Source organism: Porphyromonas bobii, from assembly GCF_943169685.1.
In the GTDB taxonomy this organism is placed as follows: Bacteria; Bacteroidota; Bacteroidia; order Bacteroidales; family Porphyromonadaceae; genus Porphyromonas; species Porphyromonas pasteri.
In genome coordinates this window covers 115,344-173,014 of record NZ_CALPBU010000006.1, presented here as the reverse complement: position 1 = coordinate 173,014, position 57,671 = coordinate 115,344, and the positions used below count along the sequence as shown (strand labels likewise).

38 protein-coding genes, 1 tRNA gene and 1 pseudogene (2 of these 40 cut by a window edge) are annotated in these 57,671 nt (G+C 56.3%); 7 read left to right on the top strand and 33 right to left on the bottom strand.

Annotated features, from left to right (window positions below; translation table 11 throughout):
- Positions 1-284 carry the start of a tryptophan synthase subunit beta gene (trpB, locus tag KO088_RS07205; protein WP_215494169.1) on the bottom strand. The gene continues 913 nt to the left of window position 1, outside the view, so the window shows 284 of its 1,197 coding nt (coding positions 1-284); it begins with the start codon at positions 282-284; its stop codon lies off the left edge, out of view.
- Between the two features lie 655 nt (positions 285-939).
- Positions 940-2,184 (bottom strand): M16 family metallopeptidase, encoded by a 1,245-nt coding sequence (locus tag KO088_RS07200; RefSeq protein WP_215494168.1) that lies wholly within the window; start codon positions 2,182-2,184, stop codon positions 940-942.
- Between the two features lie 260 nt (positions 2,185-2,444).
- Here KO088_RS07200 and KO088_RS07195 point away from each other — a divergent pair, with 260 nt between their 5' ends.
- On the top strand, positions 2,445-3,389 hold the full coding sequence (locus KO088_RS07195; RefSeq protein WP_044115591.1) for an NAD-dependent epimerase/dehydratase family protein: 945 nt from the start codon (positions 2,445-2,447) through the stop codon (positions 3,387-3,389).
- A 77-nt stretch (positions 3,390-3,466) separates the two neighbouring features.
- Positions 3,467-4,657: a glycine C-acetyltransferase gene (gene kbl / locus KO088_RS07190; RefSeq protein ID WP_009433699.1), complete on the top strand. Its 1,191-nt coding sequence runs from the start codon at positions 3,467-3,469 to the stop codon at positions 4,655-4,657.
- 382 nt (positions 4,658-5,039) lie between these two features.
- Here kbl and KO088_RS07185 read toward each other — a convergent pair whose 3' ends face one another.
- The 5 genes from KO088_RS07185 to KO088_RS07165 all read right to left on the bottom strand — a co-directional run bounded on the left by KO088_RS07185 (position 5,040) and on the right by KO088_RS07165 (position 10,169).
- Positions 5,040-6,701 carry a dipeptidase gene (locus KO088_RS07185; protein WP_215494167.1) on the bottom strand — a complete coding sequence of 554 codons (1,662 nt, stop codon included), beginning with the start codon at positions 6,699-6,701 and terminating at the stop codon, positions 5,040-5,042.
- 139 nt (positions 6,702-6,840) lie between these two features.
- Positions 6,841-7,341, bottom strand: a complete 501-nt coding sequence (locus tag KO088_RS07180; RefSeq protein WP_215494166.1) for a flavodoxin — start codon at positions 7,339-7,341, stop codon at positions 6,841-6,843.
- An 87-nt stretch (positions 7,342-7,428) separates the two neighbouring features.
- Complete coding sequence (gene rho / locus KO088_RS07175; protein ID WP_215494165.1) at positions 7,429-9,372, bottom strand: transcription termination factor Rho; 1,944 nt, start codon at positions 9,370-9,372, stop codon at positions 7,429-7,431.
- 297 nt (positions 9,373-9,669) lie between these two features.
- A tRNA-Arg gene (locus KO088_RS07170) sits at positions 9,670-9,743 on the bottom strand.
- Positions 9,744-9,875: 132 nt separating this feature from the next.
- On the bottom strand, positions 9,876-10,169 hold the full coding sequence (locus tag KO088_RS07165; RefSeq protein WP_215494164.1) for a DUF4248 domain-containing protein: 294 nt from the start codon (positions 10,167-10,169) through the stop codon (positions 9,876-9,878).
- Between the two features lie 818 nt (positions 10,170-10,987).
- Here KO088_RS07165 and KO088_RS07160 point away from each other — a divergent pair.
- Together KO088_RS07160 and KO088_RS07155 are read left to right on the top strand one after the other, a co-directional pair.
- Positions 10,988-11,443, top strand: a complete 456-nt coding sequence (locus tag KO088_RS07160) for a hypothetical protein (RefSeq protein WP_215494163.1) — start codon at positions 10,988-10,990, stop codon at positions 11,441-11,443.
- 194 nt (positions 11,444-11,637) lie between these two features.
- Positions 11,638-14,052 carry a TonB-dependent receptor gene (locus tag KO088_RS07155; RefSeq protein ID WP_215494162.1) on the top strand — a complete coding sequence of 805 codons (2,415 nt, stop codon included), beginning with the start codon at positions 11,638-11,640 and terminating at the stop codon, positions 14,050-14,052.
- Between the two features lie 107 nt (positions 14,053-14,159).
- Here KO088_RS07155 and KO088_RS07150 read toward each other — a convergent pair whose 3' ends face one another.
- The 12 genes from KO088_RS07150 to KO088_RS07095 all read right to left on the bottom strand — a co-directional run bounded on the left by KO088_RS07150 (position 14,160) and on the right by KO088_RS07095 (position 29,130).
- Positions 14,160-15,662, bottom strand: a complete 1,503-nt coding sequence (locus KO088_RS07150) for a glutamine synthetase family protein (RefSeq protein WP_215494161.1) — start codon at positions 15,660-15,662, stop codon at positions 14,160-14,162.
- Positions 15,663-15,752: 90 nt separating this feature from the next.
- Positions 15,753-16,064 (bottom strand): DUF4298 domain-containing protein, encoded by a 312-nt coding sequence (locus KO088_RS07145; RefSeq protein ID WP_215494160.1) that lies wholly within the window; start codon positions 16,062-16,064, stop codon positions 15,753-15,755.
- Between the two features lie 317 nt (positions 16,065-16,381).
- The gene (gene hpf / locus KO088_RS07140; protein ID WP_009433670.1) at positions 16,382-16,669 is read right to left on the bottom strand and encodes a ribosome hibernation-promoting factor, HPF/YfiA family; all 288 of its coding nucleotides are present in this window, start codon (positions 16,667-16,669) and stop codon (positions 16,382-16,384) included.
- A gap of 479 nt (positions 16,670-17,148) precedes the next feature.
- Positions 17,149-18,588, bottom strand: coding sequence for a RagB/SusD family nutrient uptake outer membrane protein (locus KO088_RS07135; protein ID WP_251419868.1), 1,440 nt, complete (start codon positions 18,586-18,588; stop codon positions 17,149-17,151).
- 19 nt (positions 18,589-18,607) lie between these two features.
- Complete coding sequence (locus KO088_RS07130) at positions 18,608-21,718, bottom strand: SusC/RagA family TonB-linked outer membrane protein (protein WP_251419866.1); 3,111 nt, start codon at positions 21,716-21,718, stop codon at positions 18,608-18,610.
- A 689-nt stretch (positions 21,719-22,407) separates the two neighbouring features.
- Positions 22,408-22,698, bottom strand: a complete 291-nt coding sequence (locus tag KO088_RS07125; RefSeq protein ID WP_215494159.1) for a DciA family protein — start codon at positions 22,696-22,698, stop codon at positions 22,408-22,410.
- Entirely contained in the window at positions 22,685-23,806 is a 1,122-nt protein-coding gene (gene recF / locus KO088_RS07120) for a DNA replication/repair protein RecF (protein WP_215494158.1), read from the bottom strand. Before recF ends, KO088_RS07125 begins: the two co-directional genes overlap by 14 nt.
- A 12-nt stretch (positions 23,807-23,818) precedes the next feature.
- Positions 23,819-24,868 (bottom strand): dual-specificity RNA methyltransferase RlmN, encoded by a 1,050-nt coding sequence (gene rlmN / locus KO088_RS07115; protein ID WP_215494157.1) that lies wholly within the window; start codon positions 24,866-24,868, stop codon positions 23,819-23,821.
- A gap of 131 nt (positions 24,869-24,999) precedes the next feature.
- Positions 25,000-27,159 carry a peptidylprolyl isomerase gene (locus KO088_RS07110; protein ID WP_215494156.1) on the bottom strand — a complete coding sequence of 720 codons (2,160 nt, stop codon included), beginning with the start codon at positions 27,157-27,159 and terminating at the stop codon, positions 25,000-25,002.
- A gap of 195 nt (positions 27,160-27,354) precedes the next feature.
- Positions 27,355-27,657, bottom strand: a complete 303-nt coding sequence (locus tag KO088_RS07105) for a DUF4834 family protein (protein ID WP_009433705.1) — start codon at positions 27,655-27,657, stop codon at positions 27,355-27,357.
- Positions 27,658-27,732: 75 nt separating this feature from the next.
- The gene (gene pssA / locus KO088_RS07100) at positions 27,733-28,431 is read right to left on the bottom strand and encodes a CDP-diacylglycerol--serine O-phosphatidyltransferase (RefSeq protein ID WP_215494155.1); all 699 of its coding nucleotides are present in this window, start codon (positions 28,429-28,431) and stop codon (positions 27,733-27,735) included.
- Positions 28,432-28,473: 42 nt separating this feature from the next.
- A complete protein-coding gene (locus KO088_RS07095) occupies positions 28,474-29,130 on the bottom strand; it encodes a phosphatidylserine decarboxylase family protein (RefSeq protein ID WP_215494154.1) in 657 nt (218 codons plus the stop codon).
- Between the two features lie 842 nt (positions 29,131-29,972).
- Between KO088_RS07095 and KO088_RS07090 the strand changes: the two genes are divergently transcribed.
- Both KO088_RS07090 and KO088_RS07085 read left to right on the top strand, forming a co-directional pair.
- Positions 29,973-32,825, top strand: coding sequence for a M16 family metallopeptidase (locus KO088_RS07090; protein WP_215494153.1), 2,853 nt, complete (start codon positions 29,973-29,975; stop codon positions 32,823-32,825).
- Between the two features lie 153 nt (positions 32,826-32,978).
- A complete protein-coding gene (locus KO088_RS07085; RefSeq protein WP_215494152.1) occupies positions 32,979-33,503 on the top strand; it encodes a thioredoxin family protein in 525 nt (174 codons plus the stop codon).
- Positions 33,504-33,605: 102 nt separating this feature from the next.
- On the opposite strand, the gene serS is transcribed toward KO088_RS07085, so the two are convergent.
- The 3 genes from serS to rplU form a co-directional block, all read right to left on the bottom strand.
- Entirely contained in the window at positions 33,606-34,892 is a 1,287-nt protein-coding gene (gene serS / locus KO088_RS07080) for a serine--tRNA ligase (RefSeq protein WP_215494151.1), read from the bottom strand.
- 101 nt (positions 34,893-34,993) lie between these two features.
- Positions 34,994-35,251 carry a 50S ribosomal protein L27 gene (gene rpmA / locus KO088_RS07075; RefSeq protein WP_009433701.1) on the bottom strand — a complete coding sequence of 86 codons (258 nt, stop codon included), beginning with the start codon at positions 35,249-35,251 and terminating at the stop codon, positions 34,994-34,996.
- Between the two features lie 36 nt (positions 35,252-35,287).
- Positions 35,288-35,605: a 50S ribosomal protein L21 gene (rplU, locus tag KO088_RS07070; RefSeq protein ID WP_009433676.1), complete on the bottom strand. Its 318-nt coding sequence runs from the start codon at positions 35,603-35,605 to the stop codon at positions 35,288-35,290.
- 1,020 nt (positions 35,606-36,625) lie between these two features.
- On the opposite strand from rplU, the gene KO088_RS07065 reads away from it, so the two are divergent.
- A complete protein-coding gene (locus tag KO088_RS07065; RefSeq protein WP_215494150.1) occupies positions 36,626-37,798 on the top strand; it encodes a PDDEXK-like family protein in 1,173 nt (390 codons plus the stop codon).
- Between the two features lie 341 nt (positions 37,799-38,139).
- On the opposite strand, the gene infB is transcribed toward KO088_RS07065, so the two are convergent.
- The 11 genes and pseudogenes from infB to susR form a co-directional block, all read right to left on the bottom strand.
- Positions 38,140-41,082, bottom strand: coding sequence for a translation initiation factor IF-2 (gene infB / locus KO088_RS07060; protein ID WP_215494149.1), 2,943 nt, complete (start codon positions 41,080-41,082; stop codon positions 38,140-38,142).
- 127 nt (positions 41,083-41,209) lie between these two features.
- Positions 41,210-42,541, bottom strand: coding sequence for a transcription termination factor NusA (nusA, locus tag KO088_RS07055; protein WP_215494148.1), 1,332 nt, complete (start codon positions 42,539-42,541; stop codon positions 41,210-41,212).
- A gap of 46 nt (positions 42,542-42,587) precedes the next feature.
- A complete protein-coding gene (gene rimP / locus KO088_RS07050) occupies positions 42,588-43,058 on the bottom strand; it encodes a ribosome assembly cofactor RimP (RefSeq protein WP_009433673.1) in 471 nt (156 codons plus the stop codon).
- A gap of 197 nt (positions 43,059-43,255) precedes the next feature.
- Positions 43,256-44,041, bottom strand: coding sequence for a hypothetical protein (locus KO088_RS07045; protein ID WP_215494147.1), 786 nt, complete (start codon positions 44,039-44,041; stop codon positions 43,256-43,258).
- A gap of 662 nt (positions 44,042-44,703) precedes the next feature.
- Positions 44,704-46,440: pseudogene (locus KO088_RS07040) on the bottom strand (endo-dextranase).
- Between the two features lie 200 nt (positions 46,441-46,640).
- Positions 46,641-48,767 carry a glycoside hydrolase family 97 protein gene (locus KO088_RS07035; RefSeq protein WP_215494146.1) on the bottom strand — a complete coding sequence of 709 codons (2,127 nt, stop codon included), beginning with the start codon at positions 48,765-48,767 and terminating at the stop codon, positions 46,641-46,643.
- 148 nt (positions 48,768-48,915) lie between these two features.
- Positions 48,916-50,367, bottom strand: coding sequence for an alpha-galactosidase (locus tag KO088_RS07030; protein WP_215494145.1), 1,452 nt, complete (start codon positions 50,365-50,367; stop codon positions 48,916-48,918).
- Positions 50,368-50,395: 28 nt separating this feature from the next.
- A complete protein-coding gene (locus KO088_RS07025; RefSeq protein ID WP_215494144.1) occupies positions 50,396-51,955 on the bottom strand; it encodes a SusF/SusE family carbohydrate-binding protein in 1,560 nt (519 codons plus the stop codon).
- A gap of 46 nt (positions 51,956-52,001) precedes the next feature.
- Positions 52,002-53,726: a RagB/SusD family nutrient uptake outer membrane protein gene (locus KO088_RS07020; RefSeq protein ID WP_215494143.1), complete on the bottom strand. Its 1,725-nt coding sequence runs from the start codon at positions 53,724-53,726 to the stop codon at positions 52,002-52,004.
- Between the two features lie 45 nt (positions 53,727-53,771).
- Positions 53,772-56,762, bottom strand: coding sequence for a SusC/RagA family TonB-linked outer membrane protein (locus KO088_RS07015; RefSeq protein ID WP_421957759.1), 2,991 nt, complete (start codon positions 56,760-56,762; stop codon positions 53,772-53,774).
- A gap of 210 nt (positions 56,763-56,972) precedes the next feature.
- A protein-coding gene (gene susR, locus KO088_RS07010) for a SusR family glycan utilization regulator (protein WP_215494142.1) crosses the window boundary here: on the bottom strand, positions 56,973-57,671 show its 3' portion. 990 nt of this gene lie beyond the right edge of the window; only the last 699 of its 1,689 coding nucleotides appear in the window; its start codon lies off the right edge, out of view; the stop codon is at positions 56,973-56,975.

The window sequence follows — 57,671 nt, the reverse complement described above, 5'->3', positions numbered from 1 at the left end:
AGGGCATTATTGATCTTGTGCGCCCCCGTGTGATTGAGGTCCTCGCGCTTGAGGTAGATCTTCGCACCATACTTCTCGCTGAGTCGGCGCGCGTGATAGAGGGGGCTGGGGCGACCTACATAGTCACGCAGCAGCGTGTGGAACTCCTCTTGGAAGTCCTTGCTCTCGATGATCTGTAGGTACGTATCTTGCAGCTCCTTGATGATGGGCTCGAGGATGGAGGGAACAAAGGCGCCACCGAAGTCGCCATAAAAGCCGTTGGGATCTACTTGGAAGGGTGTCATAAAAGTTGGGATTTTGAATGAAGAGTTGGAGCTAAGTAGAGGCCTAAGGCAGGTGACGTCATTTCTGCGGATCCGTACTCACGACAAAGAGGCTTGCCGTGAGTCACGACAAGCCTCTATTATATGCTGATGATGAATTTACAATAGGGACATAGATGCCTAACTCACGATATTACTATCCTGAGTGCGCCACCAACCTCTATTGTACATTCGATTCGTCATATTCTTTTGTAGCGTATTCGTTGGCCAACGATCCGCCCGTTTCTTTGATGAAGCAAAGATAAAATGATTCCCCAATATAAGCAAGCCTAAGCCAGCTCAATGGGGGCGATTCACCAAACGACTATCACAGCATACTCGCCCCCCGATAGCGGAGCGGTATGAACCTATATAGGTCGGCGGACTGGCCTATATTTAGGTTGTTGCTCCGCGTAGGGATAAAAGTTGTGGACGAGTGGCAGATAAGTTTAAGCTACGTACGTGGCTCTAATATCTACGTACGTGGATATTGGGATTGACGTACCAGGTCTTTAAGACTACGTACGTAGACAGAGGAAAAGCACTATGTAAAGGTGCTTTTTTCTTCACGAGAACGATGCTTTTCCCTTCGCTGAATAAGAAGAATACTCGCGATAAGGGGATGCCTTCGCCTGCGTTAGCGATAGATAAGTTCGTGGAACATAGAGCGGTCGAAGAGCTCCGTAGCGACCTCGTGCAGTAATTCAGGCGTGAGGGCGGAGAGGCGCTCCTGAAGCACTTCGTCCGACTCGAACGTGCCCGTATGCAGGAAGCTCTTACCCATCGAGAGGAAGTGCTGCTCCCTTTGCTCCGAGGCGACGATCATCTGACCACGTGTCTGACGTAGAGCCTGCTCCAGGGCTCGCTGCGTCAAAGGCTCAGCCACCAAGCGTGCCAGCTCGGCATAGACCAGCTCGATAGCCTCCGCTTCAGCACGATGCGACGAGCCGAAGTAGACGGAGAAGAGCCCCGTATCGGTGTAGGGCGTGTAGTTGCACTCGACATGATAGACCAGCCCACGCTGCTCTCGCAGCTGCATATTCAGTCGGGCATTCATCCCGCTCCCGCCGAGGATACTCGCGAGAAGACTAAGCGCCAGACGCCGCGGGTCATAGAGCGAATAAGCGGCACGCCCCAGCAGCACGTGGCTCTGCGCCGTATCCCGACGACGCACCACGCGACGCGCCTCCTTATTATATATAGGTACGGGGAGTGGCTCGGGAAGTGCGCTGCTTGAGATGAGAGGCTGACCTTCACCTGGGAAGGCCCGCTCCGCTGCGGCTATCAAGTCGTCCATATCGAGCACACCACGGGCAAAGAGCACCATACGCTCAGGGCGGTAGTACGTGCGATGGAAGCGGCGCTGCGCCTCCACTGTGATGCGCCCCACCGAAGCCTCTGTACCGAGGATAGCATGCCCAAGGCGGTGCGGGCGGAAGACCTGATCCTCAAACTCATCGAAGATCAGCTCCGAGGGGCTATCTTCATACGAATGGATCTCATCGAGGATGACCTCCTGCTCCTTCGCCCACTCCCGCTCGGGGAACGTGCTATGGGCAGCGATGTCGAGGATCATGTGCAGCGAGCGCCGTGCATAGCGTGAGGGGGCGATGGCGTAGAGCATCGTCTCCTCCTTCGTCGTATAGGCATTCAGCTCAGCCCCCACGGACTCCATACGCTCGATGATCTGGCTCGAGGAGCGTAGGCGCGTACCCTTGAAGAGCATGTGCTCGATGCTATGCGCCAGCCCATGCCAGCGCAGGCCTTCGTCACGAGCCCCTACGCGCACCCCAAGGCCCACGTAGCTGACTGCCGCCTCGGGCTCTACCGAAGCGATGATCCTAAGCCCCGAAGGGAGCGTGTGCATCACACAATGAGTCATCTTCTTAAAGTTCTTTCGTTAGCGTAGACAAAGGTATAGCGTCTCCTACACATCTCCATAGGCACCCTACCAAGCGAATAATCAGAGCCTTATAAGGGCACGCACTATGAAATACTGATTTTTCCAACGAGATTAACTACATTTGGCGCATAGTAAAGGGCATTTGTACGCATTTATTAGGTCCGCCTCGCACCTGCAGCGTCACCATGAAGTACCCTGCTAGCGAGCATCTCGCAAGAAAATACGTATCACAAAGAGGTATGAAAAACATCCTTATCATCGGCTCTACAGGCCAGATCGGGACCGAGCTCGCTATGACGCTCCGCCGACTCTATCCCGTAGTCGTGGCAGGGTACATCCCTGCAGCTCCTCCCAAGGGCGAACTCCTCGAGACAGGTCCTTGTGAAGTGGTAGACATTACCAATCCCCAGCAGATCACCGAAGTCGTACGTCGCTACAAGATCGACACGATCTTCAATCTGGCAGCACTGCTGAGTGCTGTCGCCGAAGCCAAGCCGCAGCTGGCATGGCAGATCGGCCTCGGCGGTCTCTTCAACGTCCTCGAGGTAGCACGCGAGAATGGCTGTGCGGTCTTCACCCCCAGCTCTATCGGCTCCTTCGGTCCCGAGACACCTCGCGACATGACGCCACAGGACACCATCCAGCGCCCCAAGACTATGTACGGGGTGACGAAGGTCTCTGGCGAGCTCCTCAGTGATTACTATCAGAAGCGCTTCGGTGTCGACACACGCTCCGTACGCTTCCCTGGCCTTATCTCTAATGTTGCACCTCCGGGTGGTGGTACTACTGACTATGCTGTAGACATCTACTATGCCGCTGTACGCGAAGGTCGCTTCGCATGCCCCCTGCGCCCAGGCACCTATATGGATATGATGTATATGCCCGATGCCCTACGCGCCTGCGTCGAACTTATGGAAGCTGACCCCGCACGACTCATTCACCGCAATTCCTTCAACATCACCTCGATGAGCTTCGACCCCGAGGGTATCGCTGCCTCTATCCGTGAGGTGATCCCTACCTTCGAGATGACCTACGAGCTCGACGAACTCCGTCAGGGTATCGCCGACTCTTGGCCTAACTCCCTTGACGATAGCTGCGCTCGAAGCGAGTGGGACTGGAAGCCCCAGTACGACCTGCCCGCCATGACGCGCGATATGATCGAGACCATCCGCCGCAAGGGATAGAGCCTTCGCTCGCCCACACGGCACACCAGCAAGCAAAGCACACTACTTAGCAAGCTATACACGAAGAAACAAGGACTATGTTTAAGAACATGAAGAAGTACCTCGCTGAGGAACTTCAATCCATCGACGAAGCCGGCCTCTACAAGCGGGAGCGTATCATCACGACCCCTCAGACTGCCGACATCAAGATCAGCACGGGGCAGGAGGTCATCAACTTCTGCGCCAATAACTACCTCGGTCTCTCCGACCATCCTCGTCTGGTAGCAGCCGCTAAGGCCGCCATGGACAGCCACGGCTTCGGGATGAGCTCCGTCCGCTTCATCTGCGGTACGCAGGACATCCACAAGCAGCTCGAGCAGGCCATCGCCCGCTACTTCCACACCGAAGACACCATCCTCTACGCCGCCTGCTTCGACGCTAATGGCGGGGTCTTCGAGCCCCTCTTCGGCCCTGAAGACGCTATCATCAGCGATGCGCTGAACCACGCCTCTATCATCGACGGCGTACGCCTCTGTAAGGCCCAGCGCTACCGCTACGAAAATGCGAACATGGAAGACCTGGAGCGCGTACTCCAAGAAGCCCAGTCCGCTCGCTTCCGCATCATCGTCACCGACGGCGTCTTCTCCATGGACGGCAACGTCGCTCCGATGGATAAGATCTGCGACCTCGCGGACAAGTACGATGCGCTCGTCATGGTCGACGAATGCCACTCGGCTGGTGTCGTCGGTCCCACGGGTCGCGGTGTCGCCGAGCAGTTCAACTGCTACGGCCGTATCGACCTGCACACCGGTACGCTCGGTAAGGCCTTCGGTGGTGCTATCGGCGGCTTCACCACGGGCCCCAAGGAAGTCATCGACATGCTTCGTCAGCGCTCACGCCCCTACCTCTTCAGTAACTCCATCCCTCCCGCAGTCGTCGGCGCTGGCCTCGAAGTCTTCAAGATGCTCGAAGAAAGCGATGCCCTGCACACCAAGCTGATGGAGAACGTCGAGTACTTCCGCGACAAGATGCTCGCTGCCGGCTTCGACATCAAGCCCACCCAGTCAGCTATCTGTGCCGTGATGCTCTACGATGCTAAGCTCTCGCAGGAATACGCTGCACGCCTCCTCGAAGAAGGGATCTACGTCACGGGCTTCTACTACCCCGTCGTCCCCAAGGGCCAGGCACGTATCCGCGTACAGCTCTCCGCCGCACACGAACGCCATCACCTCGACAAGGCCATCGCTGCCTTCATCAAGGTCGGCCGTGAGCTCGGCACGCTGAAGTAGCCGCAGGCGCACCCCGCCTCCACAAGACAAATCGTCCACGGACTGCCCCACCCTCGGTGGGTGACAGTCCGTGGACGATCGTTTTTATCCAAGTGGTAGTGCACCTTCGCCTCGCACTCCCCACCCCATACAGCGGGCGAAAGCAAGGCGCCGAGCAGCCGTATATGCGCCGATAAACTTGCGTATATACGGCGATTTATTTTCGTATATGCGGAAATATTTTTTCGCATATACAGAAATATATTTGTGCATATACGGAAATTCTGCCCCGCCTACACGCTGGAGGATATGCGCCTTAGCAAGCGCCCCCGATCCCCTTATACGACTTCGCCCCCGCGCTACGAGAGCACGGGGGCGAAGCTACTATTGGGAGGAAGTACGATTACTTATCCTTCTTGGGGACCTCGAGGTGCTTGGCCTCTCCGCTCTTAGCGACCTGGTCGTAGTACTCCTGGCTGTAGCCGGGGAAGTTGGGCGAGACGATCTGGCCGTAGCCGTTCTCTTCGAACTTGCCGTCCTTCTCCTTCTTGACGTTACCGTCCATGTACTTGACGAGGAGGTATTCACCGAGCTTCTTCCAGCGAGCGGTCGTCTCGTTGGCTACCTTGCCACAGACCTCCGTGAGGTAAGCGGTGGCCTGTGCGGGGCTGCTCTTCAGCAGCTCGAGAGCCTTAGCGTCGGTGTTCTTCACCAGGTCGACGTAGCTATCTTCCAGCTCCTTCTGCACGGGGCGAATGTCGCGGATCATAGGCTCATAGCGGTTGTACGCCATGTTAGCTACCCAGTTGTGGATCCAGAAGGCCGACGTCCAGCTGAACTCCGTCATGCTCCCGTTGCCACGGCGATAGCATTCGGGGATCTCAGTGATGGAGGCATACATAGGCGTGAGGACAGCCGTATTGGCATCGTCCACACCGAACCACAGGATACCACCGACAGCATCGGGCAGCCAGCTACGCATCTGAGCGATGAGCACGAAGCCCGTCTGCTGCGTAGCGATAGCACGCTCGTTGAAGTACTCACGGCCTTCGCTCTTGAAGGTCATAGGACGCCAGCGGTAGGGGACCTTGTAGGCACCAGCCCCAGGGTCATTCGTCATCGAGAGCTCGGTACCTTCGTAGTGGTTACGCATCCCTTCGCGGACGTCAGCGAGGCTCACCTTGCGGTCGGGGATGATGTAGAGAGGCATGGGCTCTTCGGAAACATCACCCATAATGTGCTTCTTGTACTTGTCCATGCTCTTGTCGAAGGTGCGGAAGAAGCTCCATACACGGGCTTCGCAAGCACGCAGGCCGCTGAAGTCATAGGGGTTGTAAGCCTTCTGGAAGTCGAAGTCCTTATCCTTACCCTTGAACCATCCGTTCTCACGAGCTACGTTGACTACATCCTTCTCGTACATACAGTTCTCCTTGTCACCGAAGGGGATCTTGTGGATACGTGCCTGGTTGGCGTGCGCTGCGATAGCGTCATCGGGGATGCGGATAGCTACCCACGTAGCGCCCTTCTTCTTGGGGCCCTTACCGATAAGCTCCATGATCCAGACTTCGTTCTTGTCAGCGATGGTGAAGGACTCACCCGAGCTGTAGTAGCCGTGGTCGCGGACGAGGTCGGTCATGACGCGGATCGCTTCGCGAGCTGAGCGGGAGCGCTGCAGTGCTACGTAGATGAGGCTACCATAGTCCATGACGCCCGAGGGATCGCGGAGTTCCTTGCGGCCACCCCAAGTACTCTCGGTGATGGCTACCTGATGCTCGTTCATGTTCCCCACGACATTGTAGGTGACAGCAGCCTGAGGGATATAGCCAAGGGGCTTGCCCGTATCCCACTCGTGGATCTGGAGCATGAGGCCCTTGCCCCAAGCCTTAGCTGGATAATGTACGAGGTCGCCGTAGAGGGTGTGCGAGTCGGCCGAGTAGCTGATCATGACGGAGCCGTCGACCGACGCCTTCTTGCCCACGATCAGGTCGGAGCAAGCCTCAGCAGACGGAGTAGCCCAGGCTGTGACAGCCAGGGCAAAGGCTGCGAGGAGTGTCGTTTGCTTCATAGTGTATTTGATGATGATAGTGATGAATAGCGAGCTAACTAACTATACCCTAAAGATACAAAAAGTTGCCCTTCGGCCGTACCCCCGTGTGGGAGACAGCCGAAGGGCAACTGATATTGGTCGTGCTAAGCGCTCGCTCTTAGAACTGCGACTGCAGCAGAGCGACCCACTTTTCGATACGTTCGTCGGTGAGGTCAGACTGGTTAGCTTCGTCGATGCAGAGACCGATGAGCTTGCCATCCTGTTCCGTTTCAGTAGCATCGTAGCTGTAGCCTTCGGGCTCGTAAGCACCGATGAAGGAGCAGCCCGTACCAGCGAGGCCTTCGTGGATCTTAGCCAGAGCTTCGCAGAAGCTATCGGGATAGCTATCAGCGTCACCGCAGCCGAAGAGAGCTACCTTCTTGCCAGCGAGGTTCTGCTCAGCGAGCTTGGGGAGGAAGTCTTCCCAGTCGTCCTGAAGGTCACCGATACCCCACGTAGAGGAACCGAGGAGGAGGACATCGAAGGCAGCTGCATCAGCAGCGTCTGCGCCAGCGACATCATAGACATTAGCTTCTGCGCCGAGGGCCTTAGCCAGACGCTGTGCTACTTCGGAAGTAGAGCCCGTAGAAGAGCCGTAGAAAATACCGATCTTGCTCATTGTGCGATAGGATATTTTGTGTTAGTAGTAATTGTGTTTGCTCTACAAAGATAAGAGAACTATTGGACTAAGCCACTACCGCCTCTCTTAGCTATTCACTTCGGCGAAGAACTCCTCATTATCCTTGGTGCGGAGCATGAGGTTCTTGACGTTCTCCATCGCTTCGATGGGGTTCATCTCAGAGAGGACCTTACGCACAGACCACATACGGCTCTGGGTCGTCTGATCCTGCAGGAGGTCATCGCGACGCGTGCTGCTGGCCACCAGATCGACGGCAGGATAGATACGCTTATTCGCCAGACGACGGTCGAGCTGGAGCTCCATGTTACCCGTGCCCTTGAACTCTTCGAAGATCACATCATCCATCTTCGAGCCCGTCTCCTGCAGGGCCGTAGCGAGGATCGTCAGGCTACCGCCACCGCGGATGTTACGCGCAGCACCGAAGAAGCGCTTGGGCTTCTGCAGGGCGTTGGCATCGACACCACCGGAGAGGACCTTACCCGAGGCAGGCTGTACTGTATTGTAGGCACGTGCCAGACGCGTGATGGAGTCGAGGAGGATGACGACATCCTGACCGCTCTCGACCATACGCTTAGCCTTGTTGAGCACGATCTCGGCGATCTTGACGTGGCGGTCAGCAGGCTCGTCGAAGGTCGAAGCGATGACCTCGGCATTGACGCTGGTCGCCATGTCGGTGACTTCCTCAGGACGCTCGTCGATGAGGAGGATGATCATATAGACCTCGGGGTGGTTGGCTGCGATAGCGTTAGCGATATTCTTCAGCAGGACGGTCTTACCCGTCTTGGGCTGTGCGACGATGAGACCACGCTGCCCCTTACCGATAGGAGCGAAGAGGTCGACGATACGCATCGCGATCTTGTCCTGTACAGCAGGGTTATTGGTAGACTCGAGGCGGAACTTCTCATCGGGGAAGATCGGCGTGAGGTGATCGAAGGGTACGCGGTCGCGCATCTCCGAGGGGGTACGCCCATTGACACGCGTGATCGTATCGAAGGGGAAGTACTTATCGCCATCCTGTGGAGGACGGATGAAGCCCTCGACGAGGTCGCCAGGGCGCAAGCTCCACTGCTTGATCTGGTTTGCCGAGAGGTAGATATCATCAGGCGAAGGGAGGTAGTTGTAGTCCGCAGAGCGGAGGAAGCCATAGCCGTCGGGCAGGATCTCCAGTACGCCGGAGCACTCGAGGATACCCGAGAAGTCGAACTCCTGCTGGGGGCGAGCGACAGCCTTCACAGCGGGCTGAGCCTTAGGCTCGGCAGGCTGCTGTGCCTGTACCTGATGTACTGGGGGCTGAGCAGGAGCCTGGGGCTGCTGCTGACGTACCTTGGGCTGGGGCTGAGGTGTATTGAGGGTAGGCAGGATCTCGTCAAGGACGGACTTACTATCCTTGTGCCGGAAGACCATGCGTGCGGGGCTCTGCGCAGGTGCTGCTGCGGGAGCTTCGCCTTCCTTAGCGGCTGCGGCTGCGGGGGCAGCTTCAGCGACACGAGGCTCTACTGCGACAGCAGGGCTCTGAGCAGGCTTCGCAGCGGAGGCCGACGTGCGGGCGCCACGGATGGGCTTGGGGGCGGGAGCTGCTGGCTCCTCGACAGCGATCGCTTCGGGATCCTTAGCATGCTCTTCGGAGGCCTTAGCTACGGCAGAGAGGGCTTGCTCACGTGCCAGCGCTTCAGCCTTAGAGGGGCGACCACGCTTACGCTTTGGCTGCTCTACTTCGGGAGCGTCCTCCGAGGCTGCGGGGGCGTCATCAGCGGGAGCAGAAGAGGTAGCGGGGGTGGACTTGGGCGTTTCATGGGTAGACTCTTCGGTGGAAGAGGTCTTGCGAGGGCGACCAGGCTTGCGCTTGACACTCGTCGTCTCAGCGACGGTGACAGCTTGCTGGTCCAGGATCTCGTAGATCAGTTCGCGCTTCTCGGGGAAGGCATCGGGAGAGAAGCCTATTTCTCGGGCGATCTCCTGGAGCTCCTCCAGCGTCTTGCTGGATAGCTCGGTGATATTGTATCGTTGCATATTGATTATGAATACGTACTATCCCCCGGGGACGGGGGCTCCTTCAGGACGGATGTCATAGGGAGCTGATCGACACAAGGACTTTGGGTAGTAGGCCACGATAGCGATGAGAGTGCGCCCTACAGACGCCCCTGACGACCCGAAGTGCTTGGGAGGGATCAGCCACCCAAGGGATAATATATCTGACTATAAATGGCAGCCGGAGGTGGCTACAGAGACGATGGCGAAGAGCCAAAAGCCAACCCCATCAAAGAGTATCTTCGTGATGTAAGGGATATTGAGTGGGGGGAGCTTGTGTGATTGGGCTGGGATTCGAACCCAGGACCGATAGCTTAGAAGGCTATTGCTCTATCCAGCTGAGCTACCCAACCAATCCATTGGAGGGGTGCGGACTCTTATGCCCTACGGCATGACTATAACGGCGCACACGTCCTCTTAATTGTGGTGCAAAGATAGTCAAATATTTCGTTTGGCCCGTACCGCCCCCATGGAATAAGCGTCCGCTAAGCCTTGCGAAGGATCTCGTAGAACTCCTCTGGAGTGCCTAAATGCTCGAGTAGTACCTGCACGGCAGAGGGCGGTAGGTAGTGCACCCGCGGGCGATAGCCTTGGGCACGTAGCTGGGAGAGCAGCTCGGGGTCGTGGCGAATGAGTGCACGCAGGGAGCGGGAGGCTCCTGTAGCTGTCTTCTGTGGGAAGTAAAGACAGGCAAGCTCCTTGACCGTATAGGCGCGGAAGATGAGGGAAGGCACGCTGGACTGGACAGCGGCAGACGAAGAGATGATAGGTGTTTTCATCGTCGTGTGGTATGAATAAAATGAATAAATGTAGGCCGGAGCGCTCCGCTTCTTCCCGCCCCCTACCCGACCAGCATACATATATACAAGGGAGGAGCTGGGCGAGGTGAGGACTGCAAAAAGAGAGCTTCGAGCAGGACTCCACGACAAAGTAACGGCAAATACTCCGCCCCTCCAAGGAGCCGACTAAATAAATATTTTGACGAACGTAAGCTCCTCGTCTCCTATCACTTAAACGCCCTGCGCAGAGCTCCTCGAAGCCCGCTCCCTGCAGCTACTCGCACACCCCACCTCCGCCACTTGAAGCCCCCACTTTGGGAGCAAATCGCTAAGCCTCTATCTACAAAAGGACAATTATACAGTACCGTCCGATACGTGCCGCATAGCAATAGCATGCAGGTGCATTTCTGCGGAGGAAAAAGCTGGAAGTAATAATGGTATGAACGCCTACGCATACGAGGAAAACCTACAGATCTGCGGAGGATTCATTCGATCTACGTACGTAGATCTAAGGACTACGTACGTGGACATTTGGATTTAGATACCTGGCCGATAAGACTACGTACGTGGATAGAGAAATACCACTATGGGAAGCTACATACTTCCTCACGGGACTACTACTTTTTCCCGCTACTGAATAAGAAAAACCGCTGTGATGGATGAAGGCCTTGCCCGTAGCATGAGGAGGAAGAAATACCTAAAAATGAGGATTGCAGAAGGCGGGGAAAGCGTGTACCTTTGCCCCTATATGCTGGGGCTACTGAGTACCATCCCCAGTCCATCTCTCACCTGCAACGGAACGACACAACAGAAAGACGATGACACGACACGCCTGCTTCCGCTCCCTCTCCCTCGGAGCGCTCGCCCTCACACTCCTATTAGGCTCATGCCAGGGAGCCCAGAAAGCCTCCACAGCTGAAGACAAACACCACCTCCAGGGCACCGAATGGTGCGACAGCACGGGCATCTTCACCCTCCACTTCAATAGCCCCGAGGACGTCGAGCTGAGCCTGAACTATGAGGGCTCTCCTATGGGCACCCTGAAGTATGACATCCCCTGCCACTTCTCTGGCGACACGATTTATATCGATGACTATTCGAAGACCACGCCCTTCGGCAAGATAACGATCCTCCGCTCCTTCCGCGGTATCGTCCATGGGACGTCCATCTCCGCAGGCTTCGTCACCTCGGATGCCGAGGTCGCTCCTGGCTCGACCTTCCCCACCTTCACCGAGCTGCCCCTGCAGGAGGTCATCTTCAATAAGAAGTCTTAGCGCACACACCGCCCCCGCACCATCATCCATCGTATAGCACCTACCCCCCGATAGCCCAGGACAGGCTATCGGGGGGTAGTGCTTTCCCGCCCGAGAGAAGGAAATGCGAAGGTGTGTACCATACATTTGTACACTTCAAAAGAAAGTTCATATATTTGCAGTGTAATACTAATCCATTACGCAAAGAACTTCTTATGAAACGCCTTCATCTACTCCTCACCGCCCTCGCACTGGGCACGGGAAGCACCTTCGCTCAGAGCACAGGCGACGCACGACTCCAGGGTAGACTCCTGCGCGCAAGTGACCGCCAAGCCATCGACATGGGCAACGCACTACTGCGTAGGCTCCCCGACAGTACCCTCGTCACGGGTGTCGTGACCGACTCCCTCGGCACCTTCTCCCTCACGGCCTCCGCTGGCACCTACCTCCTCGAGCTCCGTGCTCTGGGCTACCAAGGTCAGTACAAGACCATCACCCTCCCCGCCACAGGCCTTGACCTCGGCGAGTTGCTCCTCAGCGAAGAGACCCAGCAGCTCCGCGGCGTCGAGGTGCGTGGCCGCCGCCCCATCATCACCCGTCAGGCAGACCGCCTCGTCTTCGACGCCCAGCAGATCAGCGCTGGGGCGCAGAATGCCCTCGACGTCCTCAAGCGCACCCCTGGGCTCAACGTCACCGATGACGGCATCTCCATCATCGGGCGGGGTAAGGCCATCATCCTCATCAACGACAAGCGCGTTCGCCTCTCAGGCGAAGCCCTCACGGGCCTGCTTCGCTCCTACAGCCAGTCCGACATCGCCGAAGTACAGGTACTCACCACCCCACCAGCCAAGTACGAGGCGGAGGGCAATGCCGGTGTGCTGAACATCGTGATGAAGAAGGCTCAGAACGACTACTTCGGTGGGAGCATCTCGGCTAATGCCTCGCTCTACAAGGGGCGCATCAGCCCCAGCCTCTCGACAGGGCTCAACTACAAGCAGGGCCGTGTATCTGCCTCACTCAACCTCGACGGCAGCCTCTCGAGTATCGTAGGGAACTTCGACACCTACCGTACCGCTCCCTCGACACAGCTCTATTCGGCCAGCACCTCCTCCTTCGACTATAAGGGGCGAGGTGTCAATATCAGAGGCGGTCTCGACTACACCATTAGCCCCGAGCTCACCGTAGGCTTTACCGCCACCTATGCACCCAGCAGCAAGAAGATCGACCGCACGAACGAGACACGCAACTACACCATCCGCCCCGATGGTAGTCAGAACCTCCAGCTCCGCCTGCCAGGGTCTGCGTCAGAGAAGGACCATGGCGCCTACACTGCACTCAACCTCCACCTCGAGAAGACCTTCGCCAAAGCCCCAGGACGTAAGATCTCATGGGATGCCGACTACGTAGGCTCACGCACCTCTGTAGATGGTATCTTCGCCTCCACGGGCTACCTCGCCACAGGAGCTCCAGCACCCGGCTCGGACTTCGCCTACCAGAGCAATAAGGGGCAGCACGTACACTCCTACCTGACGAACGTCGACTTCACCCTGCCCTTAGGGAAGACGATCCTTGCCTTCGGGGCAAAGGGTACCTGGAGCCGCACGGACAACCGCAACGAATACTTTGCCCACACGACCCTCGGCGCACGCACCGATGCCATCCTCTTCGACGAGCACGTCTATGCCCTCTACACCGACGTCACCCAGCCGCTCTCAGCGAAGTGGAACCTCCGTGGTGGGCTGCGTATGGAGTACACCCATACCGAGGGGAAGGTACAGGGACAACCAGACCTCAAGACGCGCGACTACGTCAATTTCTTCCCCACCATCTATCTCGGCTTCACACCCAGTGAGCGCCATGCCCTGAACCTCGAGGGGACGATCCGCCTTGACCGCCCGCACTTCAGCCAGCTATCTCCCTATCCTCAGTATGAGAACCAATACACTACCATCTCGGGGAAGGAAGACCTGCGCCCCGAGAAGCAAGGCTCTCTCACCCTCGGCTATACCCTCGACGGTACGCTGAACTTCCAGGCCTTCGCTAACTACCACTGGGACGGCATCACGATGGTAGCGCTGATGAATCCCGTGACGAGTGAGGTACGCTATCAGGGCGACAATGCTGAGACGCAGTACAATGTCGGGCTACAAAATAGCTACTTCTTCCACTCACTCCCCTTCCTGCAGTGCTACATCAGCCATCAGATCAGCTACACCATCTCCCACGCCGACTACAACGGCCGACGACTCAGCTCAGACAAGGGACTCTCCTATAGTGCGAGCCTCAACGGTACGCTCTTCCTCAACCGCACGAAGACCTTCACGGGGAACTTCTACCTGAACTACATGAGCCCCGAGGTCTCTGGTGGCGCACGCATACATAGTCGCATCTACACGGGCCTGATCCTCAACTATAGCCTCCTCAAGGGACACCTCCGTCTGAGCACTGGCGTCATGAACCTCGCTTCGCCCGACTACCGTACGACCATAACCACCGAGGGCAATAAGATCGAGATCATCAATATGACCATGCGCAAGATGCTCATGGCGAGTGCGACCTACACCTTCGGCGCTCACCTCCAGGGCAAGGAAGCCAGCAAGAATGCTGAGGCGATGCGCTCCCGCTTCTAAGCGCACAGCGCCCTCGCTCCCCATACACCCCAAATGCAGCAGCCCCCGCCACTCCGATGGAGTAGCGGGGGCTGCCCTTTATGCGATGCTTAGACGGAGGGAGCGCCTTAGCAGTAGAAGTAGCGTTCTACAAGCTCCTTGAGGAACTGAGGATCGGCCTGTGCCTTAGCACGCAGGTCAGCATCCTGATAAGCCTCGAGGTTACGGATCAGCATATCGATCGTCGTAGGATCGAAGACACCGCGAGCTTCGTAGATAGCGCGGTGCTGGCGCAGACGTTCGGCCGATGCGACGCAGGAAGCAGGCAGGCTATCCAGATGAGCTACGGCACCAGCGAACTCATCCTTGTGGATGTTCACAGCGACATAGGTGTCCTTAGCGAGCTGCTCAGCATTGTCGATCTCGAAGCCGTGGCGTACTGCCGTACAGATACCAGCCAGCAGGAGGTAGATGTTAGCCGAGCCGTCGGAGGCACGGAACTCGATCGTCTGCTTATTGGTGTAGCGCTTCTTGCTGGGCGTTTCGAGGGGGTTGATGATGCTGGACATATCGACGTCTGCACTCCAGCCGAGGGGTACACGCACGAGAGCCGAGCGGTTGCGGTCGCCCCAGCATACCGTCGTAGGAGCCTCCTGATGAGGTACGAGACGCAGGTAAGAGGTGGGGTTCGTGTTACCGAAGGCCGTGAGCGAAGCAGCGAGGCTCATCATACCAGCGACAGCCTTGTGAGCAGTAGCCGTGAGTTCGCCAGCCTGGTCGACATACTGGTTGACGCCGTTCTTGTCGACGATCTTCGTGTGGACGTGCATACCGCTACCAGCCTTACCGACGATGATCTTAGGAGCGAAGGTTACCTTGAGACCCATTCTCCAGCCGAGCTCGAAGAGGATCCACTTACCGAGCTGCAGGTGCTGAGCTGCTTCTTCGACGGGTACGGGGAGGAATTCGATTTCGTTCTGCTCGTAGTTGAGACCGTCAGCCATGAAGTTCCCTACTTCACCGTGGCCGTACTTGATCTGGCCACCGCATTGGCAGATGAGGCGCATAGCCTCCGTACGGAAGTCGATCTGCTTGCTGAAGGGGCCCATCTCATGGTAGCCACGCTGGTCGACAGCTTCGTAGCCATCTTCCTGATCGCCGATGACGTAGTACTCGAGCTCACCCATGGCGCAGAACTCCAGACCGCCCGTCACTTCGCGGAAGGCCTGAGCAGCACGGCGCAGGATCTCGTCGGGAGCAGCCGCGAGAGGCTGGCCGTTCTTATCCATATAGGCGCAGAAGAAGGAGATCGTAGGCTGAGCAGCGAAGGGATCCATGAAGGCCGAGGAGAACTTAGGCACTACATAGAGGTCAGAGGAGCCGGCTTCCATCAGACCTGGGAAGAGGCTGGAGCCGTCTACGCGCTCACCAGAGGAGAGGACTTCATCAAGGTACTCGGCATCTTGGATGACGAAGTTCAGCTCCTTGAGACGCCCATCAGCTGCTGTATAGCGGAAGTTGAGCTCGTGGATGTCGTTGTCGAGGATGTACTTGGTGATGTCTGCCTTAGTGAAGGCCTTGGGTTCCTTCCCGATAGCGCGTGCTATGGGATTGAGGGTGTACTGCTGCATAGTTTTCTTAATGTAGTTGTTTGTGTACTATATAGTCGGGGGTAGTGCGCCGCTCCAGGGCTGGGGAAGTGCTACTGCCCTAACTTTTCTCTAAGGTATCTTTCCGAGGCGCTGCTCTATGTCTTTCACGATCCCGCACAAGCCATAGAGCTGTGTAAGGAGGTCGAAGACGGCATCTTCGCTGAGGACGCCGTGAGGAAGATCTGCGGGGAGGAGCCCCTCATCGCTGGCATCGTGGTCACGCATCCAGTCGGGGGAGCTGTAGTAGGCGACGAGACGCTCCAGGCTGGGGAGATGAGCCGTCATGACCTCAAGGAGTTCTTCCCCCTTGTTGCCGAGGTCCACCCATTTGTTGAGTGCGGTCTCCATCTCACGAATACGTGCGATGCGTCTTTCGTCCATGTGCTTTGTCGTCGTTTGTAGTAGCAAATATACACATTAAAGCATTACGTGATACCACTTCGTGCACTGCAGTCCTAACACTTTGACAGCATTTATACTCAAGCACCTATACACGAACGACTTGCCCCCTCGCAAGGGCGCGAAACTCACTCTATTTCCACGCCTCCTACCCTACCCACTCCAGCAGGTAGCGAGCAGTGCTTCGCGAGGAAGCTGCTGGAGGCAAGTACTACTATATATATGAGTTGCCCCCAGCTGAGGGGACTCAGTGGGGGCAAGAGTTAGTCGTTTGCGCCCTCAAGGCGAGGGCTGGGGGCTTAGGCCTCCTTGTGCTTCTCGAGCTTACGCTTCAGGACGTCGATACAGAGATCGACAGATTCCTCGAAGCTGTTGCCTGTCTTGTCGACAAAGAAGTCTGCACCATTGACCTTGAGCTTGATGGAGGCTTCCTTGTTATTGGATACTTCGGGCTTGACAACCTTTAGGACGACTTCGGCGGCCTGTATATCGTCGGCGAAGCGGGTCAGCTTCTCGAGTTTCTTTTGGATAAAGGCCTTGAGCTGCTCTGTGGCATCGAAGTGGATGGCTTGAATTCTGATGTCCATAGTTGAATAGCTTTTAGTTCCCCCGAGGGGGAGTGTGACATGAGTTATGGTAAGAGCACTAAGGGAGTCCTTCGTAACCCTCACCTCAAAGTTAGCGAAAAAGACTTCGAATAACAACACCTTTCCGCGCTTCACTCATACGCCTCGGGATATTCTTCCCCATAGCCCCCTCATTCGCCCCTCCGTACTGCCCCATCATCCCTCCAACACAAGTCCCTATGAATACGCCATCTACGGAGAGGGAAGCAGCAAGCACTATGAAGGCGGTGCGTGAACCTATATTGGTCGGCGGGCTGACCTATATAGGTCACGGATGCGACCAATATAGGTCGGAGTGCGAAGCTATATAGGTCAGCCCGCCGACCAATATAGGTTCGTACCACACTACCCTTCCGAAGGATATAGATACAACACGCCCCCAGCGGCCGAGGCTGCTGGGGGCGTGTCTCCTTATTCACTAACAAGTAGAGCGTGTAAGCCTACTGTGCGGCACGGACTACGAGGTCCGGATTGATGTTCTTCTCGCGCTCGGGGAGCTCGACGATGGTGCGCCAGTCAAGGTAGTTGACCGTACCACCCGAGACGTACTGGCTGGTGAGGTTGATCTTATTGCGCAGGAGGTCAAAGGCGCGGTGTCCTTCGCAGAAGAACTCGATACGGCGCTCATCGAGGATATCCTGCAGCGTCACCGAGGTAGCAGGCGTATAGCTGGAGAAGCGGTTGCGTCGCAGCGTGTTGTAGTAGTCTACTGCCGTCTTCCCGTCGCTCGCCGTAGCCCCACGAAGGAGGGCTTCCGAAGCGATGAGGTAGAGCTCAGAGAGGCGGATGACCTTGAAGTTATTCATCGCCGTAGCGTTCGAAGCGCCATCCTGACCCACGTACTTCGTGGTGTAGTAGGCCTTCGCTACGCCACCTACCTTAGAGCGCTCGCTGATGAGCTGTGCGCGGACGTCATTGGAGCGGGTCGTCTGCACCCACGTGACGAAGTCATCAGCAGCACCGAACTCAGGGTACACCCCAGGGTTGGTATAGCCCCCGAGGCTATTGAGCCCTGCGTTGGACTTCTCCGTGGTGAGCACCTCAAAGAGGGACTCCGACGTCCCCTGCTTGCCCCAGACCGAGGGATAGTCTGCTACGCTGTAGAGCGTGTAGGGGCTGGAGGAGATGACTTCGCTGGCGTACTTGTAGGCGTTCTGCCAATCACCGAGGTAGAGGTAGGTACGAGCCAAGAGGCCAGCAGCTGCCCAGTAGTTGATAGCGCCCGAGTTGAGCGTCTTATTCTTGCTCAGCCCTTCGAGGGACTTCGTCAGGTCGGCGATGACCTGCGCATAGGTCTCACGGAGCGTAGAACGCTGGAAGCGGTAGCCAACGGGATGTACGGCGGTGTTCAAGGGAATACCCGAATAGGCCGCATCCAGGTTCACGCCCGTGGTGGGGATATGGCTAAAGAGACGTGCCAGCTCCAGGTGTGCCAGACCTCTCAGCGCATAGAGCTGCGCTACCTGGTCGTCGAACTCAGCCTTTTCGGATGAGGCGAGGGTCTTCTCTACCGAGCCTACATACTGCAGGATGTCATTGACACGGCTGGAGGTCGTGGCGAAGGCTTGGTAAGCCCCAGCCGAGAAGCCCGAAGACTTGTCGGTGAGGAACTGGTGGATAGCCGTCGAGTGATTGTAGCTCCCTACGACGATCTTCACGTCGCCACCACGTCCATCGGCGAAGATAGCGGTCTCACCGCTGTAGCCATAGCGGGTATTGAGGCGCGAATAGACGCCACGCACGGCACTGGTAAGGCCACTCAGCGAGGAGATAGACTGCTCAGAGGGCAGAGAGCCCGAGGGGAGCTGATTCAGTTCCTTCTCACAGGAGGTGAAGAGGACAGAGGAGGCCAGCAGGATATATAATGGGAATCTTTTCATCTGGATACTGGGATAAGCGTTAGAAACCAACATTCACACCGAAGCTCACCGTGCGCAGAGCAGGGATATCGGCCGTACGGAAACCATTGAGAGGCGTCTCGAGCTCCTTATTCTTGGTAGCTGCGTAGAGATAGAAGAGGTTGTTCGCCGTCAGAGATACGCTCGCCGAATTGACGTGGAGTGCCTTGGTGAGCGAGCTGGGGAGGCGGTAGCTCAGTGCTACTTCCTTGAGGCGGACGAAGTCCGAAGACTGCAGGAAGCGCGTGGACGCCAGACGTGCACTCGAGAGCGGATTGTTCAGGATAGGCAGGGGGTTGGAGGCCGTCGTATTGGCAGGCGTCCAGTAGTTCCCTACGAGCTCACGGCTGGAGTTCACCGAGATCGTACGAGCCCCGTCCGAGATAGCGAAGGCATCGAAGTGGTCGAGGAAGTGCCCACCGAACTGGTACGTCAGGAGCGTGCTCAGCGTGAAGCCGCCATAGCTGAAGGTATTCGTCAGACCGCCATAGACCTTAGGATAGGCCGACTCGGTGGGCGTGAAGGCAGCTTCCGAAGAGTAGTAGGTGAGGTTGTCAGCCGTGGAGTCCTTCGTGGGGTCGACGACGAAGCGAGCCAGACCCGTCTCCTTCTCTACGTCGTGGAACTTGCGGAGGTAGAACGTATAGATGTCTGCACCTGGGCGGTAGAGGTAGTTACCAGCACCCGTGATGATGTCGCCATTGGGGAGCGCCTCTACACGCGAGCGGATCTTCGTCAGCGAGAGGTCAGCATCCCAGCGGAAGGCGTTGGAGTTAAGGATGTTCGATGCGTGAAGCTCGACTTCGATACCGCGGTTAGAGAGCTCACCTCGGTTGGCCTGATAGTTCGCTACCCCGTGGTTGTACGAGACAGGTACGGACATCAGGAGGTCGGTCGTGTACTTATTGAAGTACTCCACGCTCAGAGCGAAGCGGCGAGCGAAGGTCAGGTCAAGCCCGACATTGAGGCTGCGGCTCTTCTCCCAGCCGAGGTCGAGGTTAGCCAGCTGATTGAGGTAGATAGCGGACTCAGAGCCATAGTTACCACCGAAGTTGTAGAGTCCTCTCCAGCTGTACTCGGCGTCGGGGAGGTTACCATTGGTACCATAGGAAGCACGGAGCTTAGCATCGGTCAGGAAGTTATTGTCCTTGAGGAAGGCTTCACGGCCAAATCTCCAGGCACCCGATACGCTGTAGAAGACACCCGAGCGCTTGTTCTTACCGAGCTTCGAGGAGATATCATCACGCAGGCTCAGACCGAGGTAGTAGCGGTTTTCATAGCTGTAGTTGACACGACCGAGGTAAGAGAGGAGGAAGCTCCCGTAGCGATTGCTCTCACTATCGACGACCTGCCCATTGCCGAGCTCACGGAGCTTATCCGTAGAGTACTTATTCACCTCGAAGCCATAGCGGAGCTGGTCAAAGCTCTGAGCCTCGATACCAGCAAGTGCATCGACGTGGTGCTTGGTGAAGTCGCGGTTGAAGTTCAGGACATTAGAGGTCGTCTTGACGACAAGCTCATTGGAGAAGCGGGTACCCTGACCACCGATACGACGGCCGTCCTGCGTATTGGGGCTTACGTACTCGAAGCTCTTGAGGAGCGTGTACTCGATCGAGTTCGTCGTCTTGAAGTTGAGGTAATCCGTGAAGGTCACCTGAGCATTGACACCACCGATACCGCGGAGCGTACCCAGCTGATTCGTGATGTAGGTGGGGTCGAGGATCTGGAGGGGATTGTCCGTACCCTTCATAGGTGCGACATTCTGATTGTAGCTGCCGTCCGCATTATATACAGGCTGGTCGGGAGCCGAGAGAAGGCTTAGGATCGTAGGCTGCGAGAGCGAGACACTACCACTCTGACCAGAGTTGTCACCACTACCCTCCTGTGAGGTGTAGGAGACCTGCCCCTTGAAGGAGAGGTTGAGCCACTTAGTAGCCTTATTGTCGAGGTTCAGAAGACCCGAATAGCGCTTGAAGCTACCGAAGGGCGTGACCCCCGTCACATTATTGTAGCCCAGCGAAGCGAAGTAGCGGAGAGCATCAACCCCGCCCGAAGCGGAGAGGCTGACATCGCTCAGACGGCCCGTACCACCGAAGAGCACCTTGCGCCAGTCGGTAGCGGTCGTGCGGCTCTTCACCAGGAGATCTTCGTCCGTGACAGCTGCATCGGTGTACTTTGCCTCGAGCTGCTGACGGAGCGTAGCACGCTGAGCGTACTGCGACCCTGTGGGCAGGAGAGCATCAGCTCGGTACAGCTCGTAGTTGATGAGGGCTTCGCGCTGGTAGTCGAAGGCTTCGTTAGCATTCATCAGCTCGAAGGAATTGGTAGCGATACGCGAGAAGCCGGTATTGCCCTTGAAGTTAAAGCTCGTCTTGCCCTGCTTACCACGCTTGGTCGTGATGAGCACGACACCATTAGCAGCACGTGAGCCGTAGAGCGAAGCGGAAGCAGCATCCTTGAGCACCGAGACCGACTCGATGTCCTCAGGGTTGATGGAGGCAAGGATATTGGATGAATAGCCGCCGATACCATAGTTCCCCGTCGTGACAGGCACCCCGTCGACGACGTAGAGAGGCTCGGTAGTCCCGTTGATACTCCCGACACCACGGATCTGCACCGTACCAGCTGAGCCAGGGTTACCTGTCTGTGAAGCGACGCGGATACCCGAGACCTTACCCGAGAGCGCCTTATCGATAGACTCTACCTTGGCATTTGCCAGATCTGCGGCCTTGATGCTGGAGGTAGCGCCCGTGAGGGAGGACTTGCGCTGGACACCGTAGGCCGATACGACCAGTGGATCAAGCGTCTTCTCCGTGCTCTTGAGCTGGATGCGAAGCTCTTTACCTGCTACGACGGCGACCGTCTCGGCGCCATAACCAATATAGGAGATACGCAGGGTCTTCGCTCCCTCGGGCAGACGAAGGGTGAACTTCCCCTTCGCATCGGTGAGGGCCCCACTGCGGGGGTGCTCAACGCAGATGACCGAAGCACCTTCGATCGGTTCATTATTCTCAGCCGCAACGACTATCCCAGTCACGGCTACCTGCTTCTGTGCCCAGGTAAGTCCTACGGAGAGAACCAGGAGCAACAGGCTTAGTAAACTCTTTCTCATTAGTGAATTGGTGAATTTGGAGGTGAATATATACAACGAAGAAGCGCTTCTCGAGGAAATCCAGGAGAAGCGCTTCTTACAAACTCTTTGTATGGGTATGCTATATACTAACAGGTATACAACAAGCTACTTCGCCTATGGATATGCGTCATCATGCTGAGCCACATCATCGTGTCAGCATACATTCGCATAATCATCATAGACTGGACTTGTTGCATATAGCTATTAGTCTTCTTTTCTTTTGAGTGAAGGGAGGAAGGTGAATTATCCACGACGGACGTCCTTCCGATTGGTGCAAAGGTAAATCAGTTTTTGAAAACTCCAAATCACGCCCCTCAAAAATCCCCGCACGACACCCCTCAATGGAGGGCTATCCACCCGAGCGAAGAGAAAGCACTACCCCATCATACACAGCGACTTACCACCACACAGAAATATCCTGCCACGCTCAAAAAAAACTTCTTGCTGAGGGTAAAAAACGAACCAGTACTGGTCGACGAAGTGACCAGTACTGGTCACGATGCGAAGTAGTACTGGTCAATAATAGCAACCAGTACTGGTCACTTCGTCGACCAGTACTGGTTCGCATCCCCCCTCCCGTGAGGTCACAGACGAGCGCACATAACAAAGGCTGACCTACCGCGGTAGATCAGCCGAAGAGCTTAGGGAGGAAGTGATCACCTCGCCCCTTAGTAAATCTGAATGAAGCGCACGAGCTCGGCACCAAGGTGGCCGTTGATCTTGCGCTGGAGCTCGGCTTGCTGGAAGCCCAGTTCCTGCCGTACCGCAGGCGAGGAGACCTGCAGGCGGAGCACCCCTTCGTCGAAGCGTACCTCCTGAAGCCAGCGGTACATCGGCCCTAAGAGCTCAGGCAGATAGTCGCGCAGACGATGCACCAAGAGCTGCTCATACATATCGGGGTCATCGTCCCACAGCGAGGCAATGGCTTCGCCGAGGAGCACGGTCTTACTCTGCTTCATAGGTGGAGTCGATAGAGCGCACTTCGCCCGAGGATACTTCGAAGAGGCGATAGTCTTCGCCCCAGCTTGTGACGATCTCGTCGAGGTGCTTACGGTTCGTATCCGTGATGAAGATCTGCCCGAAGTCACTCCCCCCGACCAGACGGATGATGCGCTCCACACGCTCAGCATCGAGCTTGTCAAAGATATCATCCAAGAGGAGAAGCGGGCGCTCGGGGTTGGTCGCCGAGAGCAGGGCGTACTGAGCGAACTTCAGCGCGATGAGGAAGGTCTTATTCTGCCCCTCACTCCCGACCTTGCGAATGAGCTCTTCGCCGAGGAGCATCTGCAGGTCATCCTTATGCAGCCCCATAGTCGTGTAGCCCATGAGGCGGTCACGCTGACGGGCCTCACGCAGGAGCTCGAGGCAATGGCCCTCGTGCTCAGCGAGCGACGACGTATAGACGAGGCTCACACGATCCTGCCCGCCACTAATAGCGGTATAATACTGCTGGAAGAGGGGAATGAAGTCACGCACGAAGGTCGCACGACGCTCGTAGAGGAGTGGGCTGACCTGCTCGAGCTGTAGATCGAGGACTTCGAGGACGGCATCATCGGCACGCTGGCTCTTCAGGAGCACATTGCGCTGCTCGAGTATGCGGTGGTACTGTGCCAGTGCCGCCATGTAGACGCTATCCTGCTGGGAGAGCTGCTTGTCGACGAAGCGGCGACGCTCGTCGCTCCCCCCGAGGATGAGCTGGTAGTCCTGTGGCGAGACGATGACCAGCGGGAAGGCACCGATATGATCGCTGAGCTTGGGGTACTCCTTCTTGTTGCGCTTGAGCACCTTGCGATGCCCAGGGCGGATCTGCAAGAGTAGCTGACGCTCGTCGCCGAAGTCGCTTCGGTAGACGGCATCAAGCACGGCAGCCTCCTGCCCATATTGCACGGCGAGGCTGTCGGTGATCGAGAGGTGACTCTTGGTGAAGGAGAGGTAGTGCAGCGCATCCAGCAGGTTGGTCTTCCCCATCCCATTGAGGCCAATAAAGCAATTGACCTTGGGGGAGAAGGTGCAGGAGGCCGAGGCGATGCTCTTGAAGTGCAGGAGGTGCAGACGCTGGAGGATCACAGGCGGGAGGGGTTAGCGTGGTGCAGAGCCGCCACGAGCCATCTGCTCCTTGGTCGAGAGCATACCGCAGGCAGCAGAGATATCTTCACCGCGGGAGGTGCGGATCGTCGTGGTGTAGCCGCGCGACTCGAGCTGGCGCTTGAAATGCTCCATCTTATCTCGCGAGAGCGGACGCAGGGGCACATCAGGGATTTGGTGGAAGGGGATGAGGTTGATGCGGCAAGGGATGCCACGCAGGAGACGGGCAAGCTCCGCAGCATGCTCGTCGCTATCGTTCACCCCATCGAAGACGATGTACTCGAAGGAGACGCGGCGCTGCCCCGTGAAGTCAGCTTCGCGGATCATCTGCAGCGTGTCCTCCAGGGGCAGACCTCCCTCGGCAGGCATCAGCTCCAGGCGCCCCTCGTGGAAGGGATTGTGCAGGCTGACCGCCAGATGGCAGGTCGTCTCGCTGAGGAAGCGCTCAAGGCCACGGCGTACACCGACCGTAGAGAGGGTGACGCGCTTAGGCGACCAGCCCAAGCCCCACGCAGAGGTTAGGACGGAGATGCTCTTCAGCACGTTCGTCGCATTGTCGAGCGGCTCGCCCATACCCATATAGACGACGTTGGTCAGCGAGGCGGATTCCTCGACGGAGAGGACTTGGTTGATGATCTCACCCGAGGACAAGTTCCCCTTGAAGCCCTGCTTACCAGTCATACAGAAGAGGCAGTCCATCTTACAGCCCACCTGCGAAGAGATGCAGAGCGTAGCGCGGTCCTTATCGGGGATAAAGACGGCTTCGACAAGCCCCCCCGTGGAGACGGCGAAGAGGTACTTGCGCGTGCCGTCCTTCGAGAGCTGGCTCATCACGGGAGCCGTACGCCCGACGGTATAGCGCTCAGCGAGGAGCGTGCGATTGGCTTTGGAGAGGTTCGTCATCTCATCGATGGAGGTGACGCGCTTGTCATAGAGCCACTGGGCTATCTGCTTGCCCGTGAAGCGGGGCATGCCCAGGGAGGTGACCAGCTCGGTAAGCTCATCGAGGGTACGACCAAGGAGTATTTCTTTGCCTTCTGGCATCGTATGCTGATAAATCGAGGGGTGAATGAATAAGGCTGCCCGCAGAGTGTCTTCATGCGGGCAGCCTATTTAATAACTGATATCAGTGGCAAAGGGTTGTCCCGATGCCCCGATAGGTGGGGAGCCGGCTACTAATAGAAGCGAGCGCGGTTGTCCTGAATCTTCATCTTCTGGATGAAGTCCGTGAAGACACGGTAGCTGTACTGACGAGCCAGACCGAGCTCCTGCTGCTTGACCTGTGCAGCGACAGCAGCGGGATCGTTAGGCGTAGCAGCGACGGGCTGGAGGACCATGACTTCGGCGTTGCTTGCAGCGAAGGGCTTAGAGATCTTACCCATGGGGGTAGTCATAGCTACGCCGTTGAAGGTAGCAGGCTCGCTACCACGGACGAGGTAGTTGACGTCGACGAGGGTGTCGACCTTCGTCTGGAGCTCCGTAGCGTAAGCATCGAGAGAAGCGAGGTTCTTGCCTTCGAGGTTCTTAGCGAGGGTCTCAGCCTTCTTCTTGCTGGTGAGGTAAGCTACGATCTCTTCCTTGACAGCGGAGAGAGGAGCTACGCCAGCAGGAGTATGCTTGACGACTGCAGGGATGACGAGGTAGTCCGTACCGCAGGTGTAGAGCTTCTGGCTGACTTCGCCGTCCTTAGCACCGATAGCCCAGCTGATGACCTGACGCGAGCTGGGGATCTGCCCGAGAGCAGCCGTCTGCGTCGTCACAGGGATGTTGCGAGCTACGCTGAAGCCTTCCTTCTCAGCCTTCTTAGCCATAGCATCGAAGCCACCGCCACCACCGAGGATGCGGTTCATAGCAGCGTACTTAGCGTTGTAGGTCTCAGGAGAGAACGTAGCGGGTACCGAGAGGAATGCTACCTGATAAGCATCTACTGCAGGCTGGGGGTTCTCAGCACGTACGAGGACGGAGAGAGGAGCCTGGCCGAGGCGAACGACCGTACCGAAGGGTACCTTGTAGAGCGTATCGAGGTTGAGAGCTGAGCCCTGGGAGAGCTGTACCAGCTGTGATTCGGTGAAGGTGCTATCGACCGAGCCGTAGCGGTTAGGCATCTGGATAAGGCCACCCGTAGCCGACGTAGAGGGGTCGATGCTGTGCTTCTTAGCGAGCTCAGCGAAGCTGGCACCCGCATGAAGCTGTGCGAGCAGGCTGTCTGCCTGACCCTTGACGCTGTCGTTGAGGACGATCATACGGACAGAGACGCCTGCAGGGACCATCTTCTTACCGACGAGCTTGATGATATCGTAGCGGTCGCTGACGAGCTGAGGATCGCTGACGGCACCAGCCTCAGCACCCTTGATGAAGGCGACCTGCTCAGCACCGAGGCCCAGCGCATCGAGCTCAGCACCGGTGAGGTAGCTCTTGGAGAAGAACTTGCTGGAGGTAGCGAAGCCACGGAGTACAGACTCGACGTTAGCGGCATTTGCATTGCGGAGCTCAGCGACAGCCTTCTCCTTCTCAGCAGCAGCGTTCTTGTAGTCTTCCTGCGAAGGAGTGACCTGCAGGCTGATGTAGTTCACCTCGGTGAGAGGGTACTGCATCTTGTAGAAGTCCTTGTGCTCGTCGTAGTACTTCTTCACCTCGCTATCGCTGGGCTTAGCAGCCTCGTCTGCGATCTGAGCAGCAGAGGTGCGCACGAGAGCGATGCTACGGCTTTCCTTACCGACGGAGAGCTCACGGTCTACATCGTTGATCTTATAGGTACGAGCGAGCAGCGTAGAGAGCTTCTGCTGGAGACGCTGAGACTTGATCTGCTTCTGGAGCTGCTCAAACTGGCTCTTAGCCTGCAGGAGCTGGCCACGCTGCTCAGCAGGAGCTGCCTGGATCTGCTTATCCGAAAGCTGCTTGATGATCTCATTGATCTGCTTCTCATCTGCCGAGCCGAAGAACTGTGCAGCCAATGGCGAGGGAGCGATCCCCTTACCCACGAGGAGGGCGTAGAGTTCGTCGTCAGATACGCCGAGGCCGACCTTTGAGGTCACCTCATTGAGGGCATACTCCGAGATGTACTCTTGAGCCAGTTGGTTATTCAGCTGCATGCGTTGCTCATCGGAGAGCTGCTGGCCCTGGGCTTGAGCCTGGTCTTCGAGCTCCTTGAGGCGCATGCTATACTCTTCGATCGAGACATCTTTGCCATCGATGGAGAGAGCCGTACGCTCATTCTTGCTCCAGAAGGTGCGCCCACTGGTGAAGAGGTCACCGATGACAAAGCCCGCCAGGGCGATCCCGATGACCACGACCAGCAGTACCGAATGACTTCGGATCTTCTCTAATACTGCCATTGTTTGTTGTTACCTATGGATGAATAGTGTTTATATTTCAGTCTTTGAGGAACAAAGATACAAACACTCCGACGAATACTCAAATACAAAGGGCCTTCTCAGAAGGAAGTGGGATAAGGGAAGCGCACTTCCCCTATCCCACTGCTTCGGATAGCGTATGTAAATACGGTGTATGGAGTACCCGCAGAGTGCAGCTTAGTCCCGTGGAAGCTCCTCGAAATCAACGTACTCGTCGCTTGAGGGGCGGGTGAACTTGCGAGCCTCGATATCATCGAGCTCCTGCTTCTGGCGGCTGTCCGAGCTCTCTGCCGTGCCTTCACGACGCTCAGAGGATGCCCCAGGGGCACCGTAGCCACGATTGCGGTAGGCCTCACCACCGGCCGCCTCGGTCATACGACGCTGCAAGCGCTGGAGAAGCTTCACGGCAAGCCAAGCTTGGATCGTAGGCCAGTAGAGGTAGAGGAGGACACCGATGAGGATTATTATCAGGAGGCTCATATCGAAATTCGGATTTATCTAATACATACTATGTGACAAAGCTCCTCTTTCAAAGAGCGTGCCACAGCACTCCGCTTAGGCCTTCTCGCCCTTCTGCTGAGGAAGGAGTGACAGCAGGAGGTAGGCGATGATCGTCACACTGCAGCCGAACCAGCCCAGCCACACGACCGACCCGACAGCCACCACGATGAGCACCAGCTGAGGCCACTTGTGGCTCAGGGGCTCCTTCGAGAGCTTGAAGGAGAACATCGGCAGCTCGCTGACCATCAACAGGGACAGCACGAGCGTCAGCACCAGATAAGTGATGAGCGTAGCCGAAGCACCGATAGACAGCCCGAAGGAAGGAATCGCAGCTGCGGCACCGATCCAGAAGAGCGCGTTCGAGGGGACGGGAAGTCCGAGGAACGAGGTCGACTGACGCGTGTCGTTATTGAACTTCGCCAAGCGCAGTGCAGCAAAGGCTACGACGACGAAGACGCCATAGTTCAGATAATTCCCAGCATCCAGGCCCTCCAGTCCACGGAAGACAAGGGTAGCGGGAGCCAAGCCAAAGCTCACGACGTCGGCCAGCGAGTCGAGGTCCTTCCCGATCGGAGAGGACACACCCAGCAGGCGTGCTACCATCCCATCGAAGAAGTCAAAAACAGCCGAGAGGACGATGAGCCACATAGCGATATCGGGGCGACCTGCGTAGAGCGTGAAGACGATAGCCAGCACACCCGAGAGGAGGTTCCCCGCGGTCAGCATATTAGGTATATGCTTCTTGATATTCATTCCTACTATTATATATATGTATAGGGAGGGGTGCTGTACTGCTTAGCGAGGCAGCGTAGCGATGTCGGTGATGTTCCCCTGGACCTTCTGCCCGACCTTGACGTGCACCTTCGTGCCGAGGGGGAGGTAGAGGTCGACACGAGAGCCGAACTTAATGAAGCCGAGGTTCTGGTTGATATTCACACGCTGACCGACCTCTGGATAGGTGACGATACGGCGTGCGATAGCCCCAGCGACCTGACGGACGAGGATGCGATCGCCACCCTCCGTGCGGATGATGACAGCTGAGCGCTCGTTGTCCGTGCTGCTCTTAGGCAGGTGAGCCGAGAGGAAGCGACCATCGGTGTGCGAGACGTGCTCGACGACCCCATTACAAGGAATCCAGTTGACGTGCATATCAAAGACGCTCATAAAGACGGATACCTGCAGGCAGCGGCAGCCAAGCAGCTCCGTCTCCTCCGTCTCCTCGACGACGACGACACGGCCGTCAGCAGGGCACACGATCTCCAGCGGGCCATCGCTGTGCTTGCGAGGCTCGTAGCGGAAGAAGTTGATGACAGTCAGATAGAAGAGGATCGAAATAGCCAGGAAGATGTAGCTAAACGTCCCTCCCGCAAAGAGAGCAATGAAGGCATTCAGCCCGATAAGAGTGATAGCAAAGCCAATGAGCGGGCCGCGCCCTTCTTTGTGAAGTAACATAGGGGTCTATTGAGTGGACACTTTATGACATAGGTAATATATCGTGCAAATATACTTAAAAAAGCCTATACCTCAGATAAAAGAGGGACAGCTTCACGGCAAGCACCTGACATTATGCCATACTGACACGGCCTTATCCTCCCCTTCTTTCCCCCACTTTTCAACCCTCGTATATAGCTCCTTTCCCCGCGGATAGCGGAAGTCCATCTCCGAGAGGGATTAAGTGGCCCCATATAGGTTGCTTCAGCGACCAATATAGGATCATACCTCATACCACTATTGAGACTGTTGCCGCGAGTCCAACCCTCTATTTAGAGTGCTAAGGTATCGCACGCCCAGCTCCCCGATATACCTCTCCGAAGTGACCAGCAAGCCCTTCGTCCCTTCGCAAGTATTCCTCTTATCCAGCGGAGGGAAAATTATCCTTCTCGTGAAGAAAAAGCGCCTTCACGTAGTGACATTCTTCTATCTACGCACGTAGTCTTAAAGACCAGGTACGTCAGTCCAAATATCCACGTACGTAGATATTAGATCCACGTACGTAGCCCAAACTTTTCTACCACTCGTCCACAACTTTTGTCCCTACGCGGAGCAACAACCTAATAGAGGGCACGTCACAAAACTATATAGCTTCGCACCGAAAGCTATATAGGGATCAGTCCACAGCTATATAGCTTTCTTCGCCATCCTATATAGCTCTACTCACGCACCCATATACCTAATATATAGGCACCTGCGCGCGTGAGGTATCTCATATAGTAGATACACACCGAAGAATTATCGTACATTTGCGGTACAGTGAACTATAAATATCTTTTCACCTCTTAAACCACAAACAAGCGATGAGGCTCAAGAAAATCATCTTATCCCTCCTCTCGGCGCTCTTCGTAGGCACCACACTGGGTCTGCCTTCGGCTGCTCAAGCCCAAGCCCCCAGCGAAATGCCACCACTCCCCATAGACACCGCCGTCCGTATCGGAAAGCTCCCCAATGGTCTGACCTACTTCATTCGTCACAATGAAGAGCCCAAGGGTAGAGCAGAATTCTATATCGCCCAGAAGGTAGGCTCGATGCAAGAAGAAGACTCGCAGCAGGGTCTGGCTCACTTCCTCGAGCATATCGCCTTCAACGGCACAAAGAACTTCCCAGGCAAGGGAATCATCAACTTCCTCGAGAGCATCGGTGCCAGCTTCGGTGGCAACATCAATGCTTACACGAGCTTCGACAAGACGGTCTACACGCTGATGAAGATCCCCGTCCCACGCAAGAGCATCATCGACAGCTGTATCCTCGTACTCCACGACTGGAGTAGCTTCATCAGCCTCGAGGATAAGGAGATCGACGCTGAGCGTGGTGTCATCGAAGAAGAATGGCGCCGCAGCAATAGCGGGGATATGCGCAACATGGAGAAGCTCCTCGACTTTGCCTTCCCTGGCAACAAGTACGGTAAGCGCCTCCCCATCGGTAAGATGGAGATCGTACGCAGCTTCCCCTATCAGGTCCTGCGCGACTACTACAAGAAGTGGTACCGCCCCGACCTGCAGGCAGTCATCATCGTCGGTGACGTCGACGTCAACTACACGGAGGCTCAGATCAAGAAGATCTTCGCCGACATCCCTGCTCCAGTGAATGCTGCTGAGCGTGTCTACATCCCTGTCGAAGACAACGACAAGCCCATCGTAGGTATCGCTGCTGACAAGGAAGCTACGCAGAACTCGATCAACATCTCTTATAAGAGCGATATCACGCCTCCAAATATCCGCGCTACTCTCATGGGTCCCCTCGAAGACTACATCAAAAGTGTCGTCACTTCGATGATCGCCCAGCGCTTCAGCGACATCGTCAAGAAGCCTAATGCACCCTTCGTCAACGCCTCCGTTGACTTCGGCAACTACGTCGTCGCTAAGACCAAGGATGCTGCCAGCTTTGACGCTACCTTCAAGGAAGGTCAGTGGGAGCCTGCTCTCAAGGCTCTCGTAGCTGAGATCGTACGCCTCAAGAAGTACGGCTTCACTCCTGGTGAATACAGCCGCGCCAAGAAGGACTACCTCGTCGGTATGAAGAACTTCTACAACGAGCGTGACAAGCGCACCAGTGACGCTTGGGCGAACGTCTATGTAGACTACTTCGAAGATGGTGGTTACCTCCTCGATATCCCCACGCACTACCAGCTCATCCAGGGCATCGCAGAGCAGTTCCCCCTCGAGCAGATCAATGCTATGGTCCAGCAGCTCGACCTCGAGAAGAATGTACTCGTCGCTCTGACCAGCGTCGAGAAGCCCAGCGTCAAGCTCCCCAGCATCGACGAGCTCACGCAGAAGTACCTCGACTACACGAAGCAGCAGGTCGAAGCTCCCAAGGACGAGGTCAGCAACGAGAAGCTCATCGACAAGCTCCCCATGAAGGGTAAGATCGTCAAGACCGAGAAGAATGGTCAGTACGGCTCTACCATCTGGACGCTCTCCAACGGTACGAAGGTCTACATCAAGAAGACCGACTACAAGGAAGATGAGATCCTCTTCAAGGGTCGCCGCGATGGTGGGTACTACAACTTCACCAAGCCCAGCGCTACGGAGCTGAAGGTCCTGAACAGCCTCCCCACCATCGGTGGTCTCGGCAAGTTCGATGAGTCAGCTCTCGAGAAGGCCCTCAGCGGTCGCATCGCTTCTGTCTCTGCGACGGTCTCCAACATCAGCGATGACGTAGCAGGTAGCACGACGAAGGAAGACCTCGAGACGATGCTCCAGCTCCTCTACCTCAACTTCACAGCTGTACGCGCTGACAAGGACGCCTTCCAGGCATGGCAGGAGCGTACCATCAGCCAGATCGAGGCAAGCAAGGCTAACCCTCTCTCCTTCCTCGGCGACTCCGTCACGCGCTACATCTTCCCCAACAACCCTGAGCGCTACCCACTCAGCGTCGAAGAAGTCAAGAGCGTGAACTACGATCGTGTGCTCCAGCTCTTCCGTAGCCGCTTCGCTAACGCCCGCGGCTTCGAGTTCTACTTCGTAGGTAATGTTGACGAAGCAGCCCTCCGCCCTCTCGTAGAGCAGTACATCGCTTCACTCCCCGCGCAGAAGGTCTACACCGACAAGGCTCACACGAACCGAGTCCCCGTAGAGCGCCTCGGCACGAACAAGAAGGAGTACAGCGCTCCTATGGAGACGCCTATGGGTATCGTCATCGACGGCCTCTCTGCACCTACGACCTACAGCCAGCAGGAAGGTCTGACGAGCGCTGTTCTTGAGTCCATCCTCGACCAGCTCTACACGAAGACCATTCGTGAGGATGCAGGTGGTGCCTACAGCGTCGGTGTCCTGGCTGACGTATCACGCTTCCCCAGCCCACGCACGAACGTCACCGTCCAGTTCCAGACTGACCCCGCTAAGGCCGTAGCTATGAACGAGCTCGTCTTCAAGGGTCTCGAAGGTATCGTCAAGAACGGCCCCTCTGCCGAGTACTTCGACAAGGCTGTCAAGAACCTCAAGAAGGCTCACGGCGAAAGCCTCCGCAAGAACAGCTACTGGCTCGGTCAGCTCGCTCGCTTCTACGGTCAGGGCTTCGACTTCGTCACGAACTACGACAAGCTCCTCGACGCTGTCACACCTCAGTCTGTACAGGCTCTCGCAAAGAAGCTCTACGAGTCTAAGGACCGTACGGAGATCCTCTTCCGCTCCACCGAGGCTAAGAAGTAAGCACTTCGCAGCACTCCCCCACTTCATATAGCAAGCCGGGCACCCTCCCCATCTGAGGATGCCCGGCTTGTCGCTTAATGAACAATTCGCCCCATCTCACGCTTATCATACCAACGAGCAGTATTCTATCACCTCGTAGCAACTAACTGAATAATGAAGAAAGTCATCCTCAGCCTCGCCCTCATCTCCGCAGGTCTCTTCTCGAGCTATGCCTGCACAGCCAAGGCTTCGAGCAACGCTGCTTCTGCCTCCACCGAGACGACCGCAGCTGCCCCCAGCGAAGAAACTGCCGCCGACGACAAGGCCGCAGAAGGCGCTATCAAGCACATCGACGCAGCCTACCTGCGCAAGTACATCTGGGATTATAAGGAAGAGCCCTCGAAGTTCGTCTTCAAGGGCAGCCGTCCCGCTATCATCGACTTCTACGCCGACTGGTGCGGTCCCTGCCGTAAGCTCAGCCCCAAGCTCGAAGCTATCGCTAAGAAGTATGCGGGTAAGATCGACGTCTACAAGATCGATGTCGACAAGGAAGCTGGTCTGGCCAATATCTTCGGTGTGAAGAGCATCCCTATGTGCCTCTTCATCCCTATGCAGGGTACGCCCATCCAGACGGTAGGCGATCTCACTCCCGATCAGATCGAGGAGACCATCAAGCAGATCTACTCCGACGCTAAGTAAGCCCAGCGAATCATTCGCATCTACAATAAAAGCTCATCCCCACACCGCCTGATGGCAGTGTGGGGATGAGCTTTTATTGTAGCGTCCGAGTGAGGAAGTCGCTTACTTCTTCGTAGGACGGGGGATGAAGTCGAAGCCCGTGTAAGGACGAAGAGCCTCGGGGATGCGGATACCTTCGGGCGTCTGGTTGTTCTCCAGCAGCGCTGCGACGATACGGGGCAGAGCCAGAGCACTACCATTGAGCGTGTGCACGAGCTGGACCCCCTGCTCAGCGTCACGATAGCGGCAGCGCAGGCGGTTGGCCTGATAGCTCTCGAAGTTGGATACGGAGCTGACCTCGAGCCAACGCTTCTGTGCAGCAGAGAAGACCTCGAAGTCATAGGTCAGCGCGCTGGTGAAGCTCATATCGCCACCGCTCAGACGGAGGATGCGCCAGGGAAGCTCGAGCATCGTGACGAGCGTCTCTACGTAGGCAACCATCTCGTCGAGGCGCTGATAGCTGCGCTCGGGCTTGTCGATGCAGACGATCTCGACCTTGTCGAACTGGTGGAGGCGGTTCAGACCACGCACATCCTTACCATACGACCCAGCTTCGCGGCGGAAGCAGGCAGAGTAAGCGGTGTTGCGTACGGGCAGATCCTTCTCCTCGAGGATGACGTCACGATAGATATTCGTCACAGGCACCTCAGCCGTAGGGATGAGATAGAGGTTGTCCGCCGTAGCGTGGTACATCTGCCCTTCCTTGTCGGGGAGCTGACCCGTGCCGTAGCCTGAGTCTTCGTTGACGACGTAGGGAGGCTGTACCTCGAGGTAACCAGCTTCACGAGCATTGTCGAGGAAGAAGTTGATGAGCGCGCGCTGCAGGCGAGCTCCATAACCCTTATAGACGGGGAAGCCAGCGCCCGAGATCTTCACACCCAGCTCGAAGTCAATGAGGTCATAGTCCTTCGCCAGCTCCCAGTGGGGCTCGGCGGTAGCATCGAGTGCGGGCATCTCGCCACCGGTCTTGACGCAGACGTTATCCTCAGCCGTAGCGCCTTCGGGCACGATGTCGGCGGGGAGGTTAGGTACAGAGAGCAGGATCTCACGGATCTTAGCTTCGGCCTCGGCCTTCTTCTCCTCAAGGCTCTTGCTTGCCTCTTTGAGCAGTGCCACCTGAGAGCGGATGCTCTCGGCCTGCTCCTTGGCGCCCTGCTTCATCAGATCACCGATCTCCTTAGCGAGGGCCTTCTGACGAGAGAGACTGGCATCGAGCTCCTGCTGAGAGCGACGGCGGATCTCATCGAAGTTCAGTACTTCGTTGATCGCTTCGCGTGCCTCGAATTGCTTCTTGCGGAGGCGCTCAATGACCGCCTCGGTATTCTCCTTGATTTGCTTGAGTGTAAGCATAATGTCTCGTGTGGGGTATAATGAGAGGAGGTCGCTCCCTCCGGGCTGTGTAGACCCTTCTGGAGCAACCTCCGGTTGACTTGTCTGACGTGTGCTCCGTCTTAGGCTTCAGCCGCGATGGAGACGTACGAGCGGTCGTTCTTCTTGCGAGTGAAGACCACCTTACCGTCGATCAGTGCATAGAGCGTGTGGTCCTTACCGATACCTACGCCTGCACCTGGGTGATGCTGCGTGCCACGCTGGCGGACGATGATGTTACCAGCCTTAGCGTGCTGACCACCGAAGAGCTTTACTCCGAGTCGCTTACTTTCTGATTCGCGTCCGTTCTTGGAGCTACCTACACCTTTTTTATGTGCCATTGTCTTATGTCTAAACTAATGCGGTGATACAATTACTTACGCTACGATTTCCTTGACGAGGACTTCGCTGAACTGCTGGCGGTGGCCATTGAGCTTGCGATAGCCCTTACGGCGCTTCTTGTGGAAGACAAGTACCTTGTCGCCCTTTACAAGAGGCGTGATGATTTCGCACACGACCTTAGCACCAGCCACTACAGGCGTACCTACAGTGACAGCACCATCCTTGTCTACGAGGAGGACCTTGTCGAATTCTACTACTGCGCCACTCTCTGCACCCTTAACGTGGTGAATGAAGAGGCGACGGCCCTGTTCTACATTGAACTGCTGGCCCTGAATGTCTACGATGACGTACATTATCGTTGATAACTAAAAAGTTAGCCCCGTAGGGTGCCACCCGCTCCACGGCGGAGGGATAGACTTCTTCTCCTACCCTACATAGGAAATTCGGTCACAAAGATACAAAAATATCTGATACAACACCTTGCACTCCCTTGACTTTCACCGAAGAAACATCCTCAGTCCGAGCTCTTCCCCTACCCCACAGAGGGCAACATCTCCCTCCACCAAAGAAGCCCCCACCGCGGCCTGCCGCACCACGGAGTCCCACAGTAAGGGCTATGAACCTATATTGGTCAGCGCACGAACCTATATAGGTCGTCACAGCGACCTATATAGCTTTGTGAAGTGACCTATATTAGGTTGTTGCTCCGCATAGGGATAAAAGTTTTGGACGAGTAGCAGATAAGTTTGGGCTACGTACGTGGCTCTAATAACTTCGTACGTGGATAATTAGATTTACGTGCCTGGTCTTTAAGACTACGTGCATAGATAGAAGAATACCACTACGGGAAGGCGCTTTTTTCTTCACGAGAATGACACTTTTCCCTCAGCTGGATAAGAGGAATACTCGCGATAAGGCGCAGGGCTTGCTTGCTCGCTTCGGAGAGGCTATCGGGGAGCTGGGCGTGCGATGCCTTAGCTCTCTCAATAGAGGGTAGGACTATATGCAACAGTCTCCTATATAGATCCACCCGACGACCAATATGGGTTGCAAAAGCCCCTTCACACCGACACAACATAACACCATAAGGGCAAGCCACTTACGAAACACATATAAATGCTATCCCAACACCTTTATCTGGCAGGAAACCAAGCGACCTCTATACCTCCGACAGCCTCACCCAGATGAAGTCACACGCAGCGCACAGGATCCCGCACCCTATCCTATCGAAACTCGTACGAAACTCGTACATTTGCAGCCAGAGGGTATTGCAAATACAGGTAAGCGAACCCATCGAGTAGGAGTCTGTACCCCGCCCCCTCTGGCTGAGCAAGGATATCAGACTTAGACAATCATCACAACCCCAAATAAGTATGGACACAGAGCTGGATATACAGCGATTCTTTCAAGAGGTAGCGAGCATCTGCGCCTTAGAACAAGCGCAGCAGGAGGAGCGAAATCGCAAAGGCGAAAACTACAATCTCTTTAGCATCCTTAGCATAGAGCGCTACGAATTAAAGCACTCCGCCCTAATCGCTAATCTACTCGACCCCAAGGGAAGCCACGGATGCGGCGATGCCTTCCTAAGAGCTTTCTTTGAGATCGCACTGAAGGACCTCGCCTACCCTTTCGAGGACTGTACACTCCCGGATAGCTATACAGAGTATTATACAGGCCCCATAGTAGGCGACACCGGCGGGCGCATTGACATCCTCGTGAAAAGTAGCCGCTACGGACTCATCATAGAGAACAAGATTTACGCTGGGGATCAAGACAAGCAACTGATTCGCTATGATAACTATGGGAAGGAGACTTTTGGTGCAGACGGATATCTCTTGGTTTATCTCACGCTATATGGATACGACGCCAGCAAAGAGAGCACAGCCACGAAAAGCGCTGAGGAAGTAGGCTACTTGCGCCTATCGTACGCAGAAGACATCCTTCGCTGGCTGGAGCAATGCGTGCGACTGGCCGACAACAAGCCCCTCGTCCGAGAGTCTCTCAATCAGTATATCCGAACTATCAAGCAACTCACCTATCAAGATATGAATCAAGAGAATATCCAGACAATCATTGATCTTGCAGTTGATCACCCCGAAGTAGTGGCCACGCTATCAAGCAAACGTGATGCAATCGCTGAGGGAATTAGAGAGAAGTACATCTTCGCCAAACTGGAGAAATATGCCGATCAAAAGGGCTGGTTGTACGATGATAGTGAGTCTTCGTATAATGAAGAAGAGCCTAAAATCCGCCTCCGTAAAGAGGGCTGGGATGGCTCTATCATCATATCGGCAGATAGCGAAAATAAAAAATCGAACTATGGCTGGTGGATGAACCTCTGGATAGGCATAGACTCAAAGGTGACTGGAGCGAAAAAACTTGCTTGCTTAGAAAAGCAAAGTCCTGAATATCCTATGGGATGGGAGTACCTCACGACACCAAACTGGTACTCAGCCGAGAACTTCCCCGCGATGAAGACAAGTGTCGCCCAAGAGATCATCAACAAACTTGACGAGATCATAGAGGAATTGAGCATCAACAAGTAGAGCAAGTAGAGCGACCCTACCCCACACAAGGAAACACCTCCCTCCTCTCAAGCAGCGCCCCCCCCCCCCGAAGCCCGTCGTAGCACGACGCCATACAGCAAGCGGTGTGGACCTATATTAATCGTCACGGTGACCAGTACTGGTTACTCATCTGACCAGTACTGGTCACGACGCGAAGCAGTACTGGTTGCTATAACCAACCAGTACTGGTCAACCCAGCGACCAGTACTGGTCGCAAAAGCCACCGCACAGATAGTGCAGAAACGCATTACGCCCCAGGCTACCGAAGCAGCCTGGGGCGTAATGTCTATTGGTATATCGTGAGTGAAGTTGACCGCGACTTAGTCGAGGGTCTTCTTGATCTCGATTTCTTCGTAGGCCTCGATGATGTCACCGACCATGATGTCGTTGTAGCCATCGATATTCAGACCGCAGTCCTGACCCATGACGACTTCCTTAGCATCGTCCTTGTAGCGCTTGAGAGAGCCAAGCTCGCCCTGGTACTTGACGATACCATCGCGGATGAGGCGGATCTTGTTGTTGCGCTTGATCTTCCCTTCGACGACCATACAGCCGGCGATGGTACCGACCTTGGTGATCTTGAAGGTCTGCTGGACCTCGAGGTTGGCCACGACATTCTCCTTGATTTCGGGCGAAAGCATCCCTTCCATAGCAGACTTGATGTCTTCGATGGTGTCGTAGATGATCGAGTAAGTACGGATCTCTACGCCCTCACGGTCTGCCAGACGACGAGCGGCCTGACTGGGACGCACCTGGAAGCCCAGGATGATAGCCGAAGAAGCAGAGGCGAGCACGACGTCGCTCTCGGAGATCTGACCGACGCCCTTGTGGATGACGTTGACCTGAATTTCCTCCGTAGAGAGGCGGATGAGCGAGTCGGAGAGCGCTTCGATAGAGCCGTCCACGTCACCCTTGATGATGACATTGAGCTCCTGGAAGTTGCCCAGAGCACGGCGACGAGCGAGTTCGTCGAGGGTAAGCCCCTTCTTCGTACGGTTATCCTGCTCACGCTTGAGCTGCTCACGCTTGCTGGCGATGCTACGCGCTTCCTGCTCGGTCTCCATGACATTGAAGGTCTCACCTGCAGTAGGTGCACCGTCCAAGCCAAGGATCAGAACGGGTTCGCTAGGACCAGCGTGCTCGACCTTCTGATTACGCTCGTTGAACATAGCCTTCACACGGCCGTAGTGCGTACCTGAGAGGACGACGTCACCCTGCGAGAGCGTACCATTCTGCACGAGGACAGTAGCCACATAGCCACGACCCTTATCGAGTGAAGACTCGATGACGGAGCCGACTGCACGGCGCTTGGGGTTAGCCTTGAGCTCGAGAAGCTCAGCTTCGAGGAGGACCTTCTCCAGCAGCTCATCGATGTTGATGCCCTGCTTAGCGGAGATCTCCTGACACTGGTACTTACCACCCCATTCCTCGACGAGGTAGTTCATGGCAGCGAGCTGCTCACGGATACGGTCGGGGTTAGCGCCGGGCTTATCGATCTTATTGATCGCGAAGACCATGGGCACACCAGCGGCGGCGGCATGGTTGATAGCTTCCTTCGTCTGAGGCATCACGTCGTCGTCAGCAGCGACGATGATGATAGCGATGTCCGTGACCTTCGCACCACGAGCACGCATAGCGGTGAAGGCTTCGTGACCTGGCGTATCAAGGAAGGTAATACGCTTACCACCCTTGAAGCGGATGCTGTAGGCACCGATATGCTGGGTGATCCCCCCTGCTTCGCCAGCGATGACATTGGTATTGCGCAGGCGGTCGAGGAGCGACGTCTTACCGTGGTCGACGTGACCCATGACGGTGACGATAGGAGGACGGCTGATGAGGTCAGCTTCGTCATCGACCTCTTCTTCCTGCGTGATGGCTTCGACAACCTCAGCGCTGACGAAATCGGTCTTGTAGCCGAATTCCTCTGCGACCATCTCGATGGTCTCAGCGTCGAGGCGCATGTTGATAGACACCATCAGCCCGATGCTCATACAGGTAGCGATGACCTGCGTCACGGGGACGTCCATGAGGCTCGCGAGGTCACTCACCGTCACGAACTCAGTGAGCTTCAGCGTACGGCTTTCGGCTTCGCTACGCTCCTGAGCGTCGAGAGCTGCAGAGCGAGCGGCGTCACGCTTGTCCTTACGGTACTTAGCGGACTTAGCACCCTGCTGGTTCTTACCCGTCAGACGAGCAAGCGTCTCCTTGACCTGACGCTGTACATCTTCGTCAGTGACGACAGCCTTCTGAGGCTGCTGGCTCTGACGCTTAGCCTTACGACCGGTCTTCTGCTCGGCAGCACCCTGCTGGGCATTGCCACGACCACCGCGGTTGTTGGGGTCTGCGGAGCGACCATTACCACCATTGCCATTACGCTGTCCGGGCTTCTTCGTGCCGTTGTCCGTCACCTTAGCGGCTTCGGCCTTGACATCGACGGGGCCCTTACCGATACGGGTGCGCTTACGACCCTTGTCGGCAGCGGACTTCTTGGCAGGGCGCGTATTATCGTTGATCGAAGAGAGGTCGATCTTACCTACTACGTTGAAGCTGATCCCTGCACTTGGCGTGGAAGGACGGAAGATCTCGGGCTCACGTACCGTGGGCTCCTCAGCTGCGGGAGCAGCCTTGGGCTCGGGCTTAACCTCGGGCGCTGCAGGGGCAGGCTCGGGAGCAGGAGCTGGCTTCGGTTCGGGCTTAGGCTCAACCTTAGGGGCGGGAGCTTCGACCTTAGGAGCAGGTGCAGGAGCAGGCTCGGGCTTGGGCTTGGGTTCAGGCTTGACCTCTACCTTGGGCTCGGGCTTCACTTCGGGTGCAGGAGCCTCGGCCTTAGGAGCAGGAGCGGGAGCGGGCTTAGGCTCGGCCTTCGCCTTGGGAGCAGGCTTGGGTTCAGCCTTCTTCTCCGTGGAGATGGAGCCCTTGATATTGAGGCTGGGGCGGCGATCCTCGGGGACGACCGTCTCGATGTGCTTCACCTTCGCGGGAGCGGGCTCAGCAGCGGGGGCCTCGGGCTTAGCAGCAGGCTTGGCAGGCGCAGGCTTAGCAGCGGCACCACTGAGGGTGTCGAGGAGCGTGGCGATCTCAGCCTTGCCCATGCCCTTGCCGTGCTCAGCGATGAGCTGCTCGGCCACCTCGCGGGGTACGCGAGTGTTGGGGGTGATAGTATTGACGTCTAAGACGTTCTTCTTCTCTAACGAATCCTTGAATGAGCCAATCCCTACGTTGAGTTCCTTGGCCAAGGTAAAGAGCTTGATGTCCTTTGGCATGTATCTTCTCTTTTGAATGGTTTATGTCCGCCTCTTCACGGGCTCGCTGCTGGCTTGCTCGGGCTTCTCGCTAATGGGTATCTACACTACAGGGAGCGACAGCTGGGCAGCGGGCGGGCGGGACGGATTAGTCTTCTTCTCCCTCTTCGGTGGCGAGCTCAGCGGCGGGCTCGTCAGCTTCGTAGGGCTCTTCTTCGGAGAACTCGGCGCTGAGGACCTCGAGGATACGGTCGAGGACGTCTTCGTCCAGCTCAGTCTTCGCAAGGAGCGTAGCACGATCCTCACGCAGTACGGACTTAGCCGTAGTGTAGCCTTCCTCCTTGAGGGCCTGGATCATCTGCTCGTCGATCTCGTCAGAGAACTCGTCGAGGTAGATATCCTCCTCACCCGTAGCACCCTCTTCGTCGCGGAAGATCTCGATACGGTAGCCGGTCAGGAGCGAAGCCAGCTTGAGGTTGGCAGCGTTCTTACCGATAGCCAAGGGCACCTGATCGGGGCGCATGTAGACCTCGGCCTGCTTGATTTCTTCGTCCTCGTCGCAGAGGGCGATAGCCACGGCCTTCCCAGGGCTGAGAGCGCGCTGGATGAAGAGCATGGGGTTCGTGGTGTAGGTCGTCACGTCAATGTTCTCACCCTTCAGCTCGCGGACGATGCTGCGGATACGCGAACCGTTGACCCCGACGCAAGCCCCTACGGGGTCGATGCGGTCGTCATACGACTCTACGGCGATCTTAGCACGCTCACCAGGGATACGGGCTGCGGCACGGATCGTGATAAGGCCATCGGCGATCTCAGGCACGTTGAGCTCTAGAAGGCGCTTGAGAAACTCAGGGCTGACGCGCGAAAGGATGACCTTAGGATTGCTGTTCTCGTTCTCTACACGCTCGATGACAGCGCGTACGGTCTCACCCTTGCGGAAGAAGTCGCCAGGGATCTGCTCGGTCTTGGGCATGAGGAGCTCGTTGCCCTCATCGTCGATGAGCAGGGCTTCGCGCTTCCATACCTGATAGACTTCGGCGGAGATCAGCTCGCCCACACGGCCTACGAAGCTGTGGTAGAAGTGCTCCTTCTGCAGCTCGAGGATCTTGCTTGCCAGGGCCTGACGCAGGTTGATGACTGCGCGGCGACCGAAGGAGTTGAAGTCGACAGCATCGACGAAATCCTCGCCGACGGAGACCTCTGAGTCGAAGCGCTGGGCTTCGCTCAGGGGCACCTCACGCACCTCATCGACGAAGTCCTCATCGGCGACGACGTGACGCGTACGCCAGATCTCGAAGTCACCCTTCTTCTCGACGTTGATGATGACGTCAAAGGTATCGTCCGAGCCAAACATCTTCGACAGGACATTGCGGAGGGAATCCTCCATGACCGCGATCAGCGTATTGCGGTCGATACTCTTGAGCTCCTGATACTCGAGGAGCGCTTCGATCAAGCTGGTAGTCTCTTTCTTCTTTGCCATGGGGCTATTATATAGGTTTATTCTTCTACTGGGATAGGATGAGGATTTAGAACTTCAAGACGCGCTTGGTCTGTAGCACCTCATCCATCGGGATGGGGAGGGCTTCCTCGACCTCGATCTTGCGCTTCTGACCCTCGGGGCGCACCTTGCGTACGACGGTGAGGGTGATCGCTTCGGCAGTAGCGTCAGAGAGGACGCCCTTCTCCTTGATGCCCCCCTTACGGAGCACCTCGACCTCCTCACCGATAGCGTCGGTGTACTGACGGAGGACCTTGAAGGGTGCGGTGAGGCCTGCGGAGCCCACCTCGAGCTCGAAGTCCTCTGCCTCACGGTCCAGCTGCCCCTCGATATGCTTCGAGAGGGCTACGCATGCATCGATGCTGATGCCCCCACGGGCACCCAGCTCGACGATAATACGATTGCCAGGGTGGACAGCGACTTCTACAATATAATAATCGGGGTGCTCGGTGGCACAGTACTGGGAGGCAATTCCCTCGATATAGCTCTTATCGATCATAACGCGTCTCGTAGGATAATAGGGGATGAATGCAAAGAGAGGAAGCTCTGTCGCCTCCTCTCTCGATCATCTCTTTGCCACAAAGGTAATAAAAATCACCGACATAAGCTCCCCCACCCGACACTTCTTCATACAGACGCTCCCGCCCAGCACCTCCAGAAGGCACTGGTCGGGAGCATCTATGACGGACAAAGAGGCTACTTTGTGGGAAGCTCCACCTTCACAGGATTTCCTTCGTCACGGACAAATGTGAGGACGAGCTTACCCGCCGTCAAGTCGACAGCATCCTTCTTCAGATAGAGATAGGCAGAGGCTTCACGAGGGGTGAGGACAAATTCTCCCATAGGCAGCCTTGTGTAGTACCCCCAGAAGGTCCACCAAAGGTCCTTTGGAGTAAGACTTGCCAAGCTCGCTTCTTCTCGAACAGTCTTAGGCCCAACTTCATGAGCTAAAAACCTATAATACCAAGTCTCAGCACCTGGTGCGAGTGGCTCACGCTCATAGTACGTCTTATACAGGTGCTCGTAGCTGAGTAGTGCCTGCGAGGAGAGATCCGTCACCACATGATCTGCGTCACGAGTAAAGCTCAGCGTCATGGCCTGCAGCCCATGGACACCCAATGTATTGAACGGCCCAATCACGCTGTAGAAGGTGATATCCTCACGCATCTTACGCTCCTTATATATTTGCGAGACCTTCTCCTCATCACGTATGATCGAATAGCGGACCTCTGATCCAGGGACAATCTCCCAGCAGAGGTAATCTGATCGATCTTTCTGTGGGGTTTTCTCCACAGGGGTAAGGGTTGCCTCAGCCTTAATCACTCGGAAGAAGCCTGAGATGGGGTGCTTCGAGGGGAAAGAGCCAGATATCGGCTCTGATCTCTCCTTCTCCTTATCACACGAGGAGAGGAAAGCTGCACTCAGAGTGACGAAGCCAAGAAAGAGGCTACTCATCGCCACACGCAGTATCGTCTTTTTCATACGCTTGGGGTATTAATGACTGCAATTAGGATCACGCGATCCGTTCACCCAAAAAATATTATTTCCCCAACAACTAACACTCCGCCACCCGAGGGCACGCCAAGAGCCCTTATCACAAGTGTACTCTCCATTCAGAAGGCACAGATACGCTGTTCTTTAATTCCTTTACGAACGCATTTATAGAGCCCCCCAATGCCACCTCTTCCCTTGCCGAGAAATGGGGAGGAATATAAGGGAGAGCTATCAACCAATATAGGTCGGCGGGCTGAGCTATATTGGTCCGACGACGAAGCTATATAGGTCGCGATGACGACCTATATAGAATGGCGAAGAAAGCTATATAGCTTTGTGAAGTGACCTCTATTAGGTTGTTGCTCCGCGTAGGGATAAAAGTTGTGGACGAGTGGCAGAAAAGTTTGGACTACGTACGTGGATCTAATATCTACGTACGTGAATATTTAGATTGACGTGCCTGGTCTTTAAGACTACGTGCATAGATAGAAGAAAACCACTACGTGAAGGTGCTTTTTCCTTCACGAGAAGGACGCTTTTCCCTCCGCTGGACAAGAGGAATACGCGCGATAAGGCGAAGCCCCGCCCCATAGACCGAGGGTCTACGAGACGGGGCCAACAACACCTATCAACTTATGAATGAGGGGGAGCTAACGAGCGGGTGCCAGCTCCAGGACGAGCATCGTCCAGTAGTGGAGCGCAGGGAGCGTAACCGATACCACCCCGCTACGCTGGGTGAATGGCAGGAGCTCGGGGGCTCCGCCACGCAGGTCAGGCGAGGCTGCCCAGACACGGACGACACGCTCCGCACTCTCCAACTGGAGCGGTAGCTGACGCACCAAGCGAGGCTCAGGGCGAGTGCCATCGACATCCCGCCAGGAGAGGTCATTCGTCCCCAGGAAGTTCAGCAGATGCACGACCTGCTGTCTCGGGCCGACCTGCTTAGCGAAGGCGGTGATAGCATCTGCCTTCGGAGGCCAAGTCGTGAGCTGGACATCGGCACTCGTCGTCGAGATCCGAGGCGTGAAGGCATGGCGGGAGGTCGTCCCACGGAGCCAGTTCTGATAAGCCGTGAGGAAGTCATAGTAGTGGACGATAGCCTCCCGTAGCTCGGGGCTCATCGCCAGGGGTGCGGCCGGGAAATACTCGCGTGAGAGCATGTGGTCTCCCAGCTCGAGGTGTGAGCCTCCGAGGGCAAACATCACCGCATCGGTCAGTAGTACACCTGGGGTATTCATCAGCTTATCCCCTCGCCCACCGTGATCGGCCTTATCATAGTTCAGATACGCAGCGAAGACCGTAGGGAGGCGGTGACGGCTCAGGCTATCATTGCGCTTGATGATCTCATAGAGGTTGGCAAAGGCTGCTTCGGAAGTACCTCCATAGCCGTTGCCATTGCCCCAGACCTCATTGTAGCAGAAGTCCAGCTTCCCTGTGCCGATGATCTCGGCAGCACCATAGCCCGAGACGGCATTCATGATGAGACGCTTCTCGGGACGACGCTTCTTGACCGCCTTGATGAAGGAGGCATAGGCGCGTGGGAGATGGACCTCGCGCCCCGTCGCATCATAGCGTGGACCACGACTGCCGAGCTGGTCGATCTGGTAGCCATCGAAGTCAAAGAGCCGATAGACCTCGTCATTGCGGTCGCAGAGATAGCGCTGCCAATCTGCGTTCCCTGGATCCAGGAGGTAGATATTACTCTGCCAGCTCGAGGGCAGGCCGTGGAAGTCCTGATACCTCTCACCATCCTTGGGCCGAGCATAGAGCGCCCAAGCCTCCTACACACCATCTTCCGTAGCTCCCTTCCACGACCCGAAGCAGAGGTTGTAGAAGATCGACTTCATCCCGTAGCGGTGCTGTAGCTCGATGTAGTGACGGACGTGCTCGGCCTTGACCCAGCGGTTGCTGACGTCGCGGTAGGCGGGCATCAGCTGCCCCTTAGCATCGAGAGGAGCGGGATAATGATGCTTCCACTGCCAGTCTTGGAACTGCACGCCATTGATATGGCAGCGATTGAGGAAGGCCATCTCCTCGGCGATGCGGGTGCGCTTGGCAGCAGGGTCTCCCCCGTCATCAAAGTCCGCCACGAAGCCGTAGCGGGGGAAGCGTCGCCAGTCACTGGATACATCAACGGCGATGGTAGCGACGACCAGCTCACATTCGGCAGAGCGGGTATAGACCTCTACGAGGTAGCCCTGAAAGTCCCGCCGTGGAGGGCACCATGACCAGCGGCCAGCCTTCACCACCTCGGCATAGGGGACCTCAGCGAGGATCTGCGCTCCGTGGCGGTAGCGGATGAAGAGGGCGGAGGGAGGTGTACCCGAGGCGGTGAGGTGCACCATCTCGCCTGGTAGATAACAGGCCTTATCGGTAGCGAGCTCCATACGGGGTAGTGTGGGCTCTTGGGCTTCAGCTGAGAAGAGGAGAGCTGCAGAGAGGGAGAGGCTCGAGATCATCTTCGGCATACGCATACATATATAGAGTGTGGGGGGTATCATGAGGGCGAGCAAGGGCACAAAGAGAGGAGGCTGAGCACAGGCATAGTGCCGTAGCTCAGCCTCCTTATCTATATAGGATAGGTGGATTACTTCAGGGGCTTGAGACCCTTCGTATCCTTAGCCTCTACGATGCTGATAGCATAGCCACCACCAGCTACCGAGTGGAGCTTGAGGACGGACTTAGCCGTGACCAGCCCCTTAGTGATGGTATAGGCCTGTGGGTTGGTCTTGTAGTCGGCATCGGGAGCATCGGCATAGACCGTAGCCACATACGTCTTCCCCTTGTCGAGGAAGTCCAGACGCAGGGTAGAGTTGTGAGGCTTCAGACCCGTGACGCTACCGACGAACCAGCTGCTGGAGCCCTTTGCCTTACGAGCTGCGGTGATGTACTCCATAGGCTCAGCCTCGAGGTAGATAGACTTATCCCAGTCGAGGGCGACATCCTTGATGAACTGGAAGGCATCGAGGTGCTTCTCATAGTTCTCGGGGAAGTCAGCAGCCATCTGCAGCGGGCTGTACATCGTCACATAGAGAGCGAGCTGCCCCCCGATGGTGGAGTTGGCACGTGAGCCATTGGAGCACTGCATCTCGAAGATACCAGGCGTGTAGTCCATGGGGCCGCCTTGCAGACGCGTGAAGGGAAGGATAGCCGTATGCCCAGGGGTGATCCCGCCGAAGGCTTGATACTCCGTACCACGTGCGCTCTCGTTGCCGATGAGGTTAGGATAGGTACGGCAGAGCCCCGTAGGACGGACAGCCTCGTGGGCATTGACCATGATCTTGTAGTCTGCAGCGCGCTCAATGGCATGCTGGTAGTGATTGATAGCGATCTGGCTGTAGTGGTGCTCACCACGAGGGATGAGGTTGCCGACATAGCCGCTCTTCACCGCATCATAGCCATAGTCCTTCATCAGCTGATAGGCCTGGTCCATGTGCTTCTCGTAGTTCATGATGGAAGAGGAGGTCTCGTGGTGCATGATGAGCTTCACGCCCTTAGAGTGGGCATACTCATTGAGCGCCTTGATATCGAAGTCGGGGTAAGGCGTCTGGAAGTCGAAGACATATTCCTTAGAGTTGCCGAACCAGTCTTCCCATCCGATATTCCAGCCCTCGACAAGGACACCACCAAAGCCATGCTGAGCGGCGAAGTCGATGTAGCGGCGGACGTTCTCATTATTCGCAGAGTGACGGCCCGAGGGCTTAGCCTTCGCGTAGTCGGTGATGCCGAGCTTGACGGAGGGGAACTGAGAGGTATAGGCCCAGTCACCCTTACCCGAGATCATCTCCCACCATACGCCGACGTACTTCGTGGGGTGGATCCAAGAGGTATCCTTGATCTTACAGGGCTCGTTGAGATTGAGGATGAGGTGCGAGGAGAGGACCTTGCGTGCGTCGTCGGTGATCATGATCGTACGCCAAGGGCTCTGGCAGGGCGTCTGAAGGTAGCCCTTGATGCCCTGTGCATCGGGAGTCAGCCAAGAGCGGAAGACCATGTTCTTATCATCGAGATTGAGGTGCATCGCAGGATAGTTCACCAGCGCAGCCTCGTGGAGATTGATGTAGAGGCCATCGTCCGTCTTGAGCTGCAGAGAGGTCTGCACCCCCGTCTCGGAGAAGGAGGTCTGCGAAGCATTGTCCGTCACCTTCTTCTTGAAGAGCGGGCGGATCTCACTAAGGCGTGAGCGCGAATACTCGTACTCCTGCGTGTCGTAATCACCAGGGATCCACCAGGCGATGTGGTCACCCGTGAGGGCGAACTCAGTGCACTCCTCCTTGACGACGAAGTAATTCAGCTTACTCCCCTCCTGTGGGAACTCATAGCGCAGGCCGACGCCCTCGTCATATACACGGAAGCGGAGGTTCATCACACGCCCCGTCTTCTCCTGGATGAGACCCACCAGCAGCTCCTTGTAGTGATTGCGGATGGTCTTATTCTCGCCCCAGACAGGCGTCCAGGTCTCGTCAAAGGTCGAGGTCTTCTCCCCCGTCTGCGTGAAGCCCTCGAGGAGGCTCTCCGCATTGTGGAGCTCGTAGCCGAGGCGACTGGGCTTGATGACGGGCTTACCTCGGAAGGAGACCGAATAGTAGGGCTTGGAGTCACGGAGGGTGAAGGTCAGCTTCATCTCACCGTTGGGGGATGTCACCTCGGAGGCATGGACTCGACCAGCGAGCCCCAGACATACGAGGCACATAAGCATAAAGAATCTTCTCATATCTGCTTAGCTATATGAATTGTATGGATATAAACTCGTGGAGATAGGCATGCCCCAGCCCGCACTTGGGCTGGGGCATACTACGAGCCTGCCCGCATCAGGCAACAGGCTCTACTCAACATTAAATAGATGCTCGGAGCGGAGGATCTTACAGCTTCGAGAGCTTGAGGATCTTACAGCCATGTGCAGGGATCTCTGCGGAGATCGTCCCTGAGACCGTACCTTCATCCTCATGTGTCCAGAGGTTGCGAGCCTTCCACGAGCCGTGGATGCCGATCTGTGAGAGCGTGACGGAGCGCGTGGCGGCAGACTGATCGCGGTTGAAGAGACCGACGACCCAAGAGCCGTCCTTCAGCTGTCCGTACCAGATCTCGCCATCGATCCCCCAGAGGTCACGCTTGTAGGGCTGACCGACGAAGCCGTCCTTCTGCAGGGCGAGCAGCTCTTCATTCTGGAAGAAGGTGAGGTCATGAGCATTGGGGTAGTCCGTGACAGCAATAGGCCCACCTGCCATCAGAGGCAGGGAGATAGCCGAGCGCTTCTCGTCATCGCTGGCGAAGGAGCCGAGGCGGATGAAGTCTCCATCGAGGCGAACCTTGCCACGACCCGAGATCTTCGACCAGTTGATGAAGCCGTCAAAGGCATTCTCTGAGTTAGGCCAGCCACCACGTAGCGAGCCACGGTTGTTCTCCGAGAAGCGGTACCAAGAGCCTTCGAGAGCATCGGCATTGATACGGATCATATTGCCGGCGTACTTCTCGATGATCGCATTGTTCTTGAGGTGAGGCATGACGAGGGAGACATAGACGCCGTACTTACGGGCGTACTTATTGATCCACTGCATCCCACGCACATAGCGCTCACGACCATAGCCACGGTCGATCTGGTCGCTGTAGTTCATACCGTCTTCATACCAAGAGAGGAAGTCCATACGGATGAAGTGTACGCCCATATCAGCGTAGTGCTTGAAGAAGGCCTCGAAGTGCTGCTCAGCTCCAGGGTGATCGGTGAGCACCCAACCGAACTGATCATTCTTCGTGGGGTGGAGGACATCCTTATCCTTCTCGGGATTGTAGCGCAGGCTACCGACGGTGATGCCGTCAGTACCTGGGATGATCGCATTGGGATTGCTATAGTGCAGCCAGAAGGGATTGTCGTAGACCCCGAGCTTGAGGCCCTTAGCCTTGAGCTTGGCGATGATCGTCGAGAGCTCGATCTCGGGAGAGCTCTCATCCTTCTGAGAGCGGCTGTAGCGCGTCATATATCCGTCGTCCCCACCCATTGCAGCGAAGCCATCGGTGACGAGCATATCGTAGCCGTAGGGCTTGAGCTTGGTAGCGACGAAGTCAATAGCTTCGTCCCAGTCCTTCTCGGTGAAGATATTGGGGAAGGAGCCGTCCTTCTCCTGCTGACGCAGTGCGCCATAGACGCTCCAGTAGAGCGGAGCATAGTCCATGCCGGGGTCTTGAGCCAGTGGCGTCAGGCCCTGTGTAGGGTCGACCTTGTCGACGCTGAGGTCACTCGTCACGTCCCACGTGTTGCTATTGCAGCTGGTTATGAGAGCTGCCAGCGCCAGTGCGGCGATGAGATATTTCTTCATATTCCTATTGTCTTGTTAGAGTCGTCGGCTATGCACCGATATACGCGACGTTGATCTTCTTCGTGGAGAAGTTGATGGTGATCTTGTAGGTACCTGCCTGCGTCACCTTCCACTTGTGGTCAGCGCCGCCCTTGACGACGTCGCCACCGCTGATGCCCGAGGCATTCACCTCCGTATCAGCCTGAGGGGCCTGAAGCCAGTCACCAGAGAAGTCATCGTTGGTCGAGGTGAGAGCCACCTTGAACTCCCCGGTACCGAGAGCACCCTGCCAAGAGAACTCGAGGGGCGAGGAGCTACTCTTCGTCATCGCCGTACCCTTGATATTCCAGCCCTTAGGCGTAGCATCACCGACGAGGCGTGCCTCAGCGGTAGCGATACTCGTGCTGACACCACCGACGTATTCGGCGGTGAGCTTGTGCGTCTTCATATCGATGGTGAGGACATAGTTGCCAGCCTTCGTGACCTTCCACTTATTGTCAGCACTCTTATTGGTACCAGCGACGACGTCCAGTGCGCTGGTCGTAACGTCCGAGATCTCGACATCGGCAGCCGAAGCATAGAACCAGTCCTTAGCCACGTCATCGAAGCTACCGGTATTCGTAGCCATGAGCTTCAGTGCACCAGCCTTGAGCTCGCCAGCATAGACGAACTTATGCTCACCGACCTTCTTGAAGGCAAGCGCCTCGCCGATATTCCAGCCACTAGCAGCATCGCCAAGAGCGTAGAGCGTCTCGGTCTTCCAAGGATCACTCTTGGGGGCAGCGGTGAAGGACTCTACCTTGATCGTGCGGTTCGTGACGTCAAAGACGAGCTTATACGTCCCAGCCTCGGTGACCGTCCACTTATTGTCTGCGCCACCAGCGACCATACCCTGCTTGGACACCCCTTCGTGGCTGAGCGTCACGCCTGCTTCGGGAGCCTGGATGTAGGGACCAGCGTAGTCCTTGAGGACGGTAGCGTCAGAGACGAGCTTGAATTCGCCCGTCTTCAGTGCGCCCTCATAGGTGAACTGCAGGGGGCTGTCGGAGGTCTTCGTGAAGGCCGTAGCCTCCGTCGTTGACCAGCCCGCGGGAGTAGCATCACCGATGAAGCCAAGCGTAGAGGTCGTGATAGGTGTCACGGGCTCTGCACCCTCATAGACAGCCTGGATCGTGCGCTCTCGCAGGTTGATCGTCAGCAGATAGGTACCCGACTCGGTGACCTTCCACTTCGTGTCGTCACCTCCTCGGCGGACGCTGATGCCGCTCTCGGCGACACCCTTGCTATTGATCTCGGTGTTTGCCTTCGGAGCATAGATGAAGGTCGCCCCCCAGTCACCCTTAGCAAGAGGGAACTTCAGCTCCCCTGCAGCGAGACGGCCATGGTAGGTGAAGACGAACTTATTGCTGGCATCGCGTACCAGCTCGGCAGGATTGTCAATGCTCCAGCCCGCAGGCGTAGCGTCACCTACCATATAGAGATGGTCGACCTTGAGAGGTAGCTCCTCGTCGATGACTACGATGTCCTTGTCATCATGGCATGACTGGAGGACCGCTGGGACGGCGAGCACAGCGAGCGCCCATATCCCATACTTGAATATTCTGTTCATGTCTAATCTGTGTGCTTTAGAGATTACACCTTAGTATGTAGTGGAGTTAGTAGCCGGGGTTCTGCTTGAGGTTACGGTTAGCCCCAAGGATATCTCGGTGAAGCGGGAAGATGAGCGTGTGGCTATCGGCATCGGCCTTCTTATCCCACCAAGCATCGAGGAACTTCCCGAAGCGGATGAGGTCGATACGACGACGACCTTCAGCGAAGAACTCACGGCCCCATTCGGCGAGCATCTCCTTGAGATCGAGCTGTGCCGTACCCTCGGGAGCGTAGAGAGCCGTCGACCAGTCGGAGGAGGGATAGTTACGCTTACGGACGCTATTCAATAGCTGGGCAGCAGTGGTCGCATCGCCACTGCGGAGCTTGCATTCAGCGAGGCTATAGATGATCTCAGGCAGGCGAATCTCACAATAGTCTGCCTCGAGCTGCCCTGACTCATCGTCTGAGTAGAGGGGATACTTGGCGAACATCCAGCCAGAGTTATCATCGCCGTCCTCCAGACGGCTCTCAGAGGTAGCGAGCCACTTATTCCCGTCGGTACCGCCGAACTTCCCTACGGCATCACGCAGGTCAAGCGTGTAGCGACCGTTGTGATCCTTGAGGTAAGCCGTCTGCCCCTTATCATCCGTATAGGAGATCTTGCCGAAGATGAAGAGCCCTTTGCGGCGGTTGTTACCGAGGTTCGTGTACATCTTCAGGCGGACATCGGAGGGATATTGCTTGAAGCGCTCGATAGGCATACCCAGCTCATAGGTGTACTTCTCACCCTTGGGGTTGTAGCTGGGAGAAGCCGAGTACTTGATGTTGTGCGTACCGACCTTATTCTTCGTATCCTTGAGCCAGTCACTGGCCTTAGAGGGGACAGACCACCAGAACATATCACCATTGTAGTGCCAGTGTGTACGACCTGCCGAGCCTGGGAAGGCGAAGATGACTTCGTCGGAGGTCTGGTTGTCCCAGTCGAAGGCAGCGTCCCAGCGATCAGCTACCTTGTATGAGCCGTACTTGCCGTCGAGGATATCCTGAGCGTACTGCGCACACTCGGTGTAGTGGTCCTCACCGATGTAGACCTTTGCATTGAGGTAGAGGCGCACCAAGAGGGCTGCGGCACTGGCCTGCGTCCACTGACCTTGTGCGGCCTGATTGCCACCGAGAGACGTCTTGCGAGTCAGCTCGGGCAGGACTGCCTTCAGCTCAGACTCGATGAAGTCATAGACCTTGCGAGGCTCTACCTGACCCGTGGAGTTCTTGCTCGTGTCGTAGTAGCTCACCGCCAGAGGGACGTTGCGGAAGGCGTCCAACAGACGGAGGTAGAACCACGCACGCAGCACTCTATTCTGCGCCTTGAGGTTCTTGAACTCCGCATCGGAGAACCCGAACTTCGCAGCTGAGCGCTGCTCGAGGTCCTCGATCACGAGGTTAGCCTGCATGATCCCCTGGAAGCAACCATTGTACTCCGTCTGGGCTTCGCCATTGGTCGTGAGCCACTCATGGCGGTGCATACGTGCCCAGCGGCCACCATCATCCCACCAGTCTTCGCGGGTGGGGGTGATGAGCTGGTCAGCGGACTCTTCATTGAGCACGTGACGGCTCTGCACGCTCCAGAAGGCGTGCTCGAAGGGGCGGAAGACGGCACGGATGACGTCCGACTTCGTGTTATAGTAGTTCTGTGAGGCGACCTGATCGTAGAGATTCTCGTCCAGGTTAGTACATCCCACGAGGCTGGCAGCGACGAGCGCACCTGCCATATATTTCATTGTCCTTCTCATTGCTTACTCTGTATGATGTCACAGACAGTGATGTCCATCAGTAGATTAGAAGTTCACCTGCGTACCGATCATGAACTGACGGGTCGAGGGGTAGTACGAGCGGGAGCCCGTAGCCCCTGGGTTCAGCCCATTGACCTGATAGTTCGAGGGATCGATACCAGAGAACTTGGTGATGGTAAAGAGGTTGCTCGCCGTAGCATAGATGCGTACAGCATCGATGTACTTCTTCTTCAGATTCAGCGTATAGCCGAGGCTGACTGAGGAGAGCTTGAGGTAGTCCCCTGGCTCCAGGAAGTAGTCAGAGACGATGGGGTTCTGCGAGACGATCTTATTCTTGCTATAAGCCTTGTCCATCACATTGCCCTGGAAGTTCCGCGTCCCGTAGTAGAAGTCGTGGATATTGAAGAGGTCGAAGCCGAGTGCCGTCTGGAAGAAGAGCGAGGCATCGATATTCTTGTAGCGCAGCGTGTGGGTCATCGAGCCGGTAAACTGAGGCAAGCCATTACCCACATACTGGCGGTCATCGTCGGTAGCATTATCAGCAAGGACCTTGTCGCCGTCCTTGTCGTAGACGACCCAGCGACCCTGAGGATCTACCCCAGCATACTTCAGCATGTAGAAGTTCCCGATACGCTTGCCCTTCTCGATACGCTGCAGGTTGTGGAAGGGATAGGGATCCTCCGTACCGACGACGTCGTAGTAGTCCTGCCCGACAAACTTATCGTTACTGAAGTCCACGAACTTATTGCTCATCGTAGCCCCGATGACATTGATCGTGTAGGTGAAGTTCTTTGTCTTGACGGCATTCCACGTGAGGTCGAATTCGAAGCCGCTATTGCGCATCGTACCTACATTGACAAAGGTCGAGGTGAAGAGATAGGGAGGCACCGAGACATTGTAGTCACCGAGGAGGTCCTGCTGCTTACGGCTGTAGTAGTTGAAGGAGCCGTAGAGGTCACCACCGAAGAGCGTCCAGTCGAGACCGACGTTCCAGTTCTGCCCCTTCTCCCAGCGCAGGTCAGGGTTGACGTTCTTGCCAGGGCCCCATACCTGATAGTACTTACCATTATATAGGTAGTAGCCGAAGCCCGACATCGTGTTGAGCGAGCGGTAGCTGTCGAAGGACTGGTTCCCCGTGATACCGAAGTCACCACGAAGCTTGAGGTCCGTGAGCCAGCTCTTCGTCCCAGCCATAAAGGCTTCGTCAGAGATACGCCAGCCGGCAGAGATAGCGGGGAAGTTCCCCCACTTGTGGTGCTCACCGAACTTCGATGAGCCTTCGTGACGGAGTGAAGCCGTCAGCATATAGCGGCCCTTCCAGTCGTAGCTCACACGACCGAAGAAGGAGATGAGCTTGGAGTCATTCTTATAGGACCCCATACCGAGCTCCCCTTCATCCTTAGCGTAAGTACCGCTACCGAGGTTGTTGTCCTCGAGCGCATCGTTGGGGAAGTCCTTATTCGCAGCGTTCAGCCCTGAGTACTGCTCATACTGATAGGAGTACCCTGCCATCACCTTGAAGTTGTGATTGCCGAAGGAGTTGGCGTAGTTCGTGACCCACTCGAGGGTACGTATAGCACTCTTCGAGTAGTCCTGCGAGGCCTCACCTTCACGACCGGCATTGATCGCCAGCGTGCTCGTCGAGGGGCGGAACCACTGATTGTAGTTGTCATACTGGTGGTCAGCGAAGGTCAGCTGCGTGGTCAGCGTCTGACGATCCTCCTTATTCAGGAGAAGAGGCAGGAGGTTGAGCTTGACGGTACCGTCCCAGTCGAGGAGCTTCGTCGTACCCGTGCTCTTGTCCTTCTTGAGGAGCTCAAGAGGGTTATAGCCAGCAGCCTGCCCCTTGAAGTTATAGTAGAGCGAAGGATCCTTGGGGTCCATGATAGGCGTCGTGGGGTTAGCCTCGACGGCATTGCGGAAGACGTCCCAAGAGGCATTCTTGCGGTAGGCGATACGGGGAGCGACATTCAGCGAGAAGGTGATGAGTCCACCCTTCGTCGTATGGTTCAGTGCGACACGCGCACCATATTCCTCACGCCCCGAATAGAGATCGATACCATTAGCGCTGCGGTAGTCAGCCGACACACGATAGTTCGAGCGAGCACTACCACCGCTGAGGCTGAGCGAGTGCTGGGTACGTGCCCCGATGCGGCTCACCGCATCAAGCCAGTCGACACTACCTCCGAGGTCGTAGCCGACGCCCGAGGCCAAGCGGTTCGCACGATACTCATCAGCACTGAGCATATCAAGCTCACGCTTGATGACGTCGAAGGAGACCGTACCCGTGTAGGTCGTGTGGAGGTTGCCGTCACGGGCGCCCTTCTTCGTCGTCACGAGGATGACCCCATTGGATCCACGCGTACCATAGATAGCACTGGCAGCTCCGTCTTTGAGGATGTCGAAGCTCTCGATATCGTTGGGGTTGAGGTTCGTCAGGTTGCCACCAGGCACCCCGTCGATGACGATGAGTGGGCCAAGGCCTGCAGCACGGGAGGAGACCCCACGCACCTGGATGCTTGCCTGATTATTGGGGTCACCTGCTCCGGTATTCGTGATGCTCACACCAGCGACCTTCCCCTGGATCATCATCGAGGGGTCGACGGTAGCCATCTGAGAGAAGTTCTTGGAGGAGACGTGGGTGACAGCGGAGGTCAGCTCCTTCTTACCCATCGTGCCATAGCCTACGACGACGACCTCATTGAGTGTAGCCGCCTCTTCGGTGAGGACGACCTTGATCTCACGACGTCCATCAAGGGCTATCTCAAGGGGCTTGTAGCCGACGTAGCTCACACGGATCGTAGCCTTAGGATTCTTAGCCTTGAGGACGAAGTGCCCCTTGGCATCGGTCATGGTACCATTGGTCGTACCCTTCTCGAGGACGGTCGCCCCGATGATGGGCTCACCTGCTGGATCAGTCACGGTACCCTTGACGCTCACGGTCTGGGCAAAGAGGCTGACCGAGGTGAGTACCAAGGTCGATGAGAGGAGTAGTCGCCGCAGCGAGGTATCCACGCTTTGTACAGTTTCCATCATTGATATGTAGGTTAGAATTTTTATCCCAACAGTTAGGTATCTGGCGACTCGGATGAGTGGCTGAGCCGTAGCTCACCTGGATCGCTACCAACGAAGATAGACGAAATGCATACGCGAAGAGGGAGAGGTACTAAGTATATAGTTGGTGTAGAAACTTCCACTCTGATACTTAGCAACTTACCCTATTTTTATAGACAAAAAAAGTAGTGATTATTGGGGCGGATTAGCGCCTTTCAGAGCCTTTTTCCCGATCTCCATGACCTGCTTCTCGAGCTCGTCGCGATCGCCTCGAGCACGATTGCGCATGCGGGTACGGTAGTTGTAAATCGTCGTCACCGAGTAGCGCAGGAAGTGTGCGATCTTGGTGCTGTCGGTGATGCCGAGACGGATGAGTGCGAAGACACGCAGCTCGGTATTGAGCTTCTGCCCCGGCTTGAGCTGTACCTGCTCGTCCTCACGGAGGAGCGCATTGAAGTCTTCGACGAAGGTCGGGAAGAGGTTGATGAAGGTCGTGTCGAAGCTGTCGTAGAACTCTGCCAGCTCCGTCTCGACCTCCTGATTGTATGAGGTGAGGGCCTGCTGGATCTCCTTCGTCTTACCAGCGCTGAGGAGCTGACGCAGGCGCTTACGGAAGCTCTCCATCTTCTCCAGATAAGTCGAGCACTGATCCATGTACTGAGTGATGTAGGCCTCCTTGAGGTACGAAGTCTCGGTGATGAGCTGATTCTGCCGCTTCATCTCCTCGTTGTACTCCACGAGCGTGCGGTTGACCTCATTGAGCTGACTATTGGCATGCGCCAGATCCGTCTGCGCCTGCTGCAGGGCTTTCTTCTGCTTCAGGACGCTGAAGATGGCGAAGATGAGGCTCACGACAAGGAGGCTGATGGCAATAAGGACCCCTGTGATGAC

Coding starts and splice junctions, on each gene's coding strand:
- KO088_RS07200 (WP_215494168.1), bottom strand. CDS start 2,184: ATGACTCATTGTGTGATGCACACGCTCCCTTCGGGGCTTAGGATCATC.
- KO088_RS07195 (WP_044115591.1), top strand. CDS start 2,445: ATGAAAAACATCCTTATCATCGGCTCTACAGGCCAGATCGGGACCGAG.
- kbl (WP_009433699.1), top strand. CDS start 3,467: ATGTTTAAGAACATGAAGAAGTACCTCGCTGAGGAACTTCAATCCATC.
- KO088_RS07185 (WP_215494167.1), bottom strand. CDS start 6,701: ATGAAGCAAACGACACTCCTCGCAGCCTTTGCCCTGGCTGTCACAGCC.
- KO088_RS07180 (WP_215494166.1), bottom strand. CDS start 7,341: ATGAGCAAGATCGGTATTTTCTACGGCTCTTCTACGGGCTCTACTTCC.
- rho (WP_215494165.1), bottom strand. CDS start 9,372: ATGCAACGATACAATATCACCGAGCTATCCAGCAAGACGCTGGAGGAG.
- KO088_RS07165 (WP_215494164.1), bottom strand. CDS start 10,169: ATGAAAACACCTATCATCTCTTCGTCTGCCGCTGTCCAGTCCAGCGTG.
- KO088_RS07160 (WP_215494163.1), top strand. CDS start 10,988: ATGACACGACACGCCTGCTTCCGCTCCCTCTCCCTCGGAGCGCTCGCC.
- KO088_RS07155 (WP_215494162.1), top strand. CDS start 11,638: ATGAAACGCCTTCATCTACTCCTCACCGCCCTCGCACTGGGCACGGGA.
- KO088_RS07150 (WP_215494161.1), bottom strand. CDS start 15,662: ATGCAGCAGTACACCCTCAATCCCATAGCACGCGCTATCGGGAAGGAA.
- KO088_RS07145 (WP_215494160.1), bottom strand. CDS start 16,064: ATGGACGAAAGACGCATCGCACGTATTCGTGAGATGGAGACCGCACTC.
- hpf (WP_009433670.1), bottom strand. CDS start 16,669: ATGGACATCAGAATTCAAGCCATCCACTTCGATGCCACAGAGCAGCTC.
- KO088_RS07135 (WP_251419868.1), bottom strand. CDS start 18,588: ATGAAAAGATTCCCATTATATATCCTGCTGGCCTCCTCTGTCCTCTTC.
- KO088_RS07130 (WP_251419866.1), bottom strand. CDS start 21,718: ATGAGAAAGAGTTTACTAAGCCTGTTGCTCCTGGTTCTCTCCGTAGGA.
- KO088_RS07125 (WP_215494159.1), bottom strand. CDS start 22,698: ATGAAGCAGAGTAAGACCGTGCTCCTCGGCGAAGCCATTGCCTCGCTG.
- rlmN (WP_215494157.1), bottom strand. CDS start 24,868: ATGCCAGAAGGCAAAGAAATACTCCTTGGTCGTACCCTCGATGAGCTT.
- KO088_RS07110 (WP_215494156.1), bottom strand. CDS start 27,159: ATGGCAGTATTAGAGAAGATCCGAAGTCATTCGGTACTGCTGGTCGTG.
- KO088_RS07105 (WP_009433705.1), bottom strand. CDS start 27,657: ATGAGCCTCCTGATAATAATCCTCATCGGTGTCCTCCTCTACCTCTAC.
- pssA (WP_215494155.1), bottom strand. CDS start 28,431: ATGAATATCAAGAAGCATATACCTAATATGCTGACCGCGGGGAACCTC.
- KO088_RS07095 (WP_215494154.1), bottom strand. CDS start 29,130: ATGTTACTTCACAAAGAAGGGCGCGGCCCGCTCATTGGCTTTGCTATC.
- KO088_RS07090 (WP_215494153.1), top strand. CDS start 29,973: ATGAGGCTCAAGAAAATCATCTTATCCCTCCTCTCGGCGCTCTTCGTA.
- KO088_RS07085 (WP_215494152.1), top strand. CDS start 32,979: ATGAAGAAAGTCATCCTCAGCCTCGCCCTCATCTCCGCAGGTCTCTTC.
- serS (WP_215494151.1), bottom strand. CDS start 34,892: ATGCTTACACTCAAGCAAATCAAGGAGAATACCGAGGCGGTCATTGAG.
- rpmA (WP_009433701.1), bottom strand. CDS start 35,251: ATGGCACATAAAAAAGGTGTAGGTAGCTCCAAGAACGGACGCGAATCA.
- rplU (WP_009433676.1), bottom strand. CDS start 35,605: ATGTACGTCATCGTAGACATTCAGGGCCAGCAGTTCAATGTAGAACAG.
- KO088_RS07065 (WP_215494150.1), top strand. CDS start 36,626: ATGGACACAGAGCTGGATATACAGCGATTCTTTCAAGAGGTAGCGAGC.
- infB (WP_215494149.1), bottom strand. CDS start 41,082: ATGCCAAAGGACATCAAGCTCTTTACCTTGGCCAAGGAACTCAACGTA.
- nusA (WP_215494148.1), bottom strand. CDS start 42,541: ATGGCAAAGAAGAAAGAGACTACCAGCTTGATCGAAGCGCTCCTCGAG.
- rimP (WP_009433673.1), bottom strand. CDS start 43,058: ATGATCGATAAGAGCTATATCGAGGGAATTGCCTCCCAGTACTGTGCC.
- KO088_RS07045 (WP_215494147.1), bottom strand. CDS start 44,041: ATGAAAAAGACGATACTGCGTGTGGCGATGAGTAGCCTCTTTCTTGGC.
- KO088_RS07035 (WP_215494146.1), bottom strand. CDS start 48,767: ATGAGAAGATTCTTTATGCTTATGTGCCTCGTATGTCTGGGGCTCGCT.
- KO088_RS07030 (WP_215494145.1), bottom strand. CDS start 50,367: ATGAAGAAATATCTCATCGCCGCACTGGCGCTGGCAGCTCTCATAACC.
- KO088_RS07025 (WP_215494144.1), bottom strand. CDS start 51,955: ATGAACAGAATATTCAAGTATGGGATATGGGCGCTCGCTGTGCTCGCC.
- KO088_RS07020 (WP_215494143.1), bottom strand. CDS start 53,726: ATGAGAAGGACAATGAAATATATGGCAGGTGCGCTCGTCGCTGCCAGC.
- KO088_RS07015 (WP_421957759.1), bottom strand. CDS start 56,762: ATGATGGAAACTGTACAAAGCGTGGATACCTCGCTGCGGCGACTACTC.